This window comes from Paenibacillus sp. 4624 (assembly GCF_050435065.1).
Classification (GTDB): Bacteria; Bacillota; Bacilli; order Paenibacillales; family Paenibacillaceae; genus Paenibacillus; species Paenibacillus amylolyticus_D.
In genome coordinates this window covers 230,687-288,357 of sequence record NZ_JBNDJR010000009.1, presented here as the reverse complement: position 1 = coordinate 288,357, position 57,671 = coordinate 230,687, and the positions used below count along the sequence as shown (strand labels likewise).

At 44.7% G+C, this 57,671-nt stretch carries 51 protein-coding genes and 1 pseudogene (2 of these 52 running past the window's edge); 41 read left to right on the top strand and 11 right to left on the bottom strand.

The window, feature by feature from the left end; translation table 11 throughout:
- The 3 genes from ABIE27_RS21035 to ABIE27_RS21025 form a co-directional block, all read left to right on the top strand.
- Positions 1-472, top strand: the 3' portion of a protein-coding gene (locus tag ABIE27_RS21035; RefSeq protein WP_429351405.1) for an alpha/beta fold hydrolase. Its footprint begins 395 nt before the window's first position; the window shows 472 of its 867 coding nt (coding positions 396-867); its start codon lies beyond the left edge, outside the window; it ends in the stop codon at positions 470-472.
- Positions 473-724: 252 nt separating this feature from the next.
- Complete coding sequence (gene ilvA / locus ABIE27_RS21030; RefSeq protein WP_429351421.1) at positions 725-1,957, top strand: threonine ammonia-lyase IlvA; 1,233 nt, start codon at positions 725-727, stop codon at positions 1,955-1,957.
- 77 nt (positions 1,958-2,034) lie between these two features.
- The gene (locus ABIE27_RS21025) at positions 2,035-2,640 is read left to right on the top strand and encodes a GNAT family N-acetyltransferase (RefSeq protein ID WP_429351404.1); all 606 of its coding nucleotides are present in this window, start codon (positions 2,035-2,037) and stop codon (positions 2,638-2,640) included.
- A gap of 513 nt (positions 2,641-3,153) precedes the next feature.
- Here ABIE27_RS21025 and ABIE27_RS21020 read toward each other — a convergent pair.
- The gene (locus ABIE27_RS21020) at positions 3,154-4,128 is read right to left on the bottom strand and encodes a hypothetical protein (protein WP_123064798.1); all 975 of its coding nucleotides are present in this window, start codon (positions 4,126-4,128) and stop codon (positions 3,154-3,156) included.
- 367 nt (positions 4,129-4,495) lie between these two features.
- Here ABIE27_RS21020 and ABIE27_RS21015 point away from each other — a divergent pair, with 367 nt between their 5' ends.
- Positions 4,496-7,636, top strand: coding sequence for a stalk domain-containing protein (locus ABIE27_RS21015; protein WP_429351403.1), 3,141 nt, complete (start codon positions 4,496-4,498; stop codon positions 7,634-7,636).
- 328 nt (positions 7,637-7,964) lie between these two features.
- Positions 7,965-8,897 carry an AraC family transcriptional regulator gene (locus ABIE27_RS21010; protein WP_429351402.1) on the top strand — a complete coding sequence of 311 codons (933 nt, stop codon included), beginning with the start codon at positions 7,965-7,967 and terminating at the stop codon, positions 8,895-8,897.
- Between the two features lie 156 nt (positions 8,898-9,053).
- On the opposite strand, the gene ABIE27_RS21005 is transcribed toward ABIE27_RS21010, so the two are convergent.
- Entirely contained in the window at positions 9,054-9,926 is an 873-nt protein-coding gene (locus ABIE27_RS21005; protein WP_429351401.1) for a hypothetical protein, read from the bottom strand.
- A gap of 411 nt (positions 9,927-10,337) precedes the next feature.
- Between ABIE27_RS21005 and ABIE27_RS21000 the strand changes: the two genes are divergently transcribed.
- The 3 genes from ABIE27_RS21000 (at position 10,338) to ABIE27_RS20990 (ending at position 12,588) form a co-directional block, all read left to right on the top strand.
- On the top strand, positions 10,338-10,571 hold the full coding sequence (locus ABIE27_RS21000) for a hypothetical protein (protein WP_123064802.1): 234 nt from the start codon (positions 10,338-10,340) through the stop codon (positions 10,569-10,571).
- A gap of 287 nt (positions 10,572-10,858) precedes the next feature.
- A complete protein-coding gene (locus ABIE27_RS20995; protein ID WP_123064803.1) occupies positions 10,859-11,689 on the top strand; it encodes an alpha/beta hydrolase in 831 nt (276 codons plus the stop codon).
- Positions 11,690-11,802: 113 nt separating this feature from the next.
- Positions 11,803-12,588, top strand: a complete 786-nt coding sequence (locus ABIE27_RS20990; RefSeq protein ID WP_429351400.1) for a DODA-type extradiol aromatic ring-opening family dioxygenase — start codon at positions 11,803-11,805, stop codon at positions 12,586-12,588.
- Positions 12,589-12,783: 195 nt separating this feature from the next.
- Here ABIE27_RS20990 and ABIE27_RS20985 read toward each other — a convergent pair whose 3' ends face one another.
- A complete protein-coding gene (locus ABIE27_RS20985) occupies positions 12,784-12,996 on the bottom strand; it encodes a hypothetical protein (protein ID WP_123064805.1) in 213 nt (70 codons plus the stop codon).
- Positions 12,997-13,225: 229 nt separating this feature from the next.
- Positions 13,226-13,765 carry a DoxX family protein gene (locus ABIE27_RS20980; RefSeq protein ID WP_123064806.1) on the bottom strand — a complete coding sequence of 180 codons (540 nt, stop codon included), beginning with the start codon at positions 13,763-13,765 and terminating at the stop codon, positions 13,226-13,228.
- Positions 13,766-14,113: 348 nt separating this feature from the next.
- Here ABIE27_RS20980 and ABIE27_RS20975 point away from each other — a divergent pair, with 348 nt between their 5' ends.
- The 4 genes from ABIE27_RS20975 to corA all read left to right on the top strand — a co-directional run bounded on the left by ABIE27_RS20975 (position 14,114) and on the right by corA (position 18,446).
- The gene (locus ABIE27_RS20975) at positions 14,114-15,184 is read left to right on the top strand and encodes a DUF3048 domain-containing protein (protein WP_429351399.1); all 1,071 of its coding nucleotides are present in this window, start codon (positions 14,114-14,116) and stop codon (positions 15,182-15,184) included.
- A gap of 361 nt (positions 15,185-15,545) precedes the next feature.
- Entirely contained in the window at positions 15,546-16,163 is a 618-nt protein-coding gene (locus tag ABIE27_RS20970) for a DUF47 domain-containing protein (RefSeq protein ID WP_123064808.1), read from the top strand.
- 14 nt (positions 16,164-16,177) lie between these two features.
- Positions 16,178-17,167, top strand: a complete 990-nt coding sequence (locus ABIE27_RS20965; RefSeq protein WP_123064809.1) for an inorganic phosphate transporter — start codon at positions 16,178-16,180, stop codon at positions 17,165-17,167.
- Positions 17,168-17,486: 319 nt separating this feature from the next.
- The gene (corA, locus tag ABIE27_RS20960) at positions 17,487-18,446 is read left to right on the top strand and encodes a magnesium/cobalt transporter CorA (RefSeq protein ID WP_429351398.1); all 960 of its coding nucleotides are present in this window, start codon (positions 17,487-17,489) and stop codon (positions 18,444-18,446) included.
- A gap of 194 nt (positions 18,447-18,640) precedes the next feature.
- Here the strand turns inward: corA and ABIE27_RS20955 are convergent, their stop codons facing one another.
- Both ABIE27_RS20955 and ABIE27_RS20950 read right to left on the bottom strand, forming a co-directional pair.
- Positions 18,641-19,729 (bottom strand): DNA alkylation repair protein, encoded by a 1,089-nt coding sequence (locus ABIE27_RS20955; RefSeq protein WP_429351397.1) that lies wholly within the window; start codon positions 19,727-19,729, stop codon positions 18,641-18,643.
- 131 nt (positions 19,730-19,860) lie between these two features.
- Complete coding sequence (locus ABIE27_RS20950) at positions 19,861-20,496, bottom strand: tyrosine protein kinase (protein ID WP_429351396.1); 636 nt, start codon at positions 20,494-20,496, stop codon at positions 19,861-19,863.
- A gap of 474 nt (positions 20,497-20,970) precedes the next feature.
- Here ABIE27_RS20950 and ABIE27_RS20945 point away from each other — a divergent pair, with 474 nt between their 5' ends.
- The 8 genes from ABIE27_RS20945 to bioC all read left to right on the top strand — a co-directional run bounded on the left by ABIE27_RS20945 (position 20,971) and on the right by bioC (position 28,391).
- Positions 20,971-21,261 (top strand): YerC/YecD family TrpR-related protein, encoded by a 291-nt coding sequence (locus ABIE27_RS20945; protein WP_017690665.1) that lies wholly within the window; start codon positions 20,971-20,973, stop codon positions 21,259-21,261.
- Between the two features lie 3 nt (positions 21,262-21,264).
- Positions 21,265-22,047: a sirohydrochlorin chelatase gene (locus ABIE27_RS20940; RefSeq protein ID WP_123064813.1), complete on the top strand. Its 783-nt coding sequence runs from the start codon at positions 21,265-21,267 to the stop codon at positions 22,045-22,047.
- Positions 22,048-22,344: 297 nt separating this feature from the next.
- Positions 22,345-23,703 (top strand): adenosylmethionine--8-amino-7-oxononanoate transaminase, encoded by a 1,359-nt coding sequence (bioA, locus tag ABIE27_RS20935; RefSeq protein WP_240036893.1) that lies wholly within the window; start codon positions 22,345-22,347, stop codon positions 23,701-23,703.
- A complete protein-coding gene (gene bioD / locus ABIE27_RS20930) occupies positions 23,700-24,437 on the top strand; it encodes a dethiobiotin synthase (protein ID WP_123064815.1) in 738 nt (245 codons plus the stop codon). The genes bioA and bioD overlap by 4 nt, the downstream gene beginning before the upstream one ends.
- 2 nt (positions 24,438-24,439) lie before the next feature.
- Entirely contained in the window at positions 24,440-25,474 is a 1,035-nt protein-coding gene (bioB, locus tag ABIE27_RS20925; RefSeq protein ID WP_429351420.1) for a biotin synthase BioB, read from the top strand.
- On the top strand, positions 25,455-26,633 hold the full coding sequence (gene bioF, locus ABIE27_RS20920; protein WP_429351395.1) for an 8-amino-7-oxononanoate synthase: 1,179 nt from the start codon (positions 25,455-25,457) through the stop codon (positions 26,631-26,633). The genes bioB and bioF overlap by 20 nt, the downstream gene beginning before the upstream one ends.
- Complete coding sequence (locus ABIE27_RS20915) at positions 26,630-27,502, top strand: alpha/beta fold hydrolase (RefSeq protein ID WP_429351394.1); 873 nt, start codon at positions 26,630-26,632, stop codon at positions 27,500-27,502. Before bioF ends, ABIE27_RS20915 begins: the two co-directional genes overlap by 4 nt.
- Entirely contained in the window at positions 27,477-28,391 is a 915-nt protein-coding gene (gene bioC / locus ABIE27_RS20910; RefSeq protein WP_429351393.1) for a malonyl-ACP O-methyltransferase BioC, read from the top strand. The genes ABIE27_RS20915 and bioC overlap by 26 nt, the downstream gene beginning before the upstream one ends.
- Positions 28,392-28,478: 87 nt before the next feature.
- On the opposite strand, the gene ABIE27_RS20905 is transcribed toward bioC, so the two are convergent.
- A complete protein-coding gene (locus ABIE27_RS20905; protein ID WP_429351419.1) occupies positions 28,479-29,177 on the bottom strand; it encodes an NPP1 family protein in 699 nt (232 codons plus the stop codon).
- Between the two features lie 565 nt (positions 29,178-29,742).
- On the opposite strand from ABIE27_RS20905, the gene ABIE27_RS20900 reads away from it, so the two are divergent.
- Together ABIE27_RS20900 and rlmD are read left to right on the top strand one after the other, a co-directional pair.
- Positions 29,743-30,627 (top strand): diacylglycerol kinase, encoded by an 885-nt coding sequence (locus ABIE27_RS20900; RefSeq protein WP_090923311.1) that lies wholly within the window; start codon positions 29,743-29,745, stop codon positions 30,625-30,627.
- A gap of 146 nt (positions 30,628-30,773) precedes the next feature.
- On the top strand, positions 30,774-32,498 hold the full coding sequence (gene rlmD / locus ABIE27_RS20895) for a 23S rRNA (uracil(1939)-C(5))-methyltransferase RlmD (protein WP_429351392.1): 1,725 nt from the start codon (positions 30,774-30,776) through the stop codon (positions 32,496-32,498).
- Positions 32,499-32,940: 442 nt separating this feature from the next.
- Here the strand turns inward: rlmD and ABIE27_RS20890 are convergent.
- Positions 32,941-33,061 (bottom strand): annotated as a pseudogene (locus ABIE27_RS20890) (IS256 family transposase); the annotation flags it as partial.
- Between the two features lie 228 nt (positions 33,062-33,289).
- Between ABIE27_RS20890 and ABIE27_RS20885 the strand changes: the two are divergent.
- The 3 genes from ABIE27_RS20885 to ABIE27_RS20875 are packed head-to-tail and all read left to right on the top strand — an operon-like array spanning position 33,290 to position 36,124.
- Positions 33,290-33,529: an acyl carrier protein gene (locus ABIE27_RS20885; protein WP_161556932.1), complete on the top strand. Its 240-nt coding sequence runs from the start codon at positions 33,290-33,292 to the stop codon at positions 33,527-33,529.
- Positions 33,529-35,019 (top strand): class I adenylate-forming enzyme family protein, encoded by a 1,491-nt coding sequence (locus ABIE27_RS20880; RefSeq protein WP_429351391.1) that lies wholly within the window; start codon positions 33,529-33,531, stop codon positions 35,017-35,019. Before ABIE27_RS20885 ends, ABIE27_RS20880 begins: the two co-directional genes overlap by 1 nt.
- A 49-nt stretch (positions 35,020-35,068) precedes the next feature.
- Positions 35,069-36,124: a hypothetical protein gene (locus ABIE27_RS20875; protein WP_123064823.1), complete on the top strand. Its 1,056-nt coding sequence runs from the start codon at positions 35,069-35,071 to the stop codon at positions 36,122-36,124.
- Between the two features lie 155 nt (positions 36,125-36,279).
- Here the strand turns inward: ABIE27_RS20875 and ABIE27_RS20870 are convergent, their stop codons facing one another.
- Positions 36,280-36,579 carry a hypothetical protein gene (locus tag ABIE27_RS20870; RefSeq protein ID WP_161556933.1) on the bottom strand — a complete coding sequence of 100 codons (300 nt, stop codon included), beginning with the start codon at positions 36,577-36,579 and terminating at the stop codon, positions 36,280-36,282.
- Positions 36,580-36,632: 53 nt separating this feature from the next.
- Between ABIE27_RS20870 and ABIE27_RS20865 the strand changes: the two genes are divergently transcribed.
- The 11 genes from ABIE27_RS20865 to ABIE27_RS20815 all read left to right on the top strand — a co-directional run bounded on the left by ABIE27_RS20865 (position 36,633) and on the right by ABIE27_RS20815 (position 47,465).
- Positions 36,633-36,884, top strand: coding sequence for an acyl carrier protein (locus tag ABIE27_RS20865; protein WP_123064824.1), 252 nt, complete (start codon positions 36,633-36,635; stop codon positions 36,882-36,884).
- Positions 36,881-38,239 (top strand): hypothetical protein, encoded by a 1,359-nt coding sequence (locus ABIE27_RS20860; protein ID WP_123064825.1) that lies wholly within the window; start codon positions 36,881-36,883, stop codon positions 38,237-38,239. Before ABIE27_RS20865 ends, ABIE27_RS20860 begins: the two co-directional genes overlap by 4 nt.
- A gap of 44 nt (positions 38,240-38,283) precedes the next feature.
- On the top strand, positions 38,284-39,399 hold the full coding sequence (locus ABIE27_RS20855; protein ID WP_123064968.1) for a UDP-glucuronosyltransferase: 1,116 nt from the start codon (positions 38,284-38,286) through the stop codon (positions 39,397-39,399).
- Positions 39,400-39,426: 27 nt separating this feature from the next.
- Positions 39,427-40,515, top strand: coding sequence for a radical SAM protein (locus ABIE27_RS20850; protein WP_123064826.1), 1,089 nt, complete (start codon positions 39,427-39,429; stop codon positions 40,513-40,515).
- 42 nt (positions 40,516-40,557) lie between these two features.
- Positions 40,558-41,736, top strand: coding sequence for a radical SAM/SPASM domain-containing protein (locus ABIE27_RS20845; RefSeq protein ID WP_123064827.1), 1,179 nt, complete (start codon positions 40,558-40,560; stop codon positions 41,734-41,736).
- 32 nt (positions 41,737-41,768) lie between these two features.
- Positions 41,769-42,773, top strand: a complete 1,005-nt coding sequence (locus tag ABIE27_RS20840; RefSeq protein ID WP_123064828.1) for an ABC transporter ATP-binding protein — start codon at positions 41,769-41,771, stop codon at positions 42,771-42,773.
- Positions 42,751-43,560, top strand: coding sequence for an ABC transporter permease (locus ABIE27_RS20835; RefSeq protein WP_161556934.1), 810 nt, complete (start codon positions 42,751-42,753; stop codon positions 43,558-43,560). The genes ABIE27_RS20840 and ABIE27_RS20835 overlap by 23 nt, the downstream gene beginning before the upstream one ends.
- A gap of 4 nt (positions 43,561-43,564) precedes the next feature.
- Positions 43,565-44,377, top strand: a complete 813-nt coding sequence (locus ABIE27_RS20830) for an ABC transporter permease (RefSeq protein ID WP_123064830.1) — start codon at positions 43,565-43,567, stop codon at positions 44,375-44,377.
- A gap of 38 nt (positions 44,378-44,415) precedes the next feature.
- Positions 44,416-45,267: an FkbM family methyltransferase gene (locus tag ABIE27_RS20825; protein WP_161556935.1), complete on the top strand. Its 852-nt coding sequence runs from the start codon at positions 44,416-44,418 to the stop codon at positions 45,265-45,267.
- A 2-nt stretch (positions 45,268-45,269) separates the two neighbouring features.
- On the top strand, positions 45,270-46,223 hold the full coding sequence (locus ABIE27_RS20820) for a class I SAM-dependent methyltransferase (RefSeq protein ID WP_429351390.1): 954 nt from the start codon (positions 45,270-45,272) through the stop codon (positions 46,221-46,223).
- 207 nt (positions 46,224-46,430) lie between these two features.
- Positions 46,431-47,465: a hypothetical protein gene (locus ABIE27_RS20815; RefSeq protein WP_123064833.1), complete on the top strand. Its 1,035-nt coding sequence runs from the start codon at positions 46,431-46,433 to the stop codon at positions 47,463-47,465.
- A gap of 336 nt (positions 47,466-47,801) precedes the next feature.
- On the opposite strand, the gene ABIE27_RS20810 is transcribed toward ABIE27_RS20815, so the two are convergent.
- Entirely contained in the window at positions 47,802-48,722 is a 921-nt protein-coding gene (locus ABIE27_RS20810; RefSeq protein WP_123064834.1) for a ketopantoate reductase family protein, read from the bottom strand.
- Positions 48,723-48,878: 156 nt separating this feature from the next.
- Here ABIE27_RS20810 and ABIE27_RS20805 point away from each other — a divergent pair, with 156 nt between their 5' ends.
- The 4 genes from ABIE27_RS20805 to ABIE27_RS20790 all read left to right on the top strand — a co-directional run bounded on the left by ABIE27_RS20805 (position 48,879) and on the right by ABIE27_RS20790 (position 52,579).
- Positions 48,879-49,454 carry a TetR/AcrR family transcriptional regulator gene (locus tag ABIE27_RS20805; RefSeq protein ID WP_123064835.1) on the top strand — a complete coding sequence of 192 codons (576 nt, stop codon included), beginning with the start codon at positions 48,879-48,881 and terminating at the stop codon, positions 49,452-49,454.
- A 629-nt stretch (positions 49,455-50,083) separates the two neighbouring features.
- Positions 50,084-50,809, top strand: a complete 726-nt coding sequence (locus ABIE27_RS20800) for a hypothetical protein (protein ID WP_123064836.1) — start codon at positions 50,084-50,086, stop codon at positions 50,807-50,809.
- 1,118 nt (positions 50,810-51,927) lie between these two features.
- On the top strand, positions 51,928-52,317 hold the full coding sequence (locus ABIE27_RS20795; RefSeq protein WP_123064837.1) for a helix-turn-helix domain-containing protein: 390 nt from the start codon (positions 51,928-51,930) through the stop codon (positions 52,315-52,317).
- A gap of 19 nt (positions 52,318-52,336) precedes the next feature.
- Entirely contained in the window at positions 52,337-52,579 is a 243-nt protein-coding gene (locus ABIE27_RS20790) for an acyl carrier protein (RefSeq protein WP_123064838.1), read from the top strand.
- A gap of 1,075 nt (positions 52,580-53,654) precedes the next feature.
- Here the strand turns inward: ABIE27_RS20790 and loaP are convergent.
- Positions 53,655-54,260, bottom strand: coding sequence for an antiterminator LoaP (gene loaP / locus ABIE27_RS20785; protein WP_123064839.1), 606 nt, complete (start codon positions 54,258-54,260; stop codon positions 53,655-53,657).
- Positions 54,261-55,673: 1,413 nt separating this feature from the next.
- On the opposite strand from loaP, the gene ABIE27_RS20780 reads away from it, so the two are divergent.
- Positions 55,674-57,671, top strand: the start of a protein-coding gene (locus ABIE27_RS20780) for a non-ribosomal peptide synthetase (protein WP_123064840.1). 6,861 nt of this gene lie beyond the right edge of the window; only the first 1,998 of its 8,859 coding nucleotides appear in the window; the start codon lies at positions 55,674-55,676; its stop codon lies off the right edge, out of view.

Below are 57,671 nucleotides of genomic sequence, written 5' to 3'. Positions count from 1 at the left end.
GTCGGATGAGCATTGTAATTTATATTTTTCCCGCATGGCGAAGATCGGTTTTGCGATAAATGGGGCACTTATTCCTGCTCTGGCCCGTCTGGGCCTGTATCGGTTTCTTGGCATCAAAGAGTTTCTTAGTCAGCCTGCTGATGTTGCAGCAGATCACCGCCGGGAGGACTTTACGATACAAGCTGCTCGGACGATGGCTGCGGAGGGAAAAAATTTTTTGCAAGATTTAAAGGGACTACAGGAGCAGCCTCCCAAGCTGGGAGAGCTGGAAGTTAGCATTATTTCGGGTACCTTGCCGGGCAAGGGAGAACGTAAAATCAGACCTGCCATCGTTGAAGCTCACCGTCAGACGGTGAGTAAGCTAGCCAATGCGAGGTGGGTAGAAGCAGCGCGTTCGGGTCATATGGTGATGTTTACAGATCCTGAAGTGATCATCAATGAGATCATGCGAATGATACGCGATGCGGAGTAGGAGTAAGGGATGAGAAAGTGGGAAATGAGAAAATGAGAAGTGTTTGTAAGTACTGTCGTCATAGCGAGTAGAAGATTGTTCCTCCCGGTGTCGGGCGCAATGACAGAGCAAAAGTGATACAATAAAAAGAAAAAGCAATGGATGACATTGTTAGACCATATAAGCGGAGTGTGGAGACAGATGAAACCAGAGAATCAAGAAGCAGCAGGAACGGGAGCCGGAAACGAAGGTTCTAGAAACGTCCATGTAGGCATGGAAGATATCGTGCGCGCACATCATGTGCTGCGTGAAGTGATTGTCAGAACGCCGCTACAGCGGGATGCTGTACTTTCGGCTAAATATAACTGTAATGTGTATCTGAAACGGGAAGACCTTCAGGTAGTGCGTTCATTTAAAATTCGTGGCGCTTACAACATGATACGCAATCTAACCCCTGCCGAAATGGAGAAAGGCATCGTCTGTGCGAGTGCCGGCAACCATGCTCAGGGTGTGGCTTTTAGCTGTAATGCACTGGGCATTCACGGCAAAATCTTTATGCCAAGCACAACACCGAACCAGAAGGTGAAGCAAGTGCGTCGTTTTGGCGGTAATAATGTAGAAGTTGTCCTGATCGGTGATACGTATGATGATGCGTATGCTGAAGCGATGCGGGCATGTGACGAACAGGGCATGACCTTTATCCATCCGTTTGATTCGCCTAAGATTATTGCAGGTAACGGTACGGTTGCAATGGAGATCATGGAAAGCCTTGATGAGAATGCAGACTATGTATTTGTCACGATTGGCGGCGGCGGATTGGCGGCTGGGGTAGGAACCTACATGAAAACCGTGAGTCCTGAGACACAAATTATCGGCGTAGAGCCGCTTGGAGCAGCTTCCATGAGTGAAGCGATGTTCCGCAAACAAGTGGTTACACTGGATGATATCGATAAATTTGTGGATGGCGCAGCGGTGAAACGGGTCGGTGATCTGACTTATGATATCTGCAGCAACATTCTGGATGACATCGTGAAGGTGCCAGAAGGCAAAGCCTGCACAACGATTTTGGAGTTATACAACGAAAATGCTATCGTGGTGGAGCCTGCAGGCTCGCTGGCTGTAGCTGCACTGGAGCAATACCGGGAACAGATCGCGGGCAAGACGGTGGTCTGTGTCATCAGCGGCGGTAATAATGATATCGACCGGATGCAGGAGATCAAAGAGCGTTCTCTGATCTACGAAGGTCTGAAATATTATTTCATGGTGAATTTCCCGCAGCGTGCGGGGGCGCTGCGTGAGTTTCTGGAGGAAGTGCTCGGTCCGAATGATGATATTGCCAGATTTGAATATACGAAAAAACATGACAAGGAAAATGGCCCTGCCCTGGTCGGCATCGAGCTCATGTACAAAGAAGACTACAAGCCGCTCATCGAACGGATGAACCGCAAAGGTATCGCCTACACCGAGCTGAACAAAAACCTGAATCTGTTTAACATGTTAATCTAATTAAGAAAGATGTTAATCGGGTGAGAAACAGAGATAGAAACGAAGATAGAGATGTAGAGAGAGGTGTCTTTTTACAAGTGAAACCTACTATAGTGTCAGAGCAAAAGAAGTCAGTGCTTCAGATCCGACCTGCACGGAAGGAAGATGTGGATCAGATCATTCCGCTGCTGGTGCAGGCGATTGGAGATATTGCCTATGCACTTGCGGGGGAGGCAGACCATAAGCGGGCAATGGACATCTTACGTGAGTTTGTTACACAGGAAAATAACCGGATCAGTTATCAGAATATCACTGTGATGGAGCAGGAGGGCCAGATTGCTGGCATGTTGGTAGCGTATGCCGGTGATGATGTGGATCGTCTGGATCAGCCGCTGCTGAATCGTCCCGGACGTGATGGGGATGAGAAATATGCTCTGGTAAAAGAAACCCGTCCAGGAGAGTATTATCTCGATACTCTTTCGGTAAGTGAGCCATTTCAGGGGCAGGGCATCGGCCGTGCACTGATGGCTGCGTTTGAGCAGCAGGGAAGAGAACTCGGACACACGCAGGTTGCCCTGATCGTGGAGCAGGACAATGGCCGCGCCATGCAGCTCTATGAACGGCAAGGCTATGTTCAAGACGAAGTGATTCTCATCGGTGGACATGAGTATTACCATATGGTCAAAGAGATCTCAGTCCAATAGATGGCTGGAATGCATTCGAGCTTCTCACTCGGAAGGAGCCAACGCTTGAGTGATGGATGCTTACGTATGTAACAGTGAGGGATACCACCTGTATCGTGAATCAGTAACAACTATATTCAGCCGGTTAACAACAGATACGCCAAAAAAGACGAAGCAACGCCGAGGGCGGTGGGTTCGTCTTTTTTGATAAAGCGGCGGTGGAGCACTATAAGCTGAACAGGCTAACGATCTCAGATGACGCTATTTGGTCGATTTCAACTCATTTAAAAATCTAACGATCGGGAGAAACGTTATTTCCCCATTTCAGACGAGCAATCATTGTTTTTTCTCAATGTAGATGAAATAGCGTCTCTGGTGATCGTTACATTGCTGCATACCTCTAAACTGGCCAAATAAGGTCCGTGATGATCGTTAGAATTTTTTTTAACCTAAATCCAACGCAAACTCCCTTGCTCACCCTCCAACTTATCCAGGCAATCAGCTGATTGTCACCGTTAGATTTATCTAAAACTTTTATTCACCGTACTGCGGCAGATATTCATCCCTAGATACGTTCTGTTCCAGCCATTTGTCGACAGCCTCCGTTTTTTCAAACTTGGATTCAGCGACGACATCCATGAACGCATTCAGTTTTTTCAAAAAAGCACTGTCCTCGGTTGAGTTACGCTGTAAAACAGCTTTGTAACCTTTTTGAGCATTTGCTTCCATTATGTTGGTGTCATAATCGAACAGGGGGGTATTATCGAGCCCGTAAAAGGTGTACAAGGTGTATTCATTCATCAACATCTGTACCTGGTTTTTCCGGTTAGACTTAGGGAAGTCATTCAGGAACCGCTCCTGATTCAGCGCACGGTTCAGCATATCCTGATATCCGATCATGAGGCCCCCATCTTCAGAGGCGATATTGCTCGTTTCGACTGCCATGATGCGGATGTACTGTTTGATATCTTGATTTACATAAGAAGTATATTTTTCAAAAGCGGCATAATTCATGATTGGATAGAGAGAACCCTCGATCACCGTAAGACGATAACCACTGTCTCTGGCCTGCTGCAAAAGTGAACGAAGACTCGTGTCTTTGGTGCGTGACATCAGCTGGGTGAAGCTGTCATTCCACTTGTATATTTTCTGCATCTGATCCTGAACATTGGGCACAAGCATGCGATCCGTTATGGCCGTTAGCGCTTTGAAGCGGGCATTTTCCAATTGGAGCACCATCAGAGTTGCATGATTTGGGGTCACCTGGCTGATTTTAGACTCCAGGTAACGGTCTGCCGCGGGCAGGCCATTTTTTTTGTAAAGCATGTTCTGAAAGGATTTGTAGATTGCGGTCGAATTGGCTGATGTTACTTTGGTATTCGCAGCAGGTGCAGCAGAAGCGATGCCAGAGACTGGGGAAACAGCCGTTTGTAACAATAAAGCAATAGCCGTGGCCGTAAGTAGCGTGCGCATACCTTTCTTTTTATAAGAATACAAAGATGACGCCATAGATATAAACCTCCTGTAATTCTGGAATGGATAGATAAGGATGAAGTCAAGGTACCTCATGTAAAAGTGAGGGCATATCCTGTTAAACATTAAATATATAACCCAGAAATAGACTTGACTCACTATTACCCACAGATTAAAGCAATTGGCACAAGAAGTGGTTTCGGAATGGTGACAAAATCTTCTGTTAATTTTAACCTTTGCAGGTGGATGCAAGGCCAAAGTTTCTGCGAAAATAATTTTGGGGGAACCGGAAACCTTTTAACGATTCGGAACGTCTTAGTTGTGCATAGGTAAATACAGGAATTACTGAAATGAACAGCTAACTATAAGAGTGTACCAATTATAGGAGAATGGGGATAGGTTTATGAGGAAAGCGGGAGGAAATCAAGTCAAAAAAGTGATGTCAGCACTGGCTGTATCAGCCATGCTTATGTCTGCACTGCCAACATCGGTGATGGATGCAGCCGCAAGAATCAGCATTTATATTAACGGTACAGAGGTGCCAGCGGTTCAAGCCCCTGTGATGAAGGCTGGACGTGTACTCGTTCCACTCCGTTCGATCTTTGAAGGAATTGACGCGGAAGTGCAGTTCAACAATAGAACGAAAACCATTACAGCAACCCGTGGGGATCAAGAAGTGACATTAACACTTGGTTCCAAGGCTGCATATATCAATGGTCAATTGAATGTGATGGATGTTCCTGCGAGTACGATTAAGGGCAGTACCATGGTGCCCATTCGTTTTGTGAGCGAAGCTTTTGGGGAAAAAGTATTCTGGAACTCACGCAGTCAGCGTGTGGATGTTAAAACCACATATACACCTGAAACGCCGGTTGATGATACACAGTTTTCCGCTTGGAATATTTACGGATCAGTATCTGGCGGTAACGGAGATGGCCGTGACCTGACAGTAAGCTTCACACGTGCAAAGTCAGAAAGAACAGTGTCAGCTTACAGGGTAATGCTGGTCAAAAGTGGGGATACCAACAGCTTTAAAGAATCCGTTGCTTCGGCCGTATCTCCTGCGAACTACACTTCAATAACACCAAATGGCACCAACCCGAAGCTGACACTTAATGCTCAGACACGCGACGTCAACGGTGATCTGCTGAATAGCAATGAAACCTACCGATTGTATGTACTGACTGTAGGCAACAGCAACAATAACTACCAAAACTATTTAGGTTGGTCTTCACAGGTTCTGAAGCTGAACCAGGTGAAGCCTTCTGTTCAAGCTGTGACGGGACTGCGTATTGCTGATGTTAGTGATAACGGAGACGGAAGGGATCTGGAGATCAACTTCACACAGCCAAGCACCAATTCGAATATTACGAATTACCGTGCATTTGTTGTGAAAGCGAAGGACGCATCCTCATTTAACCAGGCTGCTGCGAGCAAGGTATCCAGCACAAATTCCACGACTATCAATAAAGGGAATTCCAGCACGGTCAAAAGCACACTGAACTCTTCGACGCGGGATACTTCGGGCGAGTTGATCAAAAATGGAACGGCGTACGTTGTTTATATTATGTCTGTAAGTGCGAATACAGCAACAGATAACAAGTTGTCTGCGGCTTCTTCTTCCCTGACGTTGTCCTTGAACACAACTCCGGCTCCGGTCATTACACAAGTGAGAGACATCTCGGATTATGGTGATGGACGCGATATTCAGGTAAGCTTTAACCGTGTATCGGATGAGTCGAAGATAACGAATTACCGTGTGTTTGTTGTACGCAACTCGGTAGCCAGCAGCTTTAACTTGCCTACAGCAAGTAATCTGTCTTCCAGTTTATATTACACCGTGAACAAAACAGGTAATAACCTCGTGGTTACATTGCCATCAAATATGCGGGATACCAGTGGTTATAACATCACAAACCTGCAGGATTATCGCATCTTTGTCATGGCAGCAGGCAATCAGCAGAACAACTACACCCATGCGTTGTCAGCTTCTTCAAATGTCTTGAGATTGACCTCCAATAGCAATGCAGGTGTGGCAACGAACCTGTCTGTTACAGATATTGCGGATAACGGAAATGGATCTGACCTGCGTGTGTCGTTTAGCAAAGCAAGCGATGAGTCCAATGTTTCTCACTATCGAGTATTCGTCGTACCTGCCAATAACGTAGGAAGTTTCAACCTGAATGCTGCGAATGCGTCGAACAATTATACACAAGTGAATAAAACAGGTGGTAATCTGACCGTAACACTTTCGAGTAACTCGGTTGATACCAATGGCTATAGAATTACGAACTACAACGCTTATCGTGTATTTGTTCTGTCCGTAAATAGTAACGGGAACTGGAGTCAGAACGCACTTTCCTCATCTTCGGCTCAAATTACGCTAACACCAAATGCAACGGTTATCGCACCGACCAGTGTGAGTGCAACCGATGTCGCGGATAATGGGAATGGCAGTGATCTGCGTGTAACATTCAACCGGTCAACAGATGAGAACAATGTGAATCATTATCGTGTGTTTGTTGTGAAAAATACGGCTGTTGGAAGCTTTAATCTGAATGCTGCATTGAATAACGGCTTCTACACGTATAGAAGTAAAAGTGGGAGTAATCAGGCTTTCACATTAGCAAGTGATGCTAGAGCAACGGACGGCAGCCTTATTGGCGATAATGTTGATTATCGGGTATTCGTCCTGGCGGTGAATAATAATTCATCTCAATCCAGCGCGCTGTCTTCAGCATCGCCTGTGGTTAAATTAGGTAGTGCTTCTCCTGTAACAGCAGTGGGCAGTGTAAGTGTAGCGGTTAAAAATCAGGGACAACAAGCGGGTAACGCTTCTGATGTAACTGTAAATTTTGCCAAAGCATCGAATGAAACAGGCATTGCCAAATATCGTCTGTTTATTGTCCCAGCAGATCAGGTACCTGGTTTTACGCTAAATACAGCGATGAACATTAATTATTATAATGATTTGGATAAAAGTAGTGCAGGCACTACGTTCGCATTGAGCGATGGATACCGGGATATTAATAATAAATCTATCGAGATCGGGAAAAAGTATAGAGTGTTTATTATGTCTGTATCCGACAGTGCTACTCGTTCATCAAGTCTTTCCGTTGCTTCCGACGAATTTAGTATTAGTAACATAGTACAATCTGTTCAAGCAGCCGTTATTACTGGTCTACAAAAATCAAGTACTGTAACTGAAGCAATCTACAAGTTGACCTTCATCAAACCATCTAGTGAAACTGGCATCTCCTCATATCAATTGTATATTGTGAAGGGAAGAGGAACTGTTGATCCGGCTACAGCTGCTTCCAGCAGTAACTATTCAGTAGGAGATCCAAAAGCGGTTGAAGTTACTTTGAATACCAATGCTAGAGATACTTCAGGGGCTAGTCTTGTGGAGGGAGAAGAGTACACCGTATATATTCTGTCAGTTGCGTCTAATACAACAACCAACAGAAGTACGATCTCTAATCCATCTGAAGCATTTAAGCTCGAAAAAGCTCCAGCAGCTACACAATCAACTCCTCCGCAGTAAATAAATGAATGTGATTTCAAGTCATCTATCCCGAACGAATAAAGGACAGTCAGCTTCGACCTTTACAGACGGCACAGAGTTAGTCGATAGAATGGTAATGCTTCAACTCCCTTTCCATCCTTGGAAAGGGAGTTTTTCTTTGCAGCCGTTAATGCCAAGCAAGGGGAATTGCTCTCTGTATGACCAATGTCCTTATTTTTCCATATTTAGATATGCTCAAATAGGTTCCTAAGGCCATTGCTGGTCTTGGATCAAACCATGGATAATAGAAGTCATAGAGCGGACTAGCTCATGAGCCGAAAGGAAGGATGCAATGTTACCTTTTCGTTTGACGGGGCAACCAGATGCCCGGATGCCGCTTTATTTGTACGGTGTGGGCACACAGGAAGAGAAAGGACTGCATCGACCGGGGGGATTTCCGGTGTATCAGTTATTTTTGGCACGTGATGGTGGAGGACAGTTTAATATTTCTGGCAGAGGAACGATCGTAATGGGCACAGGGCAGCTGTTTGCTTTGGAACCGGGCATTGCTCATGAGTATATCGCACATACAAGAACGGGTGGAGAGCTGGGGTTTATAGGAATCGGCGGCGAATCAGCGAATTCAGTACTTCGGGCGACAGGCATCATGTGCGGGAAACCTTGTACATTAACCGGGTTTGATCTGATTTGGTCACAGATGACGGAACTGTGGAAGGTGTTGGATCAGGGCGGGGTGTCGATGTGGCAAATGTCCACTTTGATCTACCAACTTATTCTGGAGATCGCTCAGGCTATAGCCCCAGCCGGTTCCGTTTCTTCAGAGAGGCAGGGAAATACTGGGCAACTGTCTGTCAGGACAGGCAGTCCAGCGCGAGAGAGCAGCGGTTCAGGTTCACATGTACATGGGAATTCGGAAGCTGGTCTGGAGGGACTCAACCGGGCAATCGTCTTGATGCAGGCTCATTATCAGGACGATCTGTTATTTAAACATATAGCAGAGGCGGTAGGATACTCTGTGCAGCATTTGAATCGTTTATTCCATCAGCATTATGGGGTGACTGGACATCAGTACATGCAGCGCTGGCGTTTACAAAAGGGACTGGATTGGCTTAATGAACATCCTGAGGCTAGTGTGAAGGAAGCTGCGGAGAATGTAGGCATGGAAGTGAATTATTTTATTCGTATGTTCAAGCGTGAATTCGGGGAAACGCCAGGCAAAGGCATCAAACTACGCAATCAGCTCAGACTGGAGCAGAACCTTCACCCCCGTCACAAATAAAATACGAATCTGCAATAAAAAAAGAGACCTGACGGTCTCTTAGACGAAATTGCTCATAAAGTAAAAGAGTATCTGTGTGAACCACGATCTTGCTGGAGATCATGGGTTCTCCCAAAACGATATGGAAACAAGCACATTCAAAAGTGCATCCTGCGGTCATGCCTGCTTTTTTTGGCCAAAGAGAGGCCTGATTAAAACTAGACCAACCATACCAATGACGGCGCTAACCCACGGAGCCATGTAGAACACAGGAAGTTTATCCCGAAGTGGATAACCGACAAAGAGAACAAGCACAACGACAACAATATAAATGATGATGCCCCGAACGTTAATTTTTGGCATGACATGTTTGTCTGCTCCTTGGTCATCCGGGCGTTCCGCTAATCGGCGCAACATCTCCACGAGCGCAATCCCCCCTACGGCGGCAATGATGAGAGAGAATAGGCTGATATGCTCGAACGCCTCCGTATCGCCGTCTGTTAAGCTGAAGAATAGTCCTGCACAGCCCTGAATGAACAGGACAACGGATATGGCTGCCCAGGCAATCATCACATACCATTTTGGCGTCCGTTTCACAGGCTCTGGTGTATCCGAGTGGTCGGCAGACTGAGCGATGCTGGCCTTGATGTTCTTTTTAGAACCTCCAGCAGATTGGGAATGTTGTTTCCGATAACCCTGATTTTTTTCGGGATGGACACTTCCGCTACGGTTTTCCCTGATTGAATCTTTCCCTGTGCTTGCCCCTGATTGCGCATATGTATCTGACTGGCTTAATCCAAGTTGGGTATAAATATCCTGTTGCAGATCAGAGCCGTACAACTCGCGTGCAGATTTGTTATCTTTCTGTGCTTGTACGATGGCTTTTCCCGCAGCGAGAATCCATTCTTCCTGTGTTTTCTCGTCTGCTGGCGCTTGCCTTGCGATGGTGCTGATCTGGTTATACAATTTTATGTTGTCTGGTGTCATACGGCTCATCTCTGTGATTTGCCGATTTTGTATTTCTTTCAGCTTTTTATAGGAAATCCCCAATGCTTGCTCCCCCTGTCTCACACGTTCTGATCTTCCATTCCATGAAGACCCTGACGATATTTTAGTATACGGGAAGGGTTCTCTTTTCGCAAAGTCATTCCTTATAAAACAACTGCTTGTGATTCACCCATAGCCCGATACAGGCTAACACAACACAGGTGCATAAGAGCACCAGTTTTCCATGATGCTGAATCCATCCGAGTAGATGTGCCATGAGTTCATTCCTTTCGGTAACAGGTCTCCTGGACAGGCATACCTGTGATTTTGGTTTTATTTTCCCCTGTGAAGGGGTGAATATACATAGCTTGGTTGGAAGAAGCAACGATTCTGTGAACCATGAATAAAGAGCTGCCCAATCCATCACAATAGTAGCATTTCCAAACTGAAATGGTGGATAGGAGTGTGGTTAGCATGGATAAACAATCAGATCTGACACGAAAGATGCTGCTTAACAGTAATTCCCGTGGTATCGTGGATGAAGTGGTGCCGATGGAAGATACCGTGGAGGATACAGAGTTCGGCGAAGAGCTGAATGATGATAACTGGCAGGGCAGAAGCTTCTGGGACAATGAGGGAGCAGGTCAGCAGCATGAATGGAACGGACGTATTGAGACTCATGCGATGTTTCGCAGGAGCTATGAGTAGGATCGTGCAGATATAACGCAAGGATACAGGAATTGATCAGGAATATTTGGAGCCCGGCTGAATGCAGCTTGGCTCTTTTTTTGCGAGATAAGGCGTACGAAAAGAGAACAGTTGTGCATAAAATAATGGGGTCATTTCTCGCGTTGACTTGCGGGTGAGGGAATGATAATATACTAATATCTTCTTAATACTCACTAAACTTATCGGATTAAACATAATTAATGAAAATACGTTGAATATACAACAAGGAATTAGGCGCAAGGTCATCATGGAAAGGGGAAATCGGTATGGAACGTCAGATCAGCATTCGTCACGGGGAAGAGGAGTTAACTGCGACCATTCACTATCCGGTTGTAAAAGATATTAAAGAGGAGACACGTCAGCAACGTGTGCCTCTGGCTGTCATATGCCACGGCTTTGTGGGGAGTCGAATTGGAGTGGACCGATTGTTTGTGAAGACAGCTCGTGAACTCGCGGAAGACGGATATCTGGTGCTGCGTTTCGATTATATTGGTTGCGGAGAGAGCAGCGGGGAGTACGGAGCAGAAGGATTAGAATCCATGATACTGCAGACTCGTTCTGTGCTGGATTATGCTGTGAACTGCAGTGATGTCGACCCTACACGTGTGACTCTGATCGGACATAGCTTGGGTGGAGCTGTTGCGCTGTTGACTGCTGTACGTGACAAACGGGTTAAAAATCTCGTCATGTGGTCCGCTGTCGGTTATCCGTTCAACGATATCGTGAAGATTACGGGTAGGGATGTGTATGACGAGGGTGTGAGAACAGGGGCTGCCGATTATCTTGGTTATAAATTTACGCCTAAATTCTTTGACTCTTTGGCAGAGCATCAGCCATTCCAGGAAGCTGTGAAATTCGGTGGAGATGTGCTGGTTGTGCACGGTACTTCGGATGAAGTCATTCCTGTGGATTATGCATTCTTGTATCAAAAAGTGTTCTGGATGCGCCAGGAAGGGCGCTGCGACAAGGAAATCATTTTCCAGGGCAATCATACCTTTTCATCTGGTAAGGAGCGTGAACAACTGATCACACGTACGAGAGAATGGCTCGGAGAGCGTCAGAAGATTGAAGAGAACTGGCAACACTGGATGATCTAAGCGATAAGCCTTACGTCATCATTCAAAAGTCACGGGTATTAACTTGGAAAAGCGCTTGCTTCGGGGTAAAATAGAAAGGTAAGCATCCTATCCGTGTCTGGAGGTTGGCAGCGATGACATTACCTGCACTATTCATTGCGCATGGTTCTCCTACGCTGGCGTTGGAGAGCAGTGATTACACTCAATTTTTGAACGAGCTTGGAGACAGGCTGCCGGCTCCAAAGGCCATCGTTGTATTCACCGCACACTGGGACTGTCCCGAGCCTTCGGTGACGATGGATGAGTCCCATCAGACCTTGCATGATTTTTACGGATACCCTTCAGCGTTGTATAACATACAATACCCTGCAGTCGGGCAGACCGATGTTGCGAGCGAGATTTGTGCGTTATTCTCCCGTAGCAACTTGCCACATCGACCTGTTCGTGAGCGTGGACTGGATCATGGCGTATGGGTGCCGCTGCTTCATATGTACCCTGAAGCGAGCATACCCGTGATTGCGGTATCGGTCGACTCGCTCCGTTCCCCGCAAGAGCAGTATGATATCGGGCGTATGCTGGAGCAGCTCAGACATGATAACGTGCTGATCATCGGCAGTGGTGGAACAGTGCATAACCTGAGAATGCTGGCACAGGATGATGAGCCGCAGGATTGGGCCGCAGAGTTCGATGACTGGCTCGCTGAGCGTTTAGAGCAATGGAATACCAGAGAATTGTTTTTGTATGACAAAAAAGCCCCTCATTCTCGGACTGCCGTTCCGTCTTATGGCATGGAACATCTGGCGCCATTGTTCTACGCAATGGGCACAGCAGATATGTCTCGCACAGCGAAGCGATTATTTCAGTCGTATGCCTGCGGCACGTTAAGTCTGAATTGCTGGCAGTTTGGCGACGGCTTATAACTGGAAGCAGATGAGAACAGAAAAGATTGATCCAGATGGCGAAATGAAGAATACAGTACTATGAATATAAATAAGCAAAAAGGTTCCTGCGGTCAGTTGATTGACTGCATGGAACCTTTTTTTGGTTTTGGTGTTCAGAGAGCAGTATAGCGTTGTTATATAGTGAGGTACCTTCTGTATACGAACTGTTTAGGATTATTTGCGAAGTTCGAACAACTCACATTCGGTACGTGAGTGATAGGCCAGTTCACTGACACTGGATTGAACAACAACGGTTTTCTCGTCAAAACGAATGATGATACCTCCGGAGTCGATCTGGTGGTTATCTTTGAATACCCGGATTTTATGTTTTAAGGTCATGGCTTCCTGAAAATCGGCGTCGGTTTCGAGACGGCGCTGCGTCGGCATAGGGATACTCCTTTGGTTTGTTAGACTTTATAACCATCATAATATGGGATTCTACTGGTGAGCAAGTGTAGAGACTTGAATGCACAATGGTTGAAGATGGAAGAATGATTGGTAATAAGAGCCGATCAGCATAGTTAGTCAGGTTCTGAACAAACGAATGAAAATCATGCAATAAAAAGCCCTGCTCCAAGGGGAGGGAGCAGGGCCGAATTTCTTATTATTTTAGCGTTTAAGCTGTTCTCTTCGTTGGTGTAATGGTTGGCGTGTCTGTTGGCTGAATAGTTCTGTCCTTTTTGAACAACCCGCGAAGGTAAGGCAGTACCCAGTGATCCAGACCGATTTTACCAGCGTTTGCACCAGCTACGACGATGAAGATTTCCATCACTACCAGTTGAGCATTCGTGCTTACTGTACCCGAGAAGAGGAACGCGAAGTTCATGACCATCGCCATCAGAGCTGCCAGTGTTGTGAAGCATCCAAGAATGAGTCCCAAACCTACCAGGAATTCACCGAGCGGGATCACGAAGTCGAACAATCCGGCATTCGGAATGGCGAACTTTTCAAGGAACGTTGCCCACCAAGCTTGAACGGCTGGATGATCGCCTGTTGCTTTTTCAAGTGCTCCTGTGAGGAACCCGCCAGCTTGGAATCCGCCAGTCAATTTGCTCCATCCGTGAGTCATCCAGTCATAACCGATGTACACCCGAAGTACTGTTAAAATCCACATTGCCACTTTGTTTTCTCTAAGCCATTGGTTGAAGCTGAACATATAAACCACTCCTTTTATTTAATCTAGTGTGTGTGTTGTTTTTGTTTTTCTAAGTGATCACCTTTGATGTCTTTATTGTATATTCGAAAAGGTGTTTTGTTTGTGATTAAAATCACAATCTAGTTCAAATTTTAAGTAAGGTTTGAGAAGTTCACATTTAGGACATATTTATTTGCTTATTTCATGGTTCAAAGATAACTTTTGAGACAGGACAAGGCTTGGAAGACGCAGACAAAACGGAAACGTTGTGATTAAATGGAAAGAAATACGTGAGATGGTTGCCTGCATGAGAGGAATATCACATGACGAGTAGAAGAAAGTCAGCCAAATCGTTCAGGAGGTCCTATATTGAAGTTTTTTTCTTGGAACAAAGCTTTATCAGCTGCATCGATCTGTCTCCTTGCCGTTAGTCTTGCTGCTTGCCAGAATAAGGAGGCTGCCCAGATTCCTCAGCCGAAGCCTGTGCCCGAACCGATTCAGGAAGAGAAACCGGTGGAGGAACCCGCTGGTTCTGCCTTCATCGCACCTTTTACAGGACTTGCTGTGGAGAAAGCTCCAACTTTGCGGCCTCTGGCGGTCATGATCAACAATGCACCTGCCGCCCGTCCCCAATCGGGACTCAGCGCCGCGGATATTATCATTGAAGTGCTTGCCGAAGGCGGCATTACACGTTTCATTGCTATTTTTCAGAGTGAAGGTGGAGCAGAAACCGTCGGCCCAATACGCAGCATTCGTCCATACCTGATTGAGCTTGGCGAAAGTTATGACGGGGTGCTTATTCATGCCGGAGGCAGCCCGGAGGCCTATTCCATTTTGCAAAAACAGCGGAAACAGCACATGGACGAAATTTCGAATGGCGGGCCGTACTTCTGGCGTTCCAAAGAACGCAAAGCGCCTCACAATCTATATACATCTGTGGACAAGCTTAGAGAAGGTACGGACAAGAAAGGGTACAGCCATGAATTCCAATCTCCTGTGTACAAGTATGACGAGGCAGGAGCTACCTCCACTGGGGAGAGCGTGAAGCAGTTTGAACTCCATTATTTATTGAATAGTTACAAAGTTACGTATGATTATGATGAAGTTAGCGGACGATATATGAGAACGGTGAACGGGAAGCCAGATCAGGATAAAGATAACGGTAATCAGCTTGGTGCAGCCAATATCATTGTTGCTGGGGCAGACCATAAGGTGCTCGACGATGTAGGCAGGTTATCCGTGAACGTGGATGATGGCGGAGAGGCGATGCTGTTTCAGAAGGGCAAGATGATTCGTGGGCAATGGGTGAGAAAAGCGGGAGATATTATTCGTTTCGTCAAAGATGGGCGTGAAGTGAATCTCGTACCAGGGAAAACCTTCATTAACATTGTGCCGAACCATCCGCAGTTTGCAGATCATGTGAAGCTGACGGAGCAATAATAGGCCAAATACAAATGTCGGAACAACGTAATGAATCACGTTTGAAATACTGAAATGAAAGAAAGCGATGAATAGGGCTAAAATGGGTGACGATGTGTTGTCGTATCATAGCGATTTTTATGAAAATTGTTTTGGGTCACGCGTCGACTTTTGTGGAGTTTTGTAAACGCAGTGTAAAATATGAGTCTGATTTTGCCATAATTCCAAATATTTAAGATTCATTTCAGGTTAATATGAGAAGAATATAAAAAAGGATCGCAGCTTTTGTACAAACCATGAAACAAATATGATAAGATATCAAAGGTTGTCATTTCATGTTTCATCGGTTATCGGCGCAATTTCTCGAAGAGGGGATAGAGCTATGAAGATTAAGAAGAAGAAGGACATATTTTTTGAAACACTGGAGAATATGGCAGATACGGTTGTTCAAGCGGCAGATTATTTCTCCCAGCATGTTTCCAACCTTCAGGATGTAACTCTTTTTGCTAATGAAATGAAAAAGTACGAGTCACAATGTGATGACTACGTGCACACGATCATTACAGAACTCAACAAAACATTTATCACGCCGATCGAACGCGATGATATTATGGAACTGACAACAACTCTTGATGACGTATTGGACGGAATTGAAGCAACTGCTTCCCGTTTCTATATGTACAATTTGGTGGAACCAGACGAATATATCATTCAATTTGCAGAGATTTTGCGCGAATCGGCTTACGAAATTCAGAAGGCGATTCATTTGTTATCCCAGAAAAAATTGCTGGCGATTCGTGAATATACGATTCGTCTGAATGATTTGGAAAACCAAGGCGACGAAGTATTGCGTAACTGCATCAAGAATCTATTCGCTACTGTATCCGATCCGATTGAATTGATCAAGCGCAAAGAGATTTACGAACGTCTTGAGACAACAACGGATGCTTGCGAGCATGTTGCGAACGTTCTTGAATCCATCATCATGCGTAATTCTTAAGGAGCCAGAGAATAATGGAAACAACGATTTGGGTATTAGGTATAGTCGTCTTCCTTGCACTGGCGTTTGACTTCATCAACGGTTTTCACGACACGGCTAATGCCATTGCAACATCGGTATCCACACGTGCACTGACGCCGCGCCGCGCCATTATTTTGGCGGCCGTGATGAACTTTGTAGGTGCGATGATGTTTACAGGTGTTGCGAAGACGATTGGGGGGAGCGTGACGGACCCCACCAAGCTCGATAACGGGATCGAGGTTGTCATCGTCACCTTGATTGCCGCGATCATCTGGAATTTGGTTACCTGGTGGTTTGGAATTCCTTCATCTTCTTCACATGCGTTGATCGGAGCGCTCGCGGGTGCAGTGCTCGTTGGAGCAGGCTCGGACAAAGTGAAATGGACTGGATTTATTGATATCGTCGGAGGTTTGCTGTTGTCACCTCTGATTGCTTTTGCCATTGGTTATATTGTCATGATGATTCTTAAATATGTGTTTGCCAAACGCAGTCCACACAATGTGAATAAAGGCTTCCGTACGGTACAGATCTTCACGGCTGCCCTGCAGGCATTCACGCATGGTACCAATGATGCACAGAAGGCGATGGGGATTATTACATTTGCACTCGTCGCGGCCAAGGTACAGGATCATCTTGAAGTACCACTATGGGTTAAAATTTCAGCAGCAACAGCTATGGCCCTGGGGACATCGGTGGGTGGTTGGAAAATCATCAAAACGATGGGGACTAAAATTTTCAAAATCGAACCAATTAACGGCTTTGCGGCCGACTTATCTGCTGCCTCCGTTATTTTCTCAGCAACACTGCTGCACCTTCCGGTAAGTACGACACACGCAATTACATCGGCGATTCTGGGTGTAGGTTCAGCGAAACGTTTCTCCGCTGTAAAATGGGGACTGGCTGGACGTATCATCATTACGTGGTTTATTACGATTCCAATTACCGGAGCACTTGCAGGTCTGTTGTACTGGATTATTTTCTAAATAGTTATCAACAGAAGAGTCGAGTATCCGCCCGATCGGATACAGTAAGTGAAGGACGAACCTGTTCATAACGATGTGAATATCGGGATATGTGGATAAATATACAATGAGTTGAATAAATGCCTGTGCACGAAGATGTGGACAGGCTGGATATGTGGATAGCCATCCGTGGAATGATAAACCAAAAGAAACCTTCCTGTGGATACAGGGAACTGTGGATAGGGGAAATGAGAGAAGCCAACAGGGTTGGCTTTTTTTGTTGTCCAGGTTGTACAATGAAATCAGAACTTCGATAAGAGACAAGGACGTGGTCTAATCCATGATTCGTACACTTGCGATTACACGGGATCATCAAGTCACGGTAAACATGCCGCTTGAACAGCTGGATTTACACGATTATGCCTGGGTATGGGCAGATTTCAACCAGCCTACCGAAGAAGAAAGTCGGCTGCTGGATACATATTTTCATTTTCACCCACTCGCCATTGAAGACTGTCTGCATGTATTGCAACGTCCCAAGCTGGATTACTATGAGAATCTGCAGTTTCTTGTGTTGCATGCACTGAATCCAGCCACGCTTGAGGCAGAAGAGGTGGACCTGTTTCTGGGACAGAACTTTCTGGTGTCATTCCATCATGGAAGATTGGAAGAAGTGGACGAAGCCTGGGACAGACTGCTGAAACACGCGCATGAGCGTACAATTTGGGCAAGAGGGCCGGTGGCGGCAGCATATACAGTAATGGACAAACTGGTCGATCATTATTTTCCATCACTGTTTGCTATTGAGGATGAGCTGGCTGAACTGGAAAATCGGGGTGGTCAGGAGTCAGTAGAAGAATTGATGAATCAGGTGTTTGACCTGCGCAGTCGACTCCTGAAGCTTAGACGCACTGTTGTCCCCATGCGGGATCTTCTTTACCGGGTCGTTAACTCGCAACATGTACAGCGAACAGGGGAACATACGGCATATTTCACCGATATTTATGACCACCTGCTCAAACTGACAGATATGATAGAAGCTGATCGGGAGATGACGGCAGACTTGCGCGATAGCTATATTTCGTTGAATTCGAATCGGATGAATCAGATTATGAAAACACTGACGGTCATTACGACGGTATTTATGCCACTCACTCTAATTGCAGGGATTTACGGCATGAACTTCGCCCATATGCCGGAGCTTAAGTGGAGGTATGGGTACGGCGCGGTACTGTTACTGATGTTTGTCCTGGGAGGCTGTATGGTGGCCTGGTTTGTGAAGCGCGGCTGGTTTAAATAAACAGGATAACTACTTGATGAATAAAGAGAGAAAAAAAGGCCGTCAGGTGAACCTTGTGGCAAACGATATACGTTGCCCCCAAGGTTGTTTGTTGCCTGACGGCTATTATCTGACTACGCTTCTATCCACATGTGCATAAGTGATTTGCTCATAGAGACTTGTGCATAACTAAAATGAAGTTCACATTTCGATGTTCAGTCCACCTTAAGCACAAAAGAAACGGTTTCCGTATCTTGCCCATTCACAACGATCGTGAGCATATGCAGTCCCGCGTGATATTTACGTGTCGTAATGAGTTTGAATGATTGTTTGGTATGGACGGTACTGCGACCGTTTGCATACATTTTGTCCGAGCACTTAAAACGTTTGGGTGCCTGTTTGCCGTTAGCCTTCATATAACCAATCTCATATTCAAGCCTCAGCATCTGCGGTTCGCCGCTCGTATTAACCACATCGAATGAAAAATGAAGATCCTCACCCGTGGCAATCTGATCCCGATCCAGCTTCAGGTTTTCAATATGAACAGCCTCCTGCTTGTGATAGCCGAACAGGCTCAGTGCAACAGGGTGCCCTTTCTTCAGCAGTGAACGACTTGCGTGGCGGATAATCCAGTCGGTATGCGCGTTCTGACCGTACCATGCTTGAGCTAAGTCCAGAACAAGATCAGGGTGATCCTTGGAAATATCGTTCAGATGATTCGCTACACTTTTTCGTACATAGAGGGACTCATCCTGCCTGAGCGCATGCAGGATCGGAAGCGTTGGTGTAGGATCAACGATCAAATCCCCAAGCTTGGCTCCCCATGGCAAACGAGGGCGGCTGCCTTCGCTGGCAAGCCTGCGAATATGCTCATCACTGCTTTCTGTCCATTCCATCAACTGTTTCAACGTCTTAAGCGGATAACGCTGGATGAACGGGCGCACCGCAAATTCAGAACTTGAATAAGGTGTGAATACCTTAAGATATTTCATCGATAACTCGTAGTTTTCATGGGCAAGTCCGTTCACTTCAATGAAATCAGGCACAAAAAGGTACTCAACCCCGCGCAATTGTGGAGCTGCCTGTTCAAGGATATGTAAGGCTTGTTCGTAATCGGCGGGCAGAACCTGGGTCAAAGATTCCGTAATTCGGCGAATCCTTGCTTTGAACTCCAGAACTTCCCAGCCTTCAGCGAAAACCAGTTCGCGAAATTGCTGTGTTTGTAACTCTGGATAAAACTGCCGCAATTGATTGGCAGTTCGATCAATGAGAGCAGGTGTATATTTATCTTTGAACAGTTCCATGGTCTGCCTCCTTATATGTAATCTCTAGTATACCTCATTTTCCAGGATAAGAACATAAGTTCTTGGTATTCGTTATTCAAAAGGAAAAGGGTTAAGGCACCCGCCTTCGTGAAGGGAGTGCCTGAATAGAGTTAACTTTTGCGTCTTTTGGGACGCGGTTTGGATGCTGCGGTTTTTCGGCGAGCCGGGGAACTGGTGCGTTTCCGCTGTGTGCCCGTCGTTTTTTTGCGGCGTTTGCGCGGGCGCGGCTTCGAGTATTCTTCGAAGTCAGCGTCGGCTTCGCTGCTACTGTTTTTATTTTTTCCAAAAGGCAGAATGCCCATCACCAGTTTCATCATCGGGGCCATCTGCTGAATACCGCCAACGACCTTTTGCATTTTGGCCACGCCGTTCATAATACCGTCAATGCCGCCGAAGCGGTCAATCATGCCTTTTAATTCACCTAGGTTGGCGAGAGAAAAGCCTGAGCTGCCTGAAGAGGCAGGGGTTTGAGTCGGAACGACTGGAGCAACGGGCACGACGTCGCTTCCATAAAGCCCTCCGCTGGGTGCGCCCTGCCCATAGGGTACAAGACCGGAAGCTTCAACCTCGGCGAAGCCCGGGTAAGTCGGATTAACCCCAGGGTACATCGGCTGGATCTGAGCTTCATTTAGAGAGCGCGGCACATTTCCATACGGGGCGTAGGCTGAGGTGCGAGCCTGCTGATGGCCTTGAGGAGCCGGACGTTGCCGTGTTCCTGGCGGGCGATGATAGTAATGCTGTGGCATGAACGATCACGTTCCTTCTATATTAGATTTTTCGGAATTGCGTTCCACCGAGAAATCAATCCTGTGAAAATCATGGTATACAAGCGGGGTGGAACTCCCTTTTGATATACTGTATGTCATTCGCGGAGAGGCGGCGTAGGCGGGTATCACGGAAAACGGGATATTTGCGGAAATGGGCGCAAATCATGCCAGAGTTTGTAAGATGGTTTTCAGGAAGAAAAATGAATTTTGGACACAAATTTGTAACAATTAGCAGGTTTGAAATCCTAGATTAATAATCGGAAATGAGCACCCCTAAAGGGGCAATTATCGCAGTTTTTATGCTCGTTGTCCGCCTCTGGAGGACAATAGTATGTTTTGTAAGCGGTAACATGTGTTTTTGTTCTGTAGTGCGTGAAATCGTTAACGCTTGAAATACCAACTCAGGCTAGGTACAATGGATGTACACAGTAACCGCTAGGGGATGATGATAAAATGCAGCTGAAAAAGCTAAATGATAAAAGCATTGAACAACTATTTGAGGCGATCCTGACACTTAAGGATATTGAAGAGTGTTATGTCTTTTTTGATGACCTCTGCACCGTGAACGAGATTCAATCCATGTCCCAGCGGCTGGAAGTAGCACGTATGCTTGGCAAAGGCAACACGTACAACCAGATTGAAGCAGAGACGGGCGCGAGCACGGCTACGATTTCGCGTGTTAAACGTTGTCTGAATTACGGGAATGACGGTTATAAAATGACGCTGGAACGCCTGGGGCGCTAAGTCATGAAGAAGCCGGGTGTACTCATCATTAGTCACGGTTCTCAGGAGAAAACCTGGGTAGAATCCGTCGATGACGCGATTTCCCGGTTGAATCTGCCTGATCCGTTACCTGTTGAAGCCGGATTTCTGGAATTGGTGGATGGGCGTTTAATTCAGGACGGTATTAACCGACTGGAGGCGCAAGGTGTAACGGATCTGTTGGTTGTACCGCTATTTGTTTCCTCCGGCAGCACCCATGTGGATGAGATTGAATATGCAATTGGGGCGAAAGATGCACCTGAGCGTGAAACCGATCTCGAACCATTTGAGGTGAAGGCGCGGGTTCATTTTGGCTATCCGGTGGATAATGATCCTGATATTGCGGTGATGGTATGGGACAAGGTTCGGTCGTTATCACAGCAGCCTGAGCAGGAAACGATTTTGCTTGTCGGACATGGCAGTATTCACGATGGATTCCGCCAGCGCTGGGAAGCAGGCATTTCTTCGCTCGCGGAACGGGTGCAGCAGATCAGTGGCGTTGCTCATACAGACTATGCATTGCTTAATCCGGAAAGTGTATTTGATAAGGCAAAATACTGGAGCGAAGAGCGCGGCAGTCGCGTAATCGTAGCACCGCTGTTTTTGAGTGCCGGTTATTTTACCCAGCATGTAATTCCAGGTCGGCTTAAAGAGTTGGAATATGCATATAGTGGGGAAACGTTGTTGCCTCATCCGCTGCTTGGGCAGTGGCTGGAGCGCCAGATTCAGTTTTTGTTAGTGCAGTGCAACAGGGCTGTTCAAAGTTAAATAGCATCAAAGTGGGATTCTATTTAAAATGTATTCATGATAAAAAAACGGCAGAGATGCCGTTTTTTTTGTTTTATTTCGGACTTTATTTCGCTCTGCAAACGGTATCTCGAATCTAATCGAAATGATCAGAAGTGTTGAATGTGGAGTAAAAATAGGCCGCATGGAGAATGTAAAACTCTCTTTACAGCGGAGAATTTGTTTGATAAGATGTGCATGTCTTAATTGTTAACCATAAAAATTAATTTGGTTAACAATTAAATTAGTTAGATGATTTTGATGGAAAGGAGCTGTACGATGACACCATATGAACGGCTTGTAGCCATAGACCAGGCTCATGTCTGGCATCCTTTTACTCAGATGAAGGATTACAACCAGTCTGATCCCCTAATTATTGAACGAGGCGAAGGAGTTATGTTGTATGACGTACAGGGGAGGGCTTACTACGATGGTTTTTCTTCGGTTTGGCTTAATGTGCATGGGCACAATGTGCCGGAACTGAATGAGGCCATCACTGCACAATTGGGACGAGTAGCACATTCCACACTGCTTGGCATGGCTAATATCCCTGCAATTGAGCTGGCCGAGAAACTTGTAGAGATTACACCTCAAGGATTGACGAAAGTATTTTATTCTGATGCAGGCGCAACCGGGGTGGAAATTGCAGTCAAGATGGCTTTTCAATATTGGATGAATCTCGGGAAAACCTCCAAAACCAAATTCATCACCATGAATCAGGCTTATCATGGGGACACCATTGGCGCAGTGAGCGTAGGTGCCATCCCGTTGTATCATGACGTATTTCGACCGATGCTGTTTCCGTCTTATGTCGTACCCTATCCATATGCTTATCGACATGAGCGTGGTGCACATGGAGCAAAGGAAGCTACCCTGTCTGAGCTGCGCAAGATTCTTGAAACGAGTGCACATGAAATTGCGGCAATGATTGTCGAGCCGATTGTTCAAGGAGCAAGTGGCATCATCGTTATGCCCGAAGGCTGTCTGCGCGAGATGGCGACATTATGCCGGGAATATGACGTATTGTTTATCGCCGATGAGGTGGCTACAGGCTTTGGGAGGACAGGTATGATGTTTGCTTGTGATCATGAAGAGGTGTCCCCTGACCTGATGGTAGTTGGGAAGGGGCTGACTGGCGGTTATTTGCCTGTAGCGGCCACGCTGGCAACCGAAGAGGTGTATCGTGCTTTTTACGCGGATTATGAAGAGCAGAAAACTTTTTTCCACGGTCATTCGTTTACAGGTAATCCGCTTGGGTGTGCAGTCGCGCTGGCAAGCCTGAAACGATTTGAAGATCACCGTATGTTAGATGCTGTAAGGAGGAAAGCACTGTTGGTTGAGCACAAACTTCGTGCCATTCAGGATGCTCCGCATGTCGGAGAGATCCGGCAAAAGGGACTGATGGTGGGCATTGAACTGGTGAAGGACAAATCCACCCGGCAAGCGTATGAATGGGCAGAACGCATCGGCGTTCGTGTAACCGGGCGTGCCCGGGAACTGGGGATGCTGACGAGACCCTTAGGCCATGTCGTGGTGTTCATGCCTCCGCTTGCCAGCACCGATGCAGAACTGGATGCAATGACCGATATTCTGATGAAAGCCATTATCGATGTCACTGAGGGTGGACGTGTGAGATGAATGGAAAACAAGGGTTATTCGTAACAGGTACCGATACGGGTGTAGGCAAAACGGTAATTGCAGGTGCGCTTGTTGCTGCGCTTCGTGCGGAAGGGGGAAATGTCGGCGTTTGGAAACCGGTCCAGACGGGTGGACTTCCGGGTGACGGCACAACAGATGCAGAGCTTTTGCTGAAATACACGGGGATGGATTCCTACGCGGAGGATATTGCCTCGTTCACATTTGAGGCTCCACTTGCACCCATGCTTGCTGCAAAACAGGCGGGATTGAACATTACGTTACAGGATATTCTCAGTGCCGGGGAATCGATACGTAATCGATATGATTCCGTGTTTATTGAAGGCGCAGGTGGTGTAGCCGTTCCAATAACAGAGGACGCCTCGACGGCTGATCTGATAGCTGAGCTTCAGACTTCGGTATTAATCGTTGCAAGATCAGGGCTGGGTACGATCAATCATACGTTGCTTACGATGGAATACTTAGAACGCCGCGGAATTTCAATTCTAGGTTTCATTCTGAATGACGGTCTCTCAGGTGAGTTGTGCCTCGACCCAAGCGTGGAGACAAACGGGAGAATCATTGAACAATACAGCGGCATTCCTTGTCTGGGACATTTTCCCGAGCTTGCAGGAGAGATTGATTCCAAGAGGTTAATCCATGCGGTTCAGGCAACGATCAACCTTTCTCCCGTCAGAGATGCTTTGACCATTCGGAAAATGGAGGAATATCGATGAATATGAGCATAGCTCCTAAAGATACAGACTGGGTATCCCTTGCTAGAAAATCTTTGAAAGGCGAATGCCTGACAGTAGAGGAAGGGATCGCTGTTCTGGATGCTGATAATGATGAGGTACTGTCACTCCTGCATGCGGCTTATCTTGTGAGACGACACTTTTATGGCAATAAAGTAAAGCTGAATATGATTATCAACGCCAAGAGCGGGTTGTGTCCGGAAGATTGCGGGTACTGTTCTCAATCCATCCGATCCAGCGCATCTATTCCGAAATACAGTCTGCTGGATAAGGAAACACTGCTGGCAGGTGCACAGGAAGCAATGGCTCGCCAAGCGGGTACATATTGTATCGTTGCATCAGGCAAAGGACCGACAAATCACGAGCTGGAGCAGGTTATCGACGCTGTAAAAGAAATCCGTGCAACGCTACCACTTAAAATCTGTGCTTGCCTTGGCATCTTAAAGGAAGGGCAGGCCGAACGTTTGGCTGAAGCGGGGGTGCATCGTTACAACCACAACCTGAATACAAGCCGAGACAACTATCCGTCCATCACTACAACACATACGTATGACCAGCGGGTTGAAACTGTAGAGAAGGCCAGAACTTCCGGCATGTCTCCTTGCTCCGGTGTTATTATCGGCATGGGCGAGAGTCATCAAGACATTGTAGGGATGGCTTTTGCACTGCGAGAGCTTGATGCAGATTCGATTCCGGTTAACTTTTTAAACGCAATCCCCGGTACACCTATGGAAGGGGCTTCACGTACAACATCGATGAGAGCACTTAAGGTGCTGGCTTTATTTCGATTGATTTGTCCATCCAAAGAAATTCGCGTGGCAGGAGGTCGTGAAATTAGTTTGCGTTCATTGCAGCCTTTGGCGCTGTATGCGGCCAATTCGATCTTTGTGGGGGATTACTTGACGACAGCAGGTCAGGATATTACGAATGATCATCAGATGATTGAGGATTTGGGGTTTGAGATTGAACTCAATGCTTTGCAGGGTGGTGCCGACAGATATGAACTGGATGGAAAATGAGCTTGAGAAACTGACTCAGGCCTCGAATCAACGCCATTTACGTGATAGTGCTACGTCTCCTGAACGTCCTGGTCATATTGTAAGAGGAGGGAATAACTTACTTGATCTGGCTTCCAATAACTATCTGGGGCTTGCCGGGCATCCTGATATTATTCAAGCCATTTGTGAAACGCTTCAGGTTGAAGGTGCAGGCTCAGGTGCTTCTCGTTTTGTCACGGGCAATCGGTCAGTATACGGCCGTCTAGAAGTAGCGCTGGCGTCTTGGCAGCAGGCTGAAGCCTCTCTTGTTTTTGCAAATGGCTATATGGCGAATTCAGGTGTCATTGCAGCACTTATGGGGCGAGGAGATGTGATTTTTAGCGATCAGTACAATCATGCCAGCATCGTTGATGGTGCTTTGTTAAGCCGTGCGGAGCATGCCAGATATCGGCATAACGATCTGGAGCATCTGGAGGCTCTATTGCACAAACATCGGGATAAAAGGCGCAAGCTGATTGTCACGGATGCACTGTTTTCCATGGATGGGGATCGGGCACGGTTGCATGAACTGGTGAAACTCAAACGGCGATATGACGCTATGCTGATGGTGGATGAGGCACATAGTGGAGGTGTCTACGGGGAAAAGGGAGAAGGGCTGTGTCATGAGTTGGGACTGCATCGCCATGTAGATGTGCATATCGGGACATTCAGCAAAGCCTTCGGTATATATGGAGCTTATGTATCTGGTAACAACGTATTAATACGATATCTTATGAATAAAGTCAGACCTCTTATCTATTCTACGGCGCTGCCGCCTTCGCTTTTGGCAGGAATTATGACGGCATTACATTTGGTACAGACGGAGCATTGGCGCCGTAATCATCTCCGTTCGACCAGTGAAATGTTTCGTTACGCATTGACGAATGCAGGATTCCATGTAGGGGAAGGAGATTCGCCAATTGTGCCGATTATGGTTGGTGACAATGAACGTGCACTTCGTTTCAGCGAAGCTCTGGAAGCGGCCGGCATTGCAGGGATAGCCATTAGGCCCCCAACGGTGCCAGTCGGCACAGCGCGAATTCGTTTTTCTGTATCATCGGCACATACATTTGATGAGTTGAGGCAGGCGATTGTTCTCATTAAGAAAGTTGGGGATCAGCTTGGGTTGCTCACATCATGAACATACGGAAGGAATACTTGGGACAAGTAAAGCAAAAGGAAAAAGGGACGATTTTATGGTTAACTGGCTGGAGTATGACAGATGCTGTGTTTGACACATTGCGTCAGCGATTGCCTGATTATCAACATCTCTCCCTGGATTACAGTACTATGAGTGCTTCCGCAGATATGCTGGACTTCGTGGAAACGACCGCCAAGCGGTTATCTCGGGCAGTTCGGTCTAATCGATTGGATGGGGGCGCCGCTCATGGTGATATCGGCATGCCAGAACTGTTCCACGTGCTGAAGGGAGCTTGCGGAGAGAACGTGCCTTCCGCTCCGCTACTCATCTCGGGCTGGTCTTTGGGAGCGGTACTTGCTCTTGGACTGGCAGCCAAAGGTTATGCCGATGGGCTGGTGTTATTTAGTGCAACGGCACGTTTTGTCCGGGAAAAGAAGAAATCCAACCTTGGTGTGCACGATGCGTACGTCAGGCAGATGATGCGAGACATAGTCAAGGATCGGCAAGACGTGGAGAGTCGTTTTCGAAAAATGATGTTTACGGTACGGGAGTGGGAAACGGGGTATGCTGACCGCCTGCCTCCTGTTGGCTATTGGACACCAGAGGCGCTGCTGGCAGGGCTTCATATTTTACGTTATGAGGATCATTTGCCCGATCTGGCGCGAATCGATTGTCCAGTCCTGTTATTCCACGGGTATGAGGACAGAATCTGTCTATATGATGCAGGGGTGGAACTGATGGATCGGTTACCGCGAGCCAGGTTAGTGACGCTGAACGATAGGGGACATGCAGCTTTTCTAGGTAATGAAGTCAGAATTGAGAAGGAGTGGAGGAGGTGGTGGCATGAGCATGAGCAGGAGTTGGGATGAAATCGGAACGAGCTTCGACAGTAGCAATAATGTTCAGCGACGATTCAATCGTAATGCATCCTCTTATGACGCACATGCCCACGTTCAGCGAAAGATGGCTACTCTGCTCGCAGAGATTGTTGCACATGGCAAGAACAATACGCTCAGCCATTCACTGAATTTTCTTGAAATAGGCTGCGGTACAGGTGTTTTGACTCGAATGATTGCCCGTGATTGGCCTGATGCCAGTATTACGGCCTTGGACATTGCACCCGAAATGGTTCGTCTGGCATCCCGGCGATGCTTGTCTGTACCGCATGCTGAAAGTGGAGAGGAGACCGCAAAAGGAATTCGTTTTATGCAGGCTGATATTGAAAAGTGGGTTCATGAAGTCCCTTCATGCTCGGTCGATATCATCGTTTCCAATGCTTGTTTTCAATGGTTGCGTGATCCTCAACGAACCTTGACCGGCTTGAAACGTATACTTCGTCCAAGAGGCAGGCTTCTGTTCACAACTTTTGGGACGGACACTTTTCGGGAGATGCATGAGGCATTTCATGAGGTATATCTAGCCTGCGGAATGCAACCGCAGCGACATGGACTGTCGTTTCATTCGGCTGAAGAGTGGAGAGTCATGCTGGAGAGATCAGGTTTTACGAGTTATTCGGAGAATCGTTTGGTTCATATCGAGAGATATGCTTCTGCAAGAGATTTTCTGCACTCGGTAAAAGGCATGGGGGCCAGCGCTTCGGAAGCGGTTCAAGTACCCGAGGTTAGTCTTCGAACTCTGTTTACCCAGATGTACAAGGTGTATGAAGATAGGATTAGTGTCGGGGCAGCAAGAGGGGTTCAGGCGACATATGATCTCTTGTTTATTGAAGCTTCCGTTTCAGATATGAGTACGATATGAAGCAGCATGAGCGGCATATTATATAGATAAATCCCCTCCAAACGGCTTATCCAGCCATGAAGGGGATTTGTTTTTTTATCCAACCCATTATCTAAACCAAGCTTTATTCAGATTGTTCGTGAAGTTGTTATCGTTAAATGGTACATTGGCACTGCCAAAGTCCGTTGTATTCAGGGCATTACGCGCAGCTGGAGTCAGATCATCCCAACCGATTAGCGGCTGAGTTCCTCCGACCACATTGGTTACCCCCAGCTCGTGGTTGAGCGGCCAAGTACTATTATAGGAGATTTTCGGATGATCGCCCTGCATATTGTTTGAGCTTGGAGCTACGTTCGTGAACTGGCCGTGACCGGAATAGGCGACGGAGAGCACTTTCGGATTGGCAACCGCCGGGTTGTCTACCCATACGACGATGCCTTCCCAGTCATGCCGATGTCCAAATCCCGGAGATGGGTTATCTTTAGGGAAGTACCATGCGTACATGATTGCCCACACGCCATTATGCCAAGCGGAACGGGAGTAGACCTGACCCAGGTTGGAGCTACATCCGCCATTGTGTGATCCGGACGTTGCCAAGCCTGCGCTGGTGTTGCCTTGTGCATCAACGGCTGGGAAAGGCACGCATCCATGGTAAACCTTCAGAAAAGGTTGAAAACGTTTGGCTGTGATTTGCGTGGCTGTTACGGGTGTGACTTCTTGAAAACCGACAACCTGGTCATGATTAATGACGGCTGCTTCCGCAACGCTGCCTATCGGTAAATAGGCGAGGAGGGTAACCATTAGCATCAGTACGAGTTTTTTGGTTTTTTGCATTGTGCAATTCTCCTTTGTAAACGTAGTAGAGTGAGGCCAGTTATGTATGGATGCGTTCTGTATATCCATGGTACTGGAAAAATATTGATTCGGGTTATATTTTTATATTGAGATTTGTAAATTTGCTGTATATTTTTGTCATAATATAATTAGTTGTGGACAGCAGAAAGTACGGAGATTAATTCCTGTGCAAGCGGGCAGAATGGAAGATCAGTAGTTTTTTGCAAAAGAAGATGGAAAAATCAGTTTCAAGATGACTTTGACTTGTTTATTAGGGTATGGGACTTTGGGTGTTAGGATCTATGCAAAAATCACGGCCGGAATAGGCTAGGACATCTTTACAATTGATGATATGATAGAAGCAATAGCTTTTGGAATGGGACGTCATTCCTCCGGCATAGTTATATATAGTGTTTGGGCAGGATTAACGAAAGTTCATGGTTGTGTTAAGTTAAATGATGCCCCTTGGTGGACTGATGCAGCGTAAGAAGATGAGGTTATTGGACTCATGGATAATGTGGAATAGGTGGCGTATCAGATGAAAAGAGCTCGATTAATATATAATCCGACTTCAGGCCGGGAAGAAATGAAGAAACGACTGGCTGATATTTTGCAGCGTTTGGACCAAGGCGGTATTGAAGCTTCTTGTCACGCAACAACGGGGGAAGGCGATGCGACCCGGGAAGCGGAACTGGCGATTGAACGCGGATACGATATGATTATCGCTGCTGGCGGAGACGGTACGTTGTATGAGGTCATTAATGGTATGGCTGAGCGGGACAATCGCCCTCCGCTGGGTGTGTTTCCTCTGGGGACGACCAATGATTTTGCTCGTGCACTCGGCATTCCAAGACAATGGGAAGATTATGTGGATCTGGTCATTCAGCAGCAGACACGTCCCCTGGATCTCGGGAAGGCGAACGATAGGTATTTTATCAACATCGCCGGTGGTGGATCGTTAACCGAGCTGACCTATGAAGTGCCGAGTCGTTTGAAAACGATGATCGGGCAACTGGCCTATTACATGAAGGGGATTGAGAAAATGGCAAGCCTGTCCCCGCAGGAATTAATCATTCGTGCGAATGGTCAGGAAGAAATTCATGATGAATTCATGCTGTTCCTCATTGCTAATACGAACTCCGTCGGCGGCTTCGAGAAGCTGGCTCCGGGGGCGACCATTGATGATGGGTTATTCGATGTCATTGGTGTGCGCAAGTGTAACCTGGCAGACATGATTCGCCTTGTTACTTTGGCGCTGCGCGGAGAGCATCTGAACGACAAAAAAGTCGTGCATTTCCAGACGGATCACATGGAAGTCAATTCACCAGGTTACGTCCAACTAAATCTGGACGGTGAGCTGGGCGGCACGTTGCCTGCGACGTTTACGAATCTAAAGCATCATCTGCAACTGTTCCACCGTTAAGTTTTTACACCAAAATAACGTCTCCGAGGTTCGTTAGAATTTTGGAACGTTATTTTTGGCGTGAAGAAGGAAATTCTTTTATTAACTCAAATTTAACTCACCGTTATTGCAGGCGGTGTACTATATAAGAAAGAAGTGAACATACATTGTCTAATACGAACCGCAGCGGTCGTGGAAAAAACCGCCGGAATTCGGCTGCTCCTCAAGGAAAAGGGAAGGCTTCAGCTTCCCGTCAGCCAAATCAATCAAGTCAATCAACTCGTCCATCTACAAGTCAGTCAGGTAAAGAGGTGCGGCCACGCGATGCATCTCTTTCTGGTGCGCGCTCCAAAGGCAGAACACGTGAATCCGCACCAATCGAAGGATTGCCTGTTAGCAAAAATGAAGAAACCGTCATTGAGATCATTGGCATGAATCATGACGGTGAGGGTGTAGGCCGTGCGGATGGATACACACTGTTTGTGCAGGGGGCCCTTCCGGGAGAAACTGTGCGCGTGCGTGTGATGAAAACGAAGAAGCAATACGGGTACGCCAAGTTGCTTGAGATTGTCAAAGCCAGTTCTGATCGTGTATCTGCGCCATGTCCGATCTACGATCAATGCGGCGGATGCCAGATCCAGCATATGAGCTACGCTGGTCAACTGGCGTGGAAACGTCAGCTTGTGATCGATAATTTGCAACGGATCGGGAAGTTGAATGTTTTGGTGGAGGATGAGACTGAGGCAACCCATGCGGAACAATCTCCATTCGTTGAACAAATAGATGAACAAACTGTGCAAGCCAACGAGAGTAATCGCATTCGTCTGCGGCTTGAAGGTGTCATGAACGAAGAAGATACAGAACACGCGATTCGTGTCTTGCCAACGATGGGCATGGACGAGCCGTGGCGTTACCGGAATAAGGCACAGGTGCCGATTGGTGTAACCGAAGGTGGTTTGGTGGGTGGTTTTTATGCCAAAGGAAGTCACCGAATCATCGACATGGAAACCTGTCTTATTCAGCACGAGCATAATGACGAAGTTGTGGCGAAGGTGAAGGAGATCGGCAGCCACCTCGGCATCAGTGCGTACAACGAAGAAACTGGCCGCGGCCTGTTGCGTCATGTCGTGGTGAAAAAGGCGTTCCGTACAGGCGAGATGATGCTCGTTCTGGTGACGAATGGCCGGGATATTCAACACAAAGATGAGTGGATTGGCAGTATCCGTGAAGCGATTCCGCAAGTGGCGAGCATCTGCCAGAACGTGAACAAAAAGCAGACGAACGTTATTTTCGGTGATGAGACCCGTGTTCTGTGGGGCCGGGATGTGATCTATGATTATATCGGGGATGTGCAATTTGCAATTTCTCCGCGTTCGTTCTACCAGGTCAATCCGGTGCAGACCGAAGTACTGTATGGAAAAACAGTAGAATACGCTGGACTGAGTGGCAAAGAAACGGTTATTGATGCCTATTGCGGCATCGGAACGATCTCTCTTTTCTTGGCACAACATGCGGATCAGGTGTATGGTGTAGAGATTGTGCCCGAAGCCATTGAGGATGCTCGCAGCAATGCGATGCTTAACGAGATGAAGAACGTGAAGTTCGAAGTGGGTGCCTCCGAGGACGTCATCCCGCGTTGGAAAGAACAAGGCATCGAAGCCGACGTTATCGTCGTCGACCCACCGCGCAAAGGTTGCGACCCGCGTCTGCTCGATACCATCCTAGAAATGAAGCCGGAACGCGTGGTGTACGTGAGTTGTAATCCGAGTACGCTGGCACGTGATTTAAGAGTGCTGGAGGATGGCGGTTATCGTACAGTGGAGGTAACGCCGGTGGATATGTTCCCGCATACGGTACATGTGGAGTCGGTGGCGATGTTGGTTAGGGAGTAGTGTCCTGGACCCATGTACCTGTTTAAATAGCTAACTAGCCCGAAGCTTCTAAAGTTCGGGCTATTGTTGTATTTCATGAAAAGTCGTGGTAGGCTGCCCTTTGTAAAAATAACCTTGTTAAAAAGTGTACCGAGAAGTGGCGGTGGAATCTTAGTCAGCAGGTGAGAAATCATGTCCCTTTACCATACACATTTGAAACAATTACAAATGAGAGAAACAGCTAATGACGAATGGAATTTCAGAGGGCATACGGGCCTTTTTCAAAACTGTTGACAATTGGCATATATGTAATTATATTTAATATATCAATCGCTTGGTGCTGTAAATCTACTAGTGTGAACGCTCTCCAAGCAAAACTTTATGCAATATAGTTCGATCCCATCCAGGAAGAAAATGGAGAGGTTGGTACTTAGCTCCAGTTTTGTAAACGCCTTGTCCATTAACCAGTGACATTCATCGTAGTTTTGTAGAGCATTTTCAGCAACGCTTCATTGCTTGGGAAAATGCTTTTTTCTTTAGGCTTTGCGATGTTGACGATGGTAACCCTCAATTATTTCCGTCGTTGTACTCTTCGCGTCAAGCTTTTTGTGTCCTGCATCTTGTCATACTCCGCCTCCAACATGAATTGCAGCATCTCTGCATACAACTCTATAAACAACTCTTTCAGTGCAAATTCACCTTGTCTATATTTATGAACTTATTCTTCTTCACAATTACTCTCACTTGCTTATCACGTATATTATCCTCTTTAATCAGCCTTTTTCTAAAGATTATCTAACGGGGGAAACATGATGTCTAAATCGATAGAATCTATCTTGAGAGATGAAATTTTTGCTGAGCTGGACATCGAGTATCCGGAAGACCACGATACCCGTTTATTGGACCAAGGGATCGATTCAGTAGGCTTCGTCAAGCTTATTGTTTTAGTAGAATCGAAGTTTAACATCTCGGTCCCTGATGAAGATCTGTTATTTGAGAAGTTCTCCACGGCTGGATTAATCCTTAATTATTTGACTGAGAAAACGCTATGATGACGATCATTCAGCGTCTATTTCTGGAGGCCTCTAATCGCCAAGATCATATTATCCTTGAAGATCTAAAGCAGCAGTGGACTTACGCAGAGATGATGACAGAAGCTTACTTGATTGCTTTATATATCCATAAGAATTTTAAGCTTGAGCCCGGAAGTCATCTTGCATTATACACAAATAATGAGCCCTTGTTCATTTTTGCGGCGCTTGGTATTCAATTCTGCGGTTATGTGTTAGTACCGGTTCCTTACTCGGCATCCAATACTGAAATTGAAAATATTTTAAATGCCAGTGACGCTAAATTGGTTATCAGCAAATCTGCACAGCCTGCTCATTTAAATTGCGACATTCCTTGGGTTACCGCTCAGGATTTATCGCAAGAACCAATGCCTTCGTTCGAATCGATCTCGTTAACCAATCAGTCCGATCCCAATCCATGTGCGATTCTCCTTCCTACATCGGGCACAACCGGAAAATCTAAAATCGTTATGTTATCCCATTGGAATGTATTAACGAATGCGTTGGCACATGGCGGAAAGGTGGGGTATACGGATCAAGATTCGTTTCTTGTAACGATGCCCGTTCATTTCAGTTCTACGATTGTCACGCAATTGATTTCTTGCATGTTATATGGAACCCGAATTAAACTTATCAGCTTGCCATTGCTGCCGCGCACAGCGTTTAAATTGTTTCAGAATAAGGCGGTCACGGCATTCTCAGCGGTGCCTACGCAATTGATGCACTTTGTTTCCGATTTTCATCAGACAAAGAACTGGAGTGCCTTTGATGCAATTGAATTTATTGTGATTAGCGGTGCGGCGATTCCCGCGAAATTAGGTGACCATCTTCAGACTGTCTTTCCTCACGCGGACATTATTCAAACCTATGGATTGACCGAAGCTTCTCCGCGGGTGAGCATGATGGAACGGGGAGAGCGCTGCTTATCCTGTGGAACACCCATCAATGACGTTTCTATTCGTCTTGTTGACGGAGAAGAGAATGAGGTTGAAGGAGCAGCTATCGGAGAAATTTGGGTCAAGGGCCCGAATGTGATGCTCGGTTATTACAAAAACCCGGAGTTAACGAACGCTACCATTGTTGAGGGTTGGTTAAAGACAGGAGATTTGGGATATTGGAATGAATCAGGGTGTCTTATACTCACAGGCCGAAAGAAGAATATCATTATATCCGGCGGTATCAATATCTATCCGGAAGAAATCGAGGAATTTTTATACGGTTTGAAAGAAGTGGAGGAGGTCATGGTTGTTGGTGTACACGATGATCTGTTAGGCGAAGTGCCCATCGCATTTCTGAAAGTTTTTAATGAATGCCTGGTTGATATAGATGCACTGGCACGACATTGCAACTTGCATTTGTCATCGTATAAAGTGCCTAGACAATGGAGGATTATCGATAACATTCCAAAAACAAAAACAGGAAAACTGGACAGGGCAAGTACGAAGCGCTTATTGCTAAATGAGATATACTGATTCGGAATCCTTAAGCCAATTAACCAAATAACCAGGGGTGAACGAAAGGTTGAAGAATTCAACTCAAACGTTAGGCAGAAAAATATTGCCGGTCAGTTATCCGATGATTACAACCTATACGCAACATGCTCATCTCTTGTCCATACTTACCCATTACGAGTGCGCTCATCCATGGATATTCAGCAATTATATCCAATTATTTATTAACAAAGATTATAAACATCATTGGGGAGATTTTTATTTCCCTGTGACTTATGAGCTGCGGCCTTCGGATTCGTGCAAATGGATTACTACTCAAAAGATACATAGAGATACGGTAACAACGAAATGGGACTCGGTTATTCATTTTATTATAGAAAATATTAATGCGAATAGCTATGTCCACACCATGGTCAATTATTTCTACGTGCCCCTAAGCGATCGCTACAATAAACTTCAATTGCATCATGACATATTTGTTTACGGATATGATTTGGATAGAGAGATATTGTATGTTTCCGATTTCTTTAAGAACGGCGTGTATAGTCAGGCTGAGATATCATTTACTGATTTCAAGCTTGCGTTCGACACGAATCATCTAACAACCAATCATGATTATCTTAGAGAAATGGTTTATCTGTATACATTCAATGATCAATATCAGGATAAATTCAGTGCAGATACCTTAGTGAATTCTATAAGAAATTATTTCACTAAGAAAACGCCGGAGTATTGGGAGATGTTCAACTATGGGGGCGACAGGCATAATCTTGACTTCGGCATGCAAATATACACAACTCTATTAAATTATGCGAAAGAGACATCGGAACAGAAGGCTATGCTTGATATAAGACCCTTTCATTTACTTTATGATCATAAGAAGTTAATGACGCTAAGACTCAAGTACTTGTACGATAATCGGCATTTCATTCAATTAAATCAAGAGCATATAGATGAATTCACAGCCATTGAACTTAAGGCAAAGATACTTGTGAATGTAGCGATGAAATATAATTTGACAAGGGATACGAGTATTTCCGAAAGTTTTCAAACGCTGATTACGAGTATAGAAAATGAAGAATCCATATTCCTTGAACGATGGCTGAAGAAGGTAGGCATTCAGTAATGTTGAAGGAGCAGATGATGTTAGTTGTGGATATCTCTTCTTGCACCCGAATAGAAGCCTTAGCCCGAAGCCGGTGGTGATCGGGGCATATTTGTGGAGGGAGTGATGCCTAGCTTATAATCGTTGCGATACAGCGTATTGAGTAAGCCAAACCGTTACTTTTGTCCTAAAGATTCCGTTTGATGATGGCCTATTGCCGTCTTGTCTTTCAACGATCCGCATTGCTTCAAGCTCTTTTTTTCCGGCACAACCACAGCGAATCCACTCACCTCAAGAATCTCTCCTAGTATTTGACCCGACATCTTGTGATTCATGCCTAGAACCATACCTGTTTCGTTTGGGAGCAACGCACCGTTCAACAACCTTACGTATGAACAGCCAGTTAATTTGAAGAATCTGCCGGAAGCCACCATCATGGACTTGGAACCGGCGATCAGTTTGCATAATGCACTCACTAGAACGATCCATTATTACCAGGCTCAATATATCCATTAAACGGGAGGTACTTATGCAAGAACAGATCATAGCGATGATAAGCGAAGTCAAGGATGACGCCCAGCTGGAAAACAGCTTGAACGGGCATTCCAGCATCATGGAAGACGGGGGAATGGACTCTTTACAGCTAATTACTTTCTTATTGAAGGTGGAGGAGCACTTCGGCATTGAAATCGATTTTGAACAATTCGACTTCGATTGCATGGAATCGGTTACAATCTTCTGCAATTATATCTCGGAGCTGCAGAAGACGGCATCTGTATGAACGATAGAGGCAAGTCCGAGCTCATTATCGGGATGTTTGACGCGGAACGCTTCTGGCGCGACCCTAATCAGGCCAAACTGCCGTCGGTTCACGATCCTGAAATGGAGAATGTCGTGATGGCCATGGATGAGCTGCTCTTCCCTTTTTGCGGGGCGCAGGATAGGCTCATTACCCGATATCGAATGAACGCTTCTCATAAAGCATATTTGCATGAGATCGGATTCAAATTTCTGTCCAATTCAACCGATCTTGAGAGTCCTGATGGAGGAGGCGCAGGCAGAACCGCCAATATATTCGACCTGCTCACCTCAACTGATCAAGTGGGTGACATAGATCCAGATTGGCTAAACGGCGCCCGGTTGTCGCCCTTTGCGGTCATTCCGGGAGTGGACCGTGTTGCTGCGCGTTTCGGGCTGGAACAGGATTGTCCAGCTGTCGAAACGGTTCAGACGGTTAATTCTAAGCTGTATTCAACCGAATTGAACCGTCGCCTTGGGCTTCAGTGTGACAGCCAGACGGTCTATTCCTACGAAGAGCTGCTGTCAACCGGCTTGGCTCTGCTGAAACAAGGCCCCTTTCTGATCAAAGATGAGTTTGGGGTATCCGGGAAGGGGAATTTGCTAATCGAGTCGGAAGCGATTCTGCAACGGGTCACCTCTTATCTCGCCGGTCAGTGTAGAAAGGGAAGAACGGTTCGTTTTATTATTGAGCCGTTCCTCCTCAAAGAGCTGGATTTCTCTTGCCAATTCCACATCGATCCGGACGGTACGTACCGGCATGTCTCTGTGCAGCAATTGGTCAATCACAAATTCGCTTACCAAGGCTCCTATACAGCCGATGACAGGCTGCTTCATACGCTGCACGAAGCGGAGTACTTTGATGTAATGAAGCTGGTAGCCCGCGAGCTTTATCAGTCGGGTTATCACGGCGACGTATGCGTTGATTCGATGTTGCTAAGAGACGGACGCATCGTTCCGATTGTTGAGGTCAATGCAAGAAGATCGATGAGTCTGATCAAGCATTACGTTGACCGGTATCTCGAGAAGCACGGTGCGGCCGGGAGTATGACACATGCCACCTTACAGTTTGCAGGGGATGTATCATTCGATCAATTGCTGGAATCGCTGGACCGCGAGGGTGTTCTATATAAGCCTGATCAAGGGTTTGGCATGCTACCGTTAAGCGCGAATACACTCTTTATTAACAAGGTCGTCAGCGAGTGCAAGGGGATCCGGAATAAGCAAGTGAAGGGCAGATTGTATTATTCGCTGATCGAGGGGACAGGGGATAACGAACGATTGTCCGCGAAACTTAAGGAGGTTCTGTTGTCGTTATCCTTCAAGATCGCCCCCTGATGCATTCCGAAGTGCTTGAAACCATGGATGGAGGAAGAGAGTTTATGGGGAAGCGTAAAGTAACGATTCTATGCTCGGGTTTCGGTCTGGGGTTCTATATTCCCGGCCTGTTAGCTGCAAGCGAGTTCGGGAAAAGGGATATCGCGACGGAAGCGCTCGTGTTCGAAAGCTATTTGGAGCACGACAAGAGGGAGCATATTGCAGATAGCAGGACGGCTTACCACAATAATTTCGCACTTGCCAATATTTCGGCCCGAATGCCGATGGATATCCGCAATAGTATAGATTATGCCCAGGTTGAGCTATTGCTGGAGACGTGGAAAGCGGAAGAACGCTACGAATTCATATCGCTATCCGGACACTGGATCTATATTCTGGATTTGTATAGGGAGAAGATGTTGCCGAATCCAATTCATGTAGACCTGCTCTACGTCGATTCAGATCTGGCTCCGTCCTGGAAGAGCCTGAAGAAGTTTCATCCCCGGTATGACGAGCATTATTACAATGCTTGTCTCTATGACACCGATAAGATGGCGATTCGATACGAAATCCCGGTTCTTCCTGGTACGACACTGCCTTTCGAATCAAGGAAGCGGCGGCTTGTTGTTCATGGTGGCGGCTGGGGGATGGGCACTTATCAAAATACAATTCCAGAGCTTTCGAGTCATAACTATGGGCTTGATATTGTAGCTTACGACTGGAAGGAAGCGAAGCCCGATCCCGAGCACCGATATTGGATGAACGATCCGGAATGGTGTTCTTGGGTGAAGAGCGCGAACGGTCTGCACGAATTTCCGCCATACATTGAAATAGCAGGAGAAGATACGAATTCATATACCGCTGAGGCTGATCATCATTGGTTATTTGACGTCGCTTCTGATGCGATGGCTATCGTAGCCAAGCCGGGAGCGGGCACATTGATCGACTCGCTTGCCTCCGAAACCCCTCTTATTCTTCTGGAGCCGTTCGGCAGTCATGAGCTTAGCAATCTGGAATTATGGGAGTCGCTTGGGTTCGGAATACGCTACGAGAAGTGGCGAGAGATGGATTTTTCTGTAGATATCCTTAAGGAGATGCATCAAGCGATCAAGAACAGACCCGGTGAACGGACGAATTATGTGGATCACTATTGTTCAAGGGTTGCGTTAACGAAGAGCTAAGATATCAATGGCAGAAGGGGTTATGCGATGAGCTTAAATCAATTGAGTGTTGCCAAGGATACGGTAAGCTATCCGAGATGGATCGTCTTGCAGTTGCTAGAGGAGTGCAATTTGCGATGTAAAATGTGTTATGAATGGGGACTCGAAGGGCCCTACAAAAGCAAAAAAACATTAGCGCAGCTGGACCCGGAGCTGATCAAAAAGATCATCATCGAATGCAGCCCCGGCAAGCCGTATTACGATTTCTTCGGCGGCGAGCCGCTGATGTACCCTTGGCTGAGCGATATTCTCGCCATGATCAATCATTATGGAAGCATAGCGGACTTCCCCACGAATGGCACACTGCTTGAGAAGCATGCCGAGATGTTAGTCGAGACTCCGCCTAATAAGATCTGGGTGTCGCTCGACGGCCCTGAGGAAATCAACGACAGGCAGAGGGGCAAAGGCGTATTCAAGAAAGTAATCAAAGGAATCGAGAAGCTTTATGAGCTCCGGCAAAGCAAAGGCAAGCAATTTCCGAAAATGGGTGTATCCTTTATCATTACGCCCTTGACCTATATGTACGTCGAGGAATTTTTCTTTAAGCATATCGACTTGTCAATGTTGGACCATATCAGCATGGAAGTGCAGCTCTATGCCACCGAAGAGCAGCATGCCCAATATGTGGAGGTTCTTCGTGAGGAATTCGGTGTGCATGAAGCTCCGTATGCCAAGGGGATGGTCTGGAAAGACATCAGTTCATTCAGCCAGATCGATATTCCCGAATTGACGAGACAGCTTATTAATGTTAAAGATTATTGCTTGAAAAACAGTATCGATGTGATTACCTATCCGAAGACGATAGATGAAGTGAATTTGCACAACTATTTCTCGGGACAATTCCATCAGATGGCGGATAAACGAAAACGCTGCTCCCTTCCATGGACTTATGCGGAGATTACGGCAAGGGGCGACGTTTCGCCCTGCCATGCCTTCTATGATTTGACCTTCGGCAACGTGAACGAAGAGAATTTGCTGGATATCTGGCGCAGTGACAATTACAAAGAGTATCGCGCGTATATGAAAAAAAATATGCTTCCGATTTGTACGGCTTGTTCAAGGTATTATATCTACTGATTCATGTGAATGGCCTATTACGTTTAAGAAGGGTGTGTTGATATGAATCCGAAATCTGAGATTAAGCATTCCGCAAAGGATCTGCAAATATTGAAACGTACGATCAAGAATACGGTGGAAACCAAGCGGAACATGGAGAAAATAGCGGGTTACGCGACACCGTTGCCAGAGTCGGTCGGGATTAAACTGACGAACCAATGCAACTTGCGCTGTAAACATTGCTATCAATGGAACGACACCGGCTACCATCACTTCATGACACCGGAGCAGCAACGCGAACAGCTCGACTACGGGTTGCTGGAGAAGCTAATCCTCGAGACGGAACCGGCCAAGTCGAGACTCTATATCTGGGGCGGCGAGCCGCTTGTATACAGCCATTTCGACCGTTTGGCCGATTTGCTTGAAGCCCATCCTCGTGAGACGACGATCTGCACGAACGCGGTGCTGATCGAGCGAAAGCTGGACGCCTTGCTGAGAATCTCCGACAACCTGGAACTGCTCATTGCGCTTGATGGATTCGAAGAAGAGAATGATGCGCTTCGCGGCAAAGGGGTATTCAACAAGGCGATAGATGCGATCCGGAAGCTGGTCGAGCTGCGCAAGGAAAAAAGGTTCAAGGGCAAAATTACGATCCATACCGTCGTTAACGATGGTATGACTGACAAGCTTTACGATCTGCTGGACTTTCTGGAGGGCGTCGGTGTAGATATGGTCATGGTCTGCTTCCCGTGGTACATCTCGGAGGAATGCACGCAGGGAATGGACAATTACTTTGACCAGAAGTTCGACTTCCTTCCGGCGAGCGAGCACAAGGGCGAACGAAGCTGGCACGCCTTTAACTACAAGCTCGATCCGGAGCGTATCCCTGCTTTGATGAGCGAGTTGGACCGGGTGAATAATCGGGTCTGGAAAATGCGTTTACGCTACCAGCCGAATCTGGATCAAGACCAGATTGAAGATTTCGTGCTCGGCAAAGAGGTGAGGGGTAAAGGCACGATGAACAAGAAGTGCCTGGCTCTCTCGAACCGGATGGACATTACGCCCGATGGAACGATTATCGCATGCAAATTCTTCAAGGAGTTCGAGATCGGCAAATTACATGATACGTCTGTACAGGAATTATGGCATAGCATGACCTACAGAAGGATAAGGGAAATGATGGACGAAAGACTGACACCGGCATGTTCCAAGTGCAGTGTCTTGCATTTGCACGGTGTATAACGATTCTAAATTCACATAAATGAGGTGCGTAAGTGAGTATTATCCAGATGGAGGGGTTATCCAAAAGCTTCAAGTATTACGAGAAAGAGCTGGGGCTCAAAAAATCGCTCAAAAATTTAGTGAGGCGGAAATCACTGATCAAAGAAGCGGTTAGCGAAATATCCCTTGTAATCGAGCAGGGTGAGATGGTCGGATTTTTAGGCCCGAACGGTTCCGGCAAAACAACTACGCTTAAGATGCTGTCCGGCATCTTGTATCCGACAAGCGGGCAAGCGACGGTATTGGGCTATGTCCCTTGGGAACGAAAAAAAGAATTCAAGATGCAGTTCTCGATCGTGATGGGGCAGAAATCACAGTTGTGGTGGGATTTACCGGCGAACGAATCGTTGTACCTGAACAAATGCATCTATGAGGTCGAGGATAAACCCTACAACCTTGTTCTGGATGAGCTTACGGAGATGCTTGACGTTAAAGACCTGCTTAATATTCAGGTGCGGAGACTCTCGCTGGGGGAACGGATGAAGATGGAACTTATTGCGTCGCTCATTCATCGGCCCAAGGTGATTTTCCTGGATGAGCCTACAATCGGACTCGATCTGATCTCGCAGAAGCGCATTCGGGAGTTTCTGAAGTATTATAACGAGCAGACGAAGGCAACAGTCATTCTGACAAGCCACTACATGGCGGATATTGAGGATCTATGCAAACGAGCGATCATCATCAATCAGGGGAGGATCGTATACGACGGCGATCTTCGGCGTGTGAACGAGCTGTTGCATGCCAAAAAGATTATCAAGCTGCAATTTACGGATGAAGTGCCGAGGCAAGCGCTAAGCGACTATGGCACGATTACTCAACATGACGGCATGAATGCCGTCATGGAAATTGATAAGCATGACCTCCAGCGGCTTTCCAAAATGATACTGGACCGGTTCCCGATCCTCGATTTCACAGTTGAAGATATACCTGTCGAGCGAGGCATCGAAAGCTTATATCAGAAAGATGGGGTCAGACATGAAAGCCTTGCAGAAGTATAAAAGGACGTACATCCTTGCGCTTCAGAACGCGATGGAGTACCGGACCGATTTCCTGATGGGCATTATCAGCGGCGGCTTTATCATACTCGTCCAATGCTTCCTCTGGACAGCTGTGTTCCGCAGTTCGCCGCAAGAGATTATTAACGGCTATACGTATTCACAGATCATCATTTATTCCGTGTTGTCCGGCGTCGTCTCCAAGCTGGTTTCTGCCGGCTTCGAAGGGGAGATCGCGAATGACATCAAGACGGGCGGACTAAGCAAATTTATCGCTCAGCCCATTCATTATTTCAGCTATCGGATATGCAATTTCTTCGGTGAGAAAACGGTTCAGACCGGGGTCGTCCTTGTCTTATTCGTCATACTGATGACCGTGTTTATTCAAATTTGGGGGTTTCAGCTTAGAGTGGGGCAGATTGTTATGTTCCTGGTTAGTATTTTGTTCGGAATGCTCATCAACTTCCTGCTGTTTTATTCGATTAGTGCGCTCGCGTTCATCATTACTGAGGTTTGGGGCGTGTATATCGCGTTCAACCAAGGCGTCTATCTGCTCAGCGGCGCCATCTTTCCGCTTAATATTTTCGGAGATACGTTTGCCACAATCTCCAGCTATTTACCGTTCCAGTATGTCGTATTCTTCCCGGTTAAGATCATCCTCGGGAGCTTGGCGGTTCATGAGATCGTGAGCGGGCTCCTCTTGCAGGCGGTTTGGGTAACGGTGCTTTTGGTCATTTCCAAGTTGGCTTGGGATTCCGGGATGAAGAAATATGTAGCCGTTGGAGGTTAGGTCTGTGAGTATCCGCTTGAGTGAGATTCGGAAGCACGTACGTATGTTTTTTATTTTCGCAAAGAACAGTTTGGTCGGTTATATGGAATACAAAGCGAATTTCTACTCCGGTTTGATCATGGAGACCGTATTTCTGTTTTCCAAGCTGATCTATGTCATCTTCGTTTTCCAGCTGGGGATCGAAATTAATGGAATTTCTCCTGACCAGATGATGATCTTCACCGGGACCTATACGATTATGATCGCAATCTATACAGGATTGTTTATGGATAACTTTTATAGATTTTCCGGCCATATCCGCAACGGAACGCTGGACTTGTATATGACGAAGCCGCTATCGCTGCAGTTCATGATTTCATTCCGAAACGTTAACTACGCGTTTCCGATTCCGAACCTGATCGCCGGGATCACGATGATCGTAGTGGCTTGGCGGCGGCTTGGCATCGAGCCAAGCTTCATCCACGTGGCCGGATATATCGGCGTGATCTTGAGCAGCACGATCGTGACCTACTCGGTGCTTCTGCTTCCGCAAATACTTGCTTTCTGGACGGTGAAGTCCGGTTCGATCTTCGATATAATTGACAAATGTTGGGATTTTAACAATATGCCAATGTACATATACCCCAAATGGCTGCAAAGAATAGGACTGTATGTCGTGCCTATCTTGTTTATTACCAACATGCCGTCGGTTTATTTGATCGACCGCTTGGACTTCTTCCTTGGGATATGGATTTTTGTAGCTCCTGTGATATCGCTTGTAGTGGTTAGGCTGTTCTGGAAGCTGGCCGTCAGACACTATGAGAGCGCCAGCAGTTAGAGAAATGCCAATAACAAATGGTTGAGAGGGTGAAGTGGATGAGCAGGATGGAGTACAAGAGCTTTTCGACGCAGACAGAGGCTACTGCCAAGAAGCGGCTGCACAACGGGATCGAAATCTATCAAAACAACGAAGGCGAGACCGAGTTCCTCTACAACGAGATTTTCCAGAAGGAGATGTATTTCAAGCACGGGATTACGCTTCCGGATCATGGCACGGTCATGGACGTCGGGGCAAATATCGGCATGTTCACCCTGTATGTCAGTAGCAAGAGCAACTGCAGGGTATATGCCTTTGAGCCACTGCCTCCGACGTTTAAGCTCTTGGAGATGAATACGAACTCGCTGCCTCGCGTAACAACGGTTAACGTCGGACTTTCCAATGAGATTAAGGAAGCGGAGTTTGCCTATTTTCCTACGATGTCCACGGATTCTGTACAGATCAAATACCGGGAGAACCACGATCAGGATCTCCGATACGGGTTAATCAACCATTACCGGGATCATTTCGACGACCCGCGCATGCTAAACCGGTTTGTGGATCAACTTATGTCGCCGAAGTTTCTGAATGAACAAATCCATCGATGCAAGCTAACTACGATCTCTGAAATGATTCGTTATTACGATATGAACGCCATTGATCTGCTCAAAATCGATGTGGAAAAAAGTGAATTTGAGGTCCTGGAAGGCATAGAGCCAGAGGATTGGGGTAAAATCAGGCAAATTGTAATGGAGGTACACGGACTGGACGGAGAACAGATCAGCAGGCTTGAGAACATCTTCCGAACCAACGGCTTCAATGTCTTGATCGATTACTACGAAGACTTGAATATCCCCGATTATTTTAATGTGTACGCGTTAAATCAAATGCATATATCGGCTGGGGGATAGCCATGCTACAGCATCTGCATGCAAGGTTGGTATGCTCCAGCTGCAAGGGTGTGCTGGTCCAGTCGGAGGCGTTGATGCAATGCTGCAGCTGCGATGCGGTATATACGATCGATGATCGTTATGTATCGATGCTCGACCCGCGTGAGCAGGTTACCCACCCTTCCGAATGGAACCGGAAAGAGGCTGAAATTCGGGATTATAGCGAGATTTCGCACTCCCTTGCGCTGTCCGGTATAGGCCGATTCGCCACCTTCTTAAATTATGGTTACGTCCCGGACGGGAGTGAGCAACATGCGGTGATCGAGCCGGGCGATGCATGGAATAGAAACTCAGTCAAGCTGCTGCTTGAGACAGTGGGCAGGACGGAGATTCGGGAGCGGCAGGTGATCGACATCGGATGCGGCAGGGGAGGGAATATAGCAGCTCTGTCTAAATATTTCAAGCCGTTGTCTACTGTCGGTCTCGACATCTGCCCGGCGAATATTGCCTATTGCAATGCCAAATCCCGAGAAGGGGAATTATTTTATCTCGTCGGCGATGCGGAGAATATACCGTTTGCAGACGAGAGCTTCGATGTGGTGTTAAATATAGAATCCGCACATGCCTATCCGAACCGATCACGATTCTATGATGAGGTGTACCGGATCATGAGAGTTGGCGGTGTATTTCTGTATACGGAGCTGATGCAGGCAGATGGGGTAGCACAGAACGTCAGGCTGTTAGAGGAAGCAGGCCTGTCTGTAATCCGCAATCAGGATGTGACTTCGAATGTTCTTCTATCATGTGATGAGAGTGCGAAGCAGCGTACTGGCACACAAGGGATTGCGAGCAACGCCAAAGCGAGCACGAATATTGGAGATATTCATGATTTCATCGCATTGCCCGGCTCGAAGAAATATGAAGAGATGAAGGCTGGAACGCGGCAATACCGTATGATGAACCTTGTTAAGAGGTAATCGAGCTGTAATATCGACAATAATTTTAGGTCGTGTCTGAAAACTCTGAAGGCGGCAGATTTTGCTGAATTTTCGTTCCAAGCCAGGAAGTTTTCCGCAGGCGTGCCGGGGCACGTCAAGGGAAAGTGACGTAGCAGGGGGCGAAAAGGCGGTAAAAGATGCACTTCAGTAGGTTTCAAGACACGTCCTAGTATAGGAGAAATATGTATGGAAGAAATTGTTTCCCTGGACACCTTTCAGCCCTTCGACGGCATGACAAAAATGTTTCCTCATCATAATTTTCCTTATTTTAATTGCGAATACAATTTGTTGTTGACACTTGCCAGATATTTCAAAAAAGATGAGTTGCCGATTTTGAATAATGTCATTACTATTTATAGATTTGATAAACAAAAAATACAAACAAGAGGATATTTCAAGTTAGAGGTGTTGAATCTTGAGGAGGGAGATCAAATCCTTGAGGATATGGGGATCTCTATTCGTAAAAAATCCCCTGCACTAGGTACGTTACAAGATGAGATCATAAACTCTATTTCTAGTGGTCATCCGATTTCCATATTTATTGATTTATTTTATCAACGCGGGAGAGACTTTTACTATAACAAAAAACATGGACTGCACCCTGTTTTTGTCTATGGCTTCAATCTTGCGAACGAGGAAATATATACGGTTGATGATATTACAGAATACAGACAATATTCTCTGCCATTTTCAGAATTTAAATGGTCATGCATGACTTCGGAACACGTAAAGATGCCAGACTACTTTTGGGAATATGCGCTAGTACCCCCCGGTAATCATGAGATCTTGAACAATAAGAAGTCAGCAGACACAACCATAAATACATTCGTAGAAAATATGTGCAGGTATCAAAATGAAATAACGGAAAGTTTGAATAATATACTGTTGCTCGCAGAAAATTATGAGCTCATTATAAAAAATGAAACGATTATAGAAACACTGAGCAGTACGATTTATAGAAAATGTTCTGAGAAATACAGGTTAAATACTCTCTATAAGTACAACATTGATCATATCAATGCAAAACATACGCTTGACCCGTTATTGGACCAAATTATTCATGACTGGAAGACAGTAAGGATCTATTCGAATAAAGCCATCATGTCCCAAAAGTTCACTGGGGAAATCATAGACAAGTGCATTGGTTTATTTACAAAAATATATACGAATGAAGTACATTTTAATAATCAATTATTTTTAATGTTAAAGGCTTATAGGTAAAATCACATCTAATATTGCTATAAATGAGCCGCATCAACAGGCATACTGTGCGTGTGTCTTTTCATCGTATGAAAACCGCCGCGAACAGAGAAGCCGCCGCCGCTGTCTGCATCAACACTTTAAACACAAACGGCAGAGATGCCGTTTTTTTTTTGATTTTGTTACAGCACACTAGTCATGTGGAGTCGGTGGCGATGTTGGTAAGGATATAGTGTTTTAGCGGGCAATGGATGAGCCTTCCGTTCGTCGGAGGGAGAATCGTTTTATATAATCATAAGTAGATTGATGTTAGTCTGAACAATATCAAGTTGTCGATTTTTTCAGCTGTCAATAGCTTTAATGTTGTTCAATGTTTTCAACTGCCGTAATAAGGCGTGGTAAAGGTATGCCTAACTTTTTGGCTTCTCTCACAACTTCAAGTACCGCAAAATTTGGTTTGCTGTTGTTGTATTCGATGATAAGCCGTGGTATGCTGCCCTTTGCCAAAATAACCTTGTTAAAAAGCGTACTGAGAAGTGGCGCCGGAATCTTAGTCAGCAGTAGGGAAATCATATCAATCTTAGCACCTCTTGCTTTAAGTACAGGTGCAATTTCTCTCATATTTTTCCCAACATTGGCAAATGAGTCACGATGGTTCAAGAGTGCTGGAAAACTTCCTCGTCTCAACACCTCGGTTTCCATAGCTGCATTCATGGCAAAGTGATTCCACAGCCAGTTTTGCATATCCTTTATCCAACTAATTTTAAAATGGGCACTTTCAAATAGATCTTTGACCTTGTTGTTTAATTGTTCCGTGCCTGCCCGTGGTTTTTCAAGAAATAGCATTTTCAAAAAGCCGCCTCTAAGCCTATTGTCCGCAATGCCGCCGCCGGCTCCTGGGAACCCAAAGACAACATTGTTCATAGACAAAGGTGAGATCGATGATTTCAAATCTTGCCAAATGTTATTGAATATGAGGACAGGGGTGTTTCCAGCAACGGTCGATAGTAATTGTGCTGCTTTTGGAAGTTGTTCCGTGTTGACACTTACAATAATGAGATCATAATTTGGGTTAATCTCCTCATGCAGTTTGACGTTCCAGCTTTCTTGTATGAGCTGTTTCCCTCTTCGCGCATCCCACATTTCAAGCTCTATATGGCTTCCGAAGGTTTCTTTTCTCCCTTTTCTTACGTAAAACTCTACTGTGTGCCCTGCCTTTTCAAAAGCCCAAGCATATTGGGTCGATATGACACCTCTACCGAAGAATAAAATTCTCATATTACCTCCTAAAAATGTAATTTATCCTCGTTAATAATCCAACAACGTGTTGTATAATGTTATTGTATGGATTCACTATACGGTCATCAACCATCAGATTTTTTATATCTGTCGTATGATGGGTTAGACGGATGGAATAGAAAACGGAGGGAAATCATGCATAAGCAACCTGAAATGACGGACAAAACAAGGCAGACATTTGTTAATGTATTCTGCGATTTATACAGCCGAAAACCCATCGAGAAAATATCCATTCAAGAGATTGCTAAGCAATCAGGATATAATCGCAGTACATTTTATCAATACTTTACGGATATCTATGAGTTGTTGGACTATGTTGAAGAACGTATCTTGAAGTCCATTAACGAGGAAATGGCAGGCAGAGAGTTTTCCACACATACTTTCCAAGATGCACTTCAGTGCTTGGAAAATGCAGAGGACATTGCAATTCTGAAAGCCCTCTTGGGCGACTATGGCTCTGTACATTTTATAGAACGCCTGAAAAGGGAAATTCCCTTTGAGCGATTGATTGTGGATTTTCCATCAGATGATGCTTTGGCACCATATATCATTGAGTTTTACATATCAACATTAATATCTATGTTTCGCCTTTGGATACGCAACGGCAAAGATCTATCATCAGAAGAATTGGTCGGACTGATTGATAGCCTATTTGCAAAGGGGATAACGCCATATCATATTTTTGGATCGGTCAATCCTCGGCGCCAATGAATCGAATAAAAAGTAAGGGGACGAGGAAAAAGAAAAAGAAAAAGAGAATGAGAATGAGAATGAGGGACTTGCTGCAATAGAATCCCTGGTACTTGGGGATGTTTCCTATAATAGACACTGTCACAAGGCCATGGATCGTTGATGTTAAACGGCGATAACAGCAGATAAATCAATATATGCGATGACGAAAAAGCCATATTCCTGTGCTTTTTTGCTAATATAACAGAAACCCTGATAATAGAATCGTTACTCGCATACGACACATTTGGAATGCATAGTATTGATGGTAAGAAATGAAATGTGACGGTACTGCTCAAAAAAGTAAATGAAATATAACAACCATTGTCTTGAAAAGCCTAGCCTAATCAGGTCTGGGCTTTTTATTGTGCACTGTAAGAGCCTCTCTACAAGGGGGAGCACGCTACTTTTTGACATAATTCGATAATATAATTACAAATTTTTACTCGATAATGGTAGTATATACTTAAATTTAATTAGTTGAAGGAGGGTATCATATAGAATGTCGAAATTCACCGTTCCGCTCGGACTGTTGCGAAAAATTAACATGGTAGGGAAATTGCATTGTACATTTTTTACGATAAGTTAAACTAAAGGGTGGCGTACATTTAATGAAGGCTAAAATTCTATTCTTTGTATTATTTGTTTCTTTAGGAGTAAGTGTTGCGCTGTATGTATTAACTAAATATGATTTGGTTGAAAAGGGAAGTGCGAGTAGTAACTCAGATTCACTAGAATTACCAGCAAGTGAACATGTTATAGAAGAAGAGAATACATATGAATCAAATGCAGCAAACGGAATGGTTGACAAGAAACTCGAAGCAGAATCATCGAATACCGAATATATCTATTATTTAACAGATGATAAAATCATTGAGGCGATCAATGACGGAAAAAAAACTAATAAGGCATTTCGTGAGAGTTTTAAATTACCCTTATTATCATCGACCAGCAAGGATAGTACGTTTGAATACATGGATGTTTTTATCAACACACCGTACAGATTGGTGACAGCACATTCATATAATCAATATATGCAGTACGATAAGACGGCATCTATTGATGATGTTAGGAGCTTGATCAACTATGATTCTATTTCATTTACTGCTTATGTGCTGAGTGGAACGGCTAGGATGCTAGCTACCGAATTGATACAGGACGGAACAGTAATTGAATCATATAAGATTGATAATAATGTGAAAGGAGATATGAAGACTAGCTATTTTTCCGTAGATGCTATCGATTTCCGGGAACCCGCTATTCTGAAAATATATGAAAAAAGCAATCCTTCAAACTACTCTGAATTTCAGATTTCTTTTGAGGATCATGTTAAATAGAACTTTATTGGAATAGTGCATGTAGAGTCGGTGGCGATATTGGTGAGAAAAGTTTAAATGAGATGTGATGGTTATAGAACCCTTTCAACATGACGGAAGGGTTCTGTTTTATATGGGTAATTATGAAGAAGTTTAATTCATATTAAATTCAGAGCAGTTGTACAGCGGAAAGTATCGTTCGATTGAAGAAGGAACTCAAGCAGTTCATGAAGTTAGACGAACTGACTCCTGAGATGGTATATAGGTTTTATTGATAAGATTGAAGTTCAAGCGGATGGCTCGGTAAACATTCACTACAAGTTTACCGCCACCTCTCTTCTTACGGCTTAAATTACAGCGACCGACACTCAAGTCATGTGGAATGAGTAGTGTCACCATTGCTTATCAGTTCTACATTGTTGAAGAACGGATAACTTTCCGATACGTGAACCGAGTCGATGCTGAAGGTCTTTTCAATAGAATAAGTATATGGACGATGAGGGTCATGTTTACCTTCACTCAGAGCCAAGGGAAGATTATATGGGGATTTTAAACCATAGCATATCGACAACGGGTTCCTTAAGAATTATGAACGATATGGTATGATACAAAATGGCGTAGGCTAAGCATTTAGGGAAGGTGATGGCGAAGGAATTTCCCGGCAGTACGCGCAAAATATACGCCGTTATTCTATGGACATGATGTGCTTACAAGAAACACAGATATATCCTGAAATATAGTGATTGGCCTTACCTTGGAACAACCATTGGCCAAATCAACTTGACGGGTTTGTTATTTTTTTTTATCATAGCAAATATGGTAACTTTACCCTGAAATATGAAATGAGGTTCCTGAAGTTCAAATGGTAGGAACCTGTTTATTAATGAGGGAGTTGCTAAATAGATGACTAAATGACCAAACCAGTGCAACAATGAGTAGTGTGACATCTGGATTTAGTTGGTGAAAATGGGTAATTACATGTAAATATATGTAACTACTACTCTTAAAAGGCGAGTATTATGACTATCTTTGTACGAGATCTGAGCAGGGAGAAGGCAAATGCCTGCTTTATCAGCTTGATTAGTAAATTAGTGTATAGTAATGTTGCTACAACATGAGAATTATTATGAGACTAATAGATGGATGGATACTCTATGAGCAAAAATCTCTCTGGGGCAATTGATTGTAGGTTAATTAAAGTCAATCGGTATATTCGTGAAAATTATAGTCAGCCTCTTTGTTTACATGCATTGTCAGACATAATACAATGTCATCCTACATATCTTTGCAACACATATTCAAAAGTATTCAAAATTTCACCTATGAAGTATTTACAAAGTATTAGAATGATAAAGGCTGCAGAGCTATTGACGCAATCCAATGATCCTATTGGTGAAATTGCTAAAAAGCTTGGTTATATATCCAATTCGCAGTTTACAGACTTATTTAAAAGGTGGTATGGAGTTCCACCCATGATGTATCGTTCCATAAATTCTTCAACAAGCTGTTTCTGTGACGAAAAATCATAAAAGACAGGTGAAGACTGTAATGGATCAACATGCTATGAGATTAAAAATATTGAGTAATTTACAGGAAATATTAGAAATTAGTGATGATATAATGCCAGATGAGAATTTGGAAGCGATTGGGCTAAATTCTTTAAAATCAATCATATTAATTGTGAAACTAGAAGAGGGATTCGAAGTGACATTTAATGATGAAGAGTTGTTGTTCGAAAACTTTTCTACCATTAATAGGATAATACAGAGTCTTCAGTCTACAAGTATTTAGGGAAAAAATTTAAGCCATTGTTATATAACTCGACTTTCACAACTTAAAAACGGCAGATATTCTTTGATATAGCTGGGTACAGCGGTAATCAACTTTTTTAAATTAATGCTGGACCAAACTGAAGATCCAATACTGTGAGGGGAGTAAGACTTAGCTCACTTGAAGTAAGCTTCATTATTCCATTGCTTACCATAGATACGACGCGTTCGTAAGCCGGAAGCTTTAGGTTTGTCGACAGTTGAGCCAGCCATTCATTGTTCTTCGGACGGCGACGACAATAAGCACAATCACAAAAATGTTGGAAGTAAATTCCGTGCGGATATGACATGGAGCGTCACTCCTGGATCAGGGCGTATGTGTTAACCAGCTGTTCATCAGGGTGACGCCTGCTTTAATGGCATTAACGAGCTTCTCGGCGCTAGCGTTTCTACCGTGTATGAACCAACCTTAAGGTTGGTCTTCAGTTGTGGTTTTTGGGTGTTGCACAAACTCGTGTTCTACCATGTATTTGCTAACATCTTTCGTCTGATTTTCAGGCGTTCTGCGATAGCCGCCAGCTCCAGCCCTTTCCCCGCTTTTTCTTAATCCTTTAAGTATCTCCGGTTCCACATCCTTCACTGTATCGCACACGCCGGCTGTTTCAGTGCATGTACGCCGTCCTCATACTTTTATATCGTTTCAAAGAATGCACATAAGATGTTAACCTTCAACTATTTAAATCAGTTGCCTAGCCGCAAACTTCACAAAACAAGGCCTTTAGCCATGTGGGTTCTAGTTTGCGTGGCATCTGTCACTGTCGTCTATTGCAAACTACAGGTTTACAGTATGCACTGCACCTGAACATACACGCACCATTCTCTTGCAGAAACTGATGCACTTTTGTGAGCTATTCTCTAGATGAATCGCAGATATAGCTCCATCTAACGCCGTCTCGATTTATCAAAGGGTGACTCAAGAAGGGCAACGGACAACCACTCGCACAACCAATACTGCCTTTTTAGATCTTAGAGCGAGCAGGTTGTTAAGCGGTATCCAAGCTTCATATACGGTGTTACGTGACATTATTTTTGCAGGTTCAGGGACCTGTAGGATCAATATATTCTCTTGATGATAACAATTCGATACCAACATCCATTGCTATCTCATTTCCCATAAAATTAAGGAGAATTTTAACTCTTTTTTTGTGTTTATTTACTTTTTTGATTATTCCCTCCTTTCCTTTTAAAGGACCGGATTGGACGATTACTTTAGAATTTATAAAGTACACTCTCGAATAATCAATTACTTGTTCATCTCCAAGAAGTTGTAATACTAATGACATTTCGTTATCACTGATTTCTGAAAAGAGGTATGTAGGTTCTGGATGCTTTTGCTCAGTATCATGTACAACTCTTGTATTTATCTGATTGTTTGTCTCTTTGTTATTATACATATTCAATAACCTATAATATTTAGGTATCTCTTTTAATTTATAATATATAGTAGTATTCATTTGTGTGTGTATCAATACGTACCCAGGAAATAATGGTTTATCAATATGAAAATATTTACCTTTTCTTTTTTCGCAAATTTTTCGTTTTGGAACAAGAGTGCGTACTGTGGGCTCATCAATATACTTGTTAATTAATGTTTGAACCAACTCTTCTTTACCAGCTTCAACAAATAGTGCATACCAGTGCATGTATTACGCCTCCTTCTTATTATTTACACTACTATATTAGATTAACAATAAAAAGCTATTCTTTAAAATCAGATACTATAATTCGGCAATGTAAAGGTAGCAAAAATAAGTGAAATTTAATTTGTCATGATAATCCGGCAGATTTAAAAGCAATACCTATTACTCAATAACTTGACTCTTGTAAAAACTAGAAATGATCTCGAAAAAAGGACAGACGTGTCGTGAGTACTGTAAAACAAGGCTATGCGCGGTGTAGTGAACATGGTTAAGAATGTAAAATGAAGTCCTGTCTTCGCGAGCTTAACTGGTCGAAGCCAAGCAGTTCCTTAAAATATTGGTAACCTGTCTCTATGTGCCAGCATGTTTGGTGGTACGTCAAGATGGTCACAAGATGAAGCGTATATACCGTACACGCGATATAAAATGGAGATCGCTGATTGAGATCCGATAGCTTCTCATGAATGGAGGCATTCAGTTCGGGGAGTGATAAGAAGGTTTGATTGCGAAGTGTGGTGATGATCCAGGAGGTACTCTCCCTTGATGGATTATGCGCTACATCGAGCGACACATTGCTCCATTCTTCCAGAGAATCCGTTAAGTGGCTCTCCCCATTAACTATGCGGCTCTATTCGATTAACTTGGTGGCCCTCACTCATTAACTTGTTGGCTCAATTAGCGTTAACTTATCTCCAGCAACTGATCGTTATGATCCGCGAAATCGCCACGAAGACTGGAAAGAATACTTTCCTTGGATACACCTTCAACTAGACCTACGGTTTGCCGGATTGCTTAAATGCTTCAAGGATTATTCGATGATGTCATGTTTAGAAAATTAAATAAGTATAATAAGGTATTATGAATTTCCGGTTTACAATATAATACAAATCGTATAAAATTGTATTGGAATGACAATTGGGCATTACAACAACCTGTTTTACTATGATAATCGTTGTTTCGGCACGTTATTAATAACAGGGGACATATATATATAATTGAATGCGGTTACACTGGATGAATGGGCGAAGCTGTGTCTGTTTTTCCCACTGACGTCACATCACATATTCTATTATTTGGAGACATGCACCCTTGAGGTGTGTTTTTTTTGCAACAACACAACATGCTGTTGCGGATTCGGGTACTATCAGTTTGATATCGCTACTACTTTTTTGCATTTGGACTTGGATGAAAGAAAGGCTTTACTTGAGGAATACTCAACAAATAGAATTGATTCGGAACTTTTCTTCTATCAAATGAATGCTTTCATCATATTGGCCATTGCCAGAAATTTTGCATTCGTGTCAAAAAATCCAGAGGAGTATGAGTACCTAACGAATGCCATTCAGGAGTATATAAATTTTTACTGTATGCCATATATGAAAAGATTAGCAGAATTTTATCTCAGGAGGTTTAACAATGTCTATTGTCTCGCAGAGCAATGTGCAAAATATTCTCCCGCTTTCACCAATGCAGCAGGGAATGTTATATCATTACCTGAGTAACGAAGAAAATAATAATTATTTTGGACATTTAACTATAAATATTAATGGCGAAGTTGATTATAAAACTTGTGAGCTTGCATGGAATCATGTTGTAGAAACCAATGAGATGCTCCGAACAGTATTCAGATGGGAAAAAATAGAACATCCTGTACAAATTATGCTTAAAAGTTACTATATGCGAATTAAGATAATCGATTTAGTGGATTATACGAACGAAGAGAAACGATTGTATATTGATCGTGATTTACAGAAGAGGGTGGATTTAAAACAAATCCCATTCAGTGTTACTCTATATAAAATGGGTTTAAATCAATACAAGATGATCATTAGCAATCATCATATTTTGTATGACGGGTGGAGCAATGCAATCATATTAAAAGAATTTTTTTATTATTATCAACAACTGCTTCACAATCAACAAGTGTCCCTGTTTTCGAAGGGAGAGTTTAAAGATCACGTAAAGCAAGTAGTGCAATCCCAAAGTGTAGATTCGAATAAATTTTGGAGTGAGTACTTGGAGAGTTATACTCATAACTCCATATTCCCACAAGAAAATCGTTTAAAAAGTGAAATGACGGAAATTACTGAGCAAGGGAATATTAGCTTAGATCTTTTAGTAAGTAAGAAAGCGCTAGAGGAGGCTGCTGCCAAGATTGGGGTTTCTGAAGCCGCAATTTTTTACACAGCCTGGGGCTTGGTGTTGCAACGTTATTCACGCAGAGACGATGTGATTTTCGGTACAACTGTATCAGGGAGAAATTCAAATGTTCGGGGCATAGAGAATATTGTTGGTTTGTTTATAAATACACTTCCATTACGAATAAGACCAGAAAGTGATGAGACAGTTAACCAGTTTATCATGCGGCTATCAATTCACCTAAATAAGAGGACAGAATTTGAACAAACATCACTAGTTGATATTAAAAAGTGTTTAAATCAAGTCAATTCGGAAGATATCTTTGATTCTGTTATCGGCATCGAAAATTATCCTGTTGATCATATGTTTTTTCAATCCATTAAAGGAATAGAGATTGAATCAATTTCTATGGATGAGGCCACAAATTATAACCTCACTGCAATTGTTAAATACGGACAAAATAAGTTTTCGCTTAAAATAATGTATAAAAAAAGCTGTATAACTGAAGAAATGGCAATTGGTATAGTGAAATTTTTCGATGAAGTTATTCAAAGGATAATTGTACACCAAAACAAATCAATGACTGAATTAATGGAACTGATATCAGAAAACTTATTCAAAGAGGCAAGTCTGCTGCCGTTAACTCCAATTCAAAACGAATTACTCTATAGCTGTCTGAAGAATCCTGCAGACAACTATCATCGTCTAACATACTATCAGATCATACATGAAAAGCTTGAAATTGACCAATGGTGTGATGCATTGAGTCAACTAGAAGACATATATCCAATATTGAAAAGCGAGCTAGTAGAACAAAATGGGATTCATTATTTGAAGTTATCAGACGAAATAGACATAAAGAATAGATTCTATTATGAAGAAATTTCTCATTATTCAGTAAATTCTAAAAAGTTATCATTAATAGATTTGAAGCCAATTGTAGTCCAATTCACAGATAGAATAACTCATTCAATCAAATTACCACTTGTTCAACATTATTTAATTCGATTAAGTCCACAGTGTTATATCGCAATAATAAATATACATCATCTAATATTTGATGGTGCTTCTGCTCGCATTTATTTTAAAAATCTTCTCGAATGTTATCGTGGCGAATCGAAGAAAATCAAATCGGTAACAAAAGAAGAGTACTTAAAAACAACAGTAAAAGTAATAGAATCATATAATAAAAAGGATACGATACAATTCTGGGAAGAAAGGCTCAAACAGACTGAGAAACTACAAGCCAATATCCTCCCCCCTATAAACAAAGGA

Bases quoted from the DNA above. Each gene is read 5' to 3' on its own strand.
- ilvA (WP_429351421.1), top strand. From the start codon at position 725: ATGGAAGATATCGTGCGCGCACATCATGTGCTGCGTGAAGTGATTGTC.
- ABIE27_RS21020 (WP_123064798.1), bottom strand. From the start codon at position 4,128: ATGGCGTCATCTTTGTATTCTTATAAAAAGAAAGGTATGCGCACGCTA.
- ABIE27_RS21015 (WP_429351403.1), top strand. From the start codon at position 4,496: ATGAGGAAAGCGGGAGGAAATCAAGTCAAAAAAGTGATGTCAGCACTG.
- ABIE27_RS21000 (WP_123064802.1), top strand. From the start codon at position 10,338: ATGGATAAACAATCAGATCTGACACGAAAGATGCTGCTTAACAGTAAT.
- ABIE27_RS20995 (WP_123064803.1), top strand. From the start codon at position 10,859: ATGGAACGTCAGATCAGCATTCGTCACGGGGAAGAGGAGTTAACTGCG.
- ABIE27_RS20990 (WP_429351400.1), top strand. From the start codon at position 11,803: ATGACATTACCTGCACTATTCATTGCGCATGGTTCTCCTACGCTGGCG.
- ABIE27_RS20985 (WP_123064805.1), bottom strand. From the start codon at position 12,996: ATGCCGACGCAGCGCCGTCTCGAAACCGACGCCGATTTTCAGGAAGCC.
- ABIE27_RS20980 (WP_123064806.1), bottom strand. From the start codon at position 13,765: ATGTTCAGCTTCAACCAATGGCTTAGAGAAAACAAAGTGGCAATGTGG.
- ABIE27_RS20970 (WP_123064808.1), top strand. From the start codon at position 15,546: ATGAAGATTAAGAAGAAGAAGGACATATTTTTTGAAACACTGGAGAAT.
- ABIE27_RS20965 (WP_123064809.1), top strand. From the start codon at position 16,178: ATGGAAACAACGATTTGGGTATTAGGTATAGTCGTCTTCCTTGCACTG.
- corA (WP_429351398.1), top strand. From the start codon at position 17,487: ATGATTCGTACACTTGCGATTACACGGGATCATCAAGTCACGGTAAAC.
- ABIE27_RS20955 (WP_429351397.1), bottom strand. From the start codon at position 19,729: ATGGAACTGTTCAAAGATAAATATACACCTGCTCTCATTGATCGAACT.
- ABIE27_RS20950 (WP_429351396.1), bottom strand. From the start codon at position 20,496: ATGCCACAGCATTACTATCATCGCCCGCCAGGAACACGGCAACGTCCG.
- ABIE27_RS20945 (WP_017690665.1), top strand. From the start codon at position 20,971: ATGCAGCTGAAAAAGCTAAATGATAAAAGCATTGAACAACTATTTGAG.
- ABIE27_RS20940 (WP_123064813.1), top strand. From the start codon at position 21,265: ATGAAGAAGCCGGGTGTACTCATCATTAGTCACGGTTCTCAGGAGAAA.
- bioA (WP_240036893.1), top strand. From the start codon at position 22,345: ATGACACCATATGAACGGCTTGTAGCCATAGACCAGGCTCATGTCTGG.
- bioD (WP_123064815.1), top strand. From the start codon at position 23,700: ATGAATGGAAAACAAGGGTTATTCGTAACAGGTACCGATACGGGTGTA.
- bioB (WP_429351420.1), top strand. From the start codon at position 24,440: ATGAGCATAGCTCCTAAAGATACAGACTGGGTATCCCTTGCTAGAAAA.
- bioF (WP_429351395.1), top strand. From the start codon at position 25,455: ATGAACTGGATGGAAAATGAGCTTGAGAAACTGACTCAGGCCTCGAAT.
- ABIE27_RS20915 (WP_429351394.1), top strand. From the start codon at position 26,630: ATGAACATACGGAAGGAATACTTGGGACAAGTAAAGCAAAAGGAAAAA.
- bioC (WP_429351393.1), top strand. From the start codon at position 27,477: ATGAGCATGAGCAGGAGTTGGGATGAAATCGGAACGAGCTTCGACAGT.
- ABIE27_RS20905 (WP_429351419.1), bottom strand. From the start codon at position 29,177: ATGCTAATGGTTACCCTCCTCGCCTATTTACCGATAGGCAGCGTTGCG.
- ABIE27_RS20900 (WP_090923311.1), top strand. From the start codon at position 29,743: ATGAAAAGAGCTCGATTAATATATAATCCGACTTCAGGCCGGGAAGAA.
- ABIE27_RS20885 (WP_161556932.1), top strand. From the start codon at position 33,290: ATGTCTAAATCGATAGAATCTATCTTGAGAGATGAAATTTTTGCTGAG.
- ABIE27_RS20880 (WP_429351391.1), top strand. From the start codon at position 33,529: ATGACGATCATTCAGCGTCTATTTCTGGAGGCCTCTAATCGCCAAGAT.
- ABIE27_RS20865 (WP_123064824.1), top strand. From the start codon at position 36,633: ATGCAAGAACAGATCATAGCGATGATAAGCGAAGTCAAGGATGACGCC.
- ABIE27_RS20860 (WP_123064825.1), top strand. From the start codon at position 36,881: ATGAACGATAGAGGCAAGTCCGAGCTCATTATCGGGATGTTTGACGCG.
- ABIE27_RS20855 (WP_123064968.1), top strand. From the start codon at position 38,284: ATGGGGAAGCGTAAAGTAACGATTCTATGCTCGGGTTTCGGTCTGGGG.
- ABIE27_RS20850 (WP_123064826.1), top strand. From the start codon at position 39,427: ATGAGCTTAAATCAATTGAGTGTTGCCAAGGATACGGTAAGCTATCCG.
- ABIE27_RS20845 (WP_123064827.1), top strand. From the start codon at position 40,558: ATGAATCCGAAATCTGAGATTAAGCATTCCGCAAAGGATCTGCAAATA.
- ABIE27_RS20835 (WP_161556934.1), top strand. From the start codon at position 42,751: ATGAAAGCCTTGCAGAAGTATAAAAGGACGTACATCCTTGCGCTTCAG.
- ABIE27_RS20825 (WP_161556935.1), top strand. From the start codon at position 44,416: ATGAGCAGGATGGAGTACAAGAGCTTTTCGACGCAGACAGAGGCTACT.
- ABIE27_RS20820 (WP_429351390.1), top strand. From the start codon at position 45,270: ATGCTACAGCATCTGCATGCAAGGTTGGTATGCTCCAGCTGCAAGGGT.
- ABIE27_RS20815 (WP_123064833.1), top strand. From the start codon at position 46,431: ATGGAAGAAATTGTTTCCCTGGACACCTTTCAGCCCTTCGACGGCATG.
- ABIE27_RS20810 (WP_123064834.1), bottom strand. From the start codon at position 48,722: ATGAGAATTTTATTCTTCGGTAGAGGTGTCATATCGACCCAATATGCT.
- ABIE27_RS20805 (WP_123064835.1), top strand. From the start codon at position 48,879: ATGCATAAGCAACCTGAAATGACGGACAAAACAAGGCAGACATTTGTT.
- ABIE27_RS20800 (WP_123064836.1), top strand. From the start codon at position 50,084: ATGAAGGCTAAAATTCTATTCTTTGTATTATTTGTTTCTTTAGGAGTA.
- ABIE27_RS20795 (WP_123064837.1), top strand. From the start codon at position 51,928: ATGGATGGATACTCTATGAGCAAAAATCTCTCTGGGGCAATTGATTGT.
- ABIE27_RS20790 (WP_123064838.1), top strand. From the start codon at position 52,337: ATGGATCAACATGCTATGAGATTAAAAATATTGAGTAATTTACAGGAA.
- loaP (WP_123064839.1), bottom strand. From the start codon at position 54,260: ATGCACTGGTATGCACTATTTGTTGAAGCTGGTAAAGAAGAGTTGGTT.